Genomic DNA, 57,671 nt, shown 5'->3' on the forward strand with positions numbered 1-57,671 from the left:
AGGCTCCACCAAAGCCTGGGGTACCGAACCCCGGTCGAGGTGGAAACCGATTTTTGGAAGCAGAACCCGCCGCAAGTGATAATAGAAATCAAGGCAAATGCCTAGGAACAAAACTCGGGGCACTTCAACAGTGAGTGCGTTATCGCCTGAGCTCACATTCACCGTGGTTGGATTATTCTCGCTGTGCTTGTTAACGAGGTCGCGGATGCGACCAAAGGCACTGGCGGTGGGGTTGGACTGACTGCTGATTCCGTGCACGTCTTTAAGTGCAAGTTCACCGATTTTTTCAAGGACGGCGTCGGGAATGTCAGTGGTTCCGCCCGGGGCGACGAGTGTAGCCATGACATGCTCCTGAAAATACTGGGGGAGTTATTGAGTACGTATATTTATAAAGGAACGGCGCTGGGAGAAGCGGTAAGTGGAAGGTGCCTGCCCCAGCGCCGTCTCTTAGTTAGACGCGACGGACTATAAAAATGTCACGAAAAAGTTAATAATTTAACTAAGTGAGTGTAGTTACGCGTTCTTTACTGTTGAGTAGCTCACGGCTTCCACCAGGTGAGGCGCAAGGAGTTGAGCACGACAAAGACCGAGCTGAATGCCATCGCCGCACCCGCAATCATGGGGTTAAGCAGGCCGAGCGCAGCAACCGGGATCGCCACTACATTGTAGATAAACGCCCAAAACAGGTTGGACTTAATCAGGCGCAGGGTGGCGCGTGAAAGCTTCAGCGCTGTGGGCACGGATGCGAGTTCGCTGCGCATCAGCGTCATGTCGGCAGCTTCCATGGCAACATCGGTGCCTGAACCCATCGCAATGCCGAGATCAGCCTGTGCCAGTGCCGCTGCGTCGTTCACGCCGTCGCCTACCATGGCAACGGTCTGACCGGCATTCTGCAGCTCACGAACCTTCGTGACCTTGTCCTCAGGGCTTACCTGCGCAAAAACATCGTTCTCATCAATGCCTACCTGCTGTGCTACCGCCTGAGCTACAGGTAGAGCGTCGCCTGTCAAAAGCACTGGGCGCAGACCTAGTGCCTTGAGCTCCGCAATGGACTGCGCAGAATCAGGCTTGGGGGCATCCTGCAAACAAATAATGCCCACAGGTTTACCGTTGACTGCCACAGCCACGGTTGTAAAACCTTCGTGCTCCTTGGCAGAAATCAGTTCTCGCTGATAATCGTTGAGAAAAGCCCGATGCTCATCCAAGAAGTCTGCCTTGCCCACAACAACGGTGCGCCCATCGGCGAGAACCGCGCGCACACCGCCACCTGCATAGGACTTGAAATCCTGCGACTCAGGGAGGGTGCCTCGCGCCGAACCAGCCGCCGCAATAGCGCGCGCAATCGGATGCTCACTGCGCTGCTCAACCGCAGCCGCGGGGGCAAGAACCTCAAGATAAGGATCAGCATCAGAACTAAACGCCTCAACCTGTATGACCTCAACATCACCCGTGGTCACAGTGCCGGTTTTATCAAGAACGACGGTGTCAACACCGCGGGTATCTTCAAGCACCTGCGCGCTTTTAATGAGGATGCCCAGCTGAGAACCGCGTCCTGTACCCGCCAACAAAGCGGTAGGAGTCGCCAGCCCCAAAGCGCACGGGCAGGCGATAATCAGCACCGAAACACCGGCAATAAACGCATCAGAAATATCGGGTGAAACCAGCAACCACACGACGAAAGTCAGCGCAGCAATCGCCAAAACGATAGGAACAAAAACAGAAGAAATACGGTCAGCCAAACGAGCGATAGGAGCCTTGGAGGACTGCGCCTCAGACACCAACTTACCCATCTGCGCCAGCGTCGTCTCACTACCTACGCGAGTGGCACGCACCGTGAGTGCGCCAGAAACGTTGACCGTCGCGCCCGTAACAGAACTACCCGGGCTCACCTCAACCGGAACGGACTCACCGGTCAGAAGCGACTCATCAATCGCAGAACTACCCGAAAGCACCACGCCGTCCGTCGCAATTTTCTCGCCGGGACGAACCACAAACTCATCATCGGGCAGAAGATCCTTCACCGGAATACGGATCTCTTTGCCGTTTTGAATCACGGCGACATCCTTAGCGCCCAAGTCAAGAAGCTTACGCAGAGCCTCAGATGAGCGTCGCTGCGTGCGCGCCTCAATAAAGCGTCCCACCAGCAAGAACAGTGCGACCATCGTTGAAGAATCAAAGTACAAATTATGGTCGTGAGCGCTCATGCCATCGTGACCGGCATGAGCCGTCACATACGGGTAAGCAATGAGGCTGACCAGCGAAAACCCGTACGACGCAATGATTCCCAAAGACACCAGGGTGTCCATCGTGCCCGATAAATGACGCGCATTAATCGCCGCCGAACGGTGAAAAGGCCACGACGCCCACGTCACCACCGGTAGCGCCAGTAGCGCCACCACCCAGCCCCAGTGCGGAAACTGAAACACTGAAAACATGGTGATGCAAAAAACCGGAACCGCAAAAATTACAGCCACCCAAATACGCTTCTTCAGCATCTCAGGAGAATGCAAAGACGTCGTATCAAGCTCAGGCGACGAATCTTCATCATGCTTAACTGACGCTGAGTACCCCGCCTTCTCAACGGCCTGCACAATCTGGTCATCGCTGATGCTCGCCGGCGCAATCACGCGCGCCGACTCCAGCGGAAGGTTCACCGACGCGTCCACGCCCTCAAGCTTGCGCAGCTTGCGCTCCACACGCCCCACGCAGGACGCGCACGTCATGCCACCCACGTTCAGGTTAAGGACGCGGGTCTCAGGTTGTTGCAGGATGTCTTGGGGTGTCGTGCTCGACATGATTCCTTCTCACGATGCGTAGGTAGGGGAAATATCTAGGGGACGGTCTCATTAATCAGCACGCAGTCGCCAGCAGCCCCTCTCGTGGACTCGCGCTGGGCGCTCGCCACGATTCACGCCAGACCCGATGCCAGCTGGCGACGTTGTGTGCTTATTGATGCGAGAAGGTCCGGCCTTCGTCACTTATGCGGGGCGCACTTTGGTTGGCGCTCAACTGGCTCCGGTTGCCGAGGTCGCGCACTCCTTGGGCGCAGTCGTCCTAGCGTGCAAAAGCGGTTAGCCACTGCGGTTACACGCACTAGCTAACCGGTTGCCAGCGTTGTTCTGTTAGTTCTGAACGACGTCGTAGCCGGCTTCTGCGATTGCCGCGTTGATGGCGGTGTCGCTGACGGGCTCAGTGTGCTCGATGGTTACGGTTGACTCGCCGTCTTTGACGACGTCAACCACTACTGACTCAATACCTTCTACCTCTGAAACCTCTTCGGTGACGCTCAGTGCGCAGTGGTTGCAGGTGAGACCGGTTGCTTTGACGACCTTGGTAGCCATGATTTTCTCCTTCGGAGTGGGGTGCTGGCGGGTGCCAGCGTGAGTACATCTTGTGAGCTAGCTGCGCATCATGCGGGAGATTGCTGCGGTTGCTTCGGCGATTTTTTCGTCGACTGCGGCGGAGTCTCCGGTGCGTTCTGATTCGTGCGCGGCTTCAACCACACAGTGGCGTAGGTGTTCTTCAAGAAGACCGGTTGAGACTGAGTGCAGTGCCTTATTGATGGCGGCTACCTGCGTCAGAATGTCAATACAGTATTTGTCTTCTTGTACCATGCGCTCGATACCGCGCACCTGCCCTTCGATGCGACGCAGACGCTTGAGGTAGGCGTCCTTGTTGTCGCTGTAACCGTGGGGGCCGTGTTCGCAGCCGTTGTGTGTTTCGCTCATGCTTCCACGTTATACCCCCTGGGGGTATGCTTGCAAGGGCTTTACGAACTTTTCCGCTACGTGCATTCCCCACTTTATAAACACACACCGCACAATTTCGTGAGTACACCCGTTTGATAGGCTTAAGAACATGGCTTCTTATATCGAGGACTACGCTCTACTGTCTGACATGAATACCGGTGCGCTCGTCTCGCGCGCCGGCTCAATTGACTGGTTCTGCGCCCCGCGTTTTGACTCCGGTGCTGTTTTCGCTGCCCTTTTGGGTGAGCGCGATAATGGACGCTGGCTACTGGCTCCGCTGGAATCTATGAACCCCACGCCGGTTGAGGAAATCCGCATCGAGCGTAGCTATCGCGAGAACACCTTCGTACTGCAGACGGTGTGGTCTGTGGGCGATGCGAGCGTGCGCGTTACCGACTTCATGCCGCTAGCTGCCGGTACCTCGATCGTGCGAAACGTGGAGGGGCTCACCGGTGAGGTCACCATGTACAACGAAATCGCGATGCGTTTTGATAACGGTAAAACTCAGCCGTGGGTGACGCGCTACGATGGCGCGCCGGACGCCAACGGCAACACCAACCCTGAAGAATCAATGCTGGTGGGCATGGCTGGCCCGCACGCGCTGGTGTTCCGCGGCGATGCAATGCCCGACGGTGAACCCGATCAGCACGCTGGAACTTTCACCGTTACCGCAGGTCAGAACTATGTTTTCACCCTGTCATACTTTGCCTCCAACCAGAATCCGCCCGCACCGATTGATTACCCCACAGCACTGAACTACGCGCAGGAACAGTGGCGTGAATGGTCAGGTTTGTACGTGGATGAGGTTCCCGAAACTCCCGAAGCACCAGCTGAGGTGCCCGCTGTTGAAGAGAACACTCATTACGGTGACGGCGAGGACGTCGACACCAACCGCATCGCGCAGGTTGAGGCACCCGCTACCGATGTGTCGGTAGATAGCAATTCGATTGCTGTCACCCGCGAGGTTGGGGCTGAAGTTCTTGAGCCCTCCACCAATACCACCTCCTTCGAAATTGATGCCGCAACCTACGAGGAATTCGCGCAGACCAGCGTCAACCCCATTGTTGAGCAAGAAGAGGACGACGCCGCCTTCGAGGCTGAGCTACGCGAGGCACGCTTGCGTTCACTCCTGGTGCTACGCGCTATGATTTCACGTGAAACCGGCGGCCTGGTGGCCTCCGTAACGACCTCACTGCCCGAGGTTTTAGGCGGTAAACGCAATTGGGACCACCGCTTTGTCTGGCTACGCGATGTCGCCATGGCAATGGACGTTACCCTCGCCCACGGTCACGAACGCGAAACTGCGCAGCTACGTAACTGGATGCTACGCGCGCTCGCCAACAACCCCTACAACCTGCACGCTGTCTACGGCGTTGCCGGTGAGAAGGACGACCTTGACCGCCGCCTTGCTCTTGCCGGTTACGAAGGCGCTCAACCGGTGCGTTCGGGTAACGGCTCGCACAGCTACTTCCAGGGCGACGCGCTGGGCCAGGTGCTGGCAACTTTCGCGAATCTGCGCCGTCACGGCGTGGGCGAAGACCACCTCTCATGGCCCTTGCAGCAAGCACTTCTCAACTCAGCTGTTGAAAAAATCGGTAGCGAAGACCGCTCTATCTGGGAGATGGCGGGCGAGCCACATATCTTCACCCACTCACAGGCTATGCTGTGGGCTGCGTTCGACGCCGGTGTTACTGCCGTTACCGAGCACGGCATGACGGGCGATGCGCAGGCGTGGGCTGAGGCTCGCGACCGCGTGGCAGAAGAGATTTTGGAGCGCGGCTACAACGAAGAGCTGAACTCCTTTGTGCAAACCTACGACGGGGTGCACGTGGACGCGTCCCTGTTACAGCTTGCTCAGATTGGTTTTGTGGCGTGGGACGACCCTCGCATGGTGGGCACGGTAGAGCGCATTGAAGACGAACTCATGCACGAATCCGGCCTTATTTACCGCTATATCAACCGCGACAGCATCGATGGATTTGAAGGGCAGGACAACCCGCACTTCGGTGCTTCGCTGTGGTTGGCGGAGCAGTACCTGCGATCAGGACGCGCCGAAGACGGCAAACGCGTCCTGCGCACCGTGCTGGCGTTGTCTAACGACTTGGGGCTGCTCAGCGCGTCCTACGATTTTGAGGCCCAGCGCATGACGGGCAACTTCCCGCACATCATCCCGCACATCGCGCTCATTCGCGCAGTGGAAGCTGTCTAAGCTTCGTAAGCTCTCACTTTCCGTGGATTTGCGCTGTAAAAACGCGAAAATTACAGCGCAAATCCACGGAAAGTGAAAAGGCAGACCTTTTACGTGCCTCTCAGCTAAAAACTGCGCTGATTTTAGCCGTTATCATTATCTGAATCGTTGCCACCATCGGTGTCTGAGCCGTTAGCATCGTCCTTCTCAGAATCAATGGGGTCGTTATTATCGCCATCGCCATCGGTGGTGTCGTGGTCGTTAGCGTCATCGCTGTCGTTAGCATCGGGTGACTCGGTTGCATCATCGCTATCGTCAGCTTCCGGTGACCCCGATGCGTCGTCGTTGTCATCGTTGGTTGCGTTGGTGGATGCGGGTGCCTGCGTGGTTTCTTTATCGTCGGGTTCGTTGGTATCTGAGTCGGACGAGCCGCACGCTACTAAGCCGAGGCCCAGCACAGTGGTTGAAAGGGCGATCATGAGTTTGCGGGTCACTGGGTTTTGCACGGTTTCTCCTTTGAACGCGTCTGTGACTCTCTTTACACTACCGGGTGAATCGACGCGCTAACAAGGGTGCTGAGTAAATTGTCTGGGTGCTACCTGCACGCGCATCCTATTTTCTCTGACTGCCAGCACGTAGTTGTCTGTGCATGTGAGCGAGCCGCACCTTCCCCTGCCGGCAGGTGCTTACTCTAAGAAACATCAACCCGTAAGTAGGCAGGAAATCTCGTGCAAACATCATTTTTAGCAACCCTCAAGTCCGCAGTATCGAACAGCCTCCCACAACTTAGGGAGTCCATCAAAGAATCGCTGGATGCTTCGGGGCTCCTTGATTCTTCGGGTGGAGGGGCGGACGTGAACTCGGATGATTCATCAGGTTCAAATGACGATTCAGATGATGACTAAACTACAGCAGCTTCATTGTCATCTCGCCAAGAATTGAGATACCAAAGCAGGTGAACACGGCACCAGCCACACCGTCGAGCACCAGAGTTGCGCGCGGGTGCGCTAGCCACTTTTTCGCCAGGGCAGCCAGCACAATAATAAGCGTAAACCACAGAACATTAATGCCGCCGTGAATGAGTGCCAGGTAAGAACCCATCAAAAACGAGGGCACTGAATCAATCATGAACGGTGGCACAGAGGCTATATAAAAAATCGCGATTTTTGGGTTGAGAATGTTAGCCACAAAGCCGGTGCGAAAACTCTTGGCAATGTCGGCGGTTCCTCCGGCAACCGTACTACCAGCATCCTGCCCGGTGGTTTTAAGGGATGATGCGTGCCCCCACTCCCGCAGGTTCTTGAGCAGGCTCAGCCCAAGGTAGATTAGGTAGAGACCGCCGGCGATGGTGATGACTTCAAAGACGCCGGGTGCTTTTTCCATGAGCACGGCAAGGCCGGTGGCGGCGGCGACACCCCACACCAACAGTCCGCAGGTGATGCCAAAAACCGCGGCGTAGGCGGCACGGCGTCCATAGGCGGTCAAGGAGCGCAGTACCAGCGCGGTGTCGGTGCCTGGAATGATCGTAATCAAAAAGGCAATGGTCGCGAACCCGGTTAGTGCTGAGATCAAAGTCATGGCATTCAGACTAAAGTAGATTGAAACATCACACCATGCCATGAATTTCAACAGTATTCGTGGTTAATCTCCATGAAAGGTGGTCGTGTGTATGACCTCAAGCGCCTTGAAATTCTGTACGAAATTTCTAACTACGGTTCGCTGGTTGCCGCCGCAGATGTGCTGGGGTACGACCCCTCAACGGTTTCAGCTCACCTGAGTAAGTTGCAAGCAGAAGTCGGCCACACTCTGTATGAAAAGTCAGGACGCGGTGTGGTGCTTACCGCGCGCGGGCAGGAGCTGGCGCAGTATGCCGGGCAGATGCTGGCTATCGCTGAGCGGGCTCGCATTGCCATGGAAAATCCAGCGACTACTACGCCCCGGATGTTGCGCGTGGCGTCCTTCAATAGTGCCGCACGGTACGCGGTGCCTCAGATTTTTGAGCAGCTTGAAAAGCGTGCCCCGCACCTGACGTTGGAACTTACCCAGTTAGAAGCAGAGCGCTCTATTTCGGAGCTCACCAAACACCATTTTGATGTCGCGGTGGCAGAGGAATATGAGGGGCGACCGGTTTCTTTGCCACCCTCGCTCACTCGCGTCGAACTGTGGCAAGACCCTATTGTGATCGTTGCACCGCAATCAGTGGTGCCCGCGCAACCCCTGAAACAAATGGGCTGGCTGGCAGAGCTTCCCTGGTGCATGGAACCCGTCGGAACGCAGCTTCGTGCCTGGTCAGACGCCTTTTTAACGGCGCGTAATATTCGCGCGGTACCGCGGTTTGTGTCAACCGACCTGAGCTGGCAGTTGCAGTCAGCGTACGGTGGGCATGCCGTTGCTATCTTGCCGCATCTTGTGCTGGACGCCATTTACCGGGTGGAAGGACAGGCATCCTCACCCCATGCTGTGCCGCAGGGACTGTGGGTCAGCGAGCCACTAGGCAAAAGAACCTTTTTGCCGTTATCCGCAAAAGTTCAGCAACCCACCCTGCAGTCTCAACTATTTTGGATATTCTGCGCGAGATGAACCCCGCACAGATTTAGTCCTCTAGCTGCCGCGCGTATTTAGACGCCCGCGCCGCGCAGATCATCAGCTGAACCTGGTGAAAGAGCATCAGTGGCAAAATAAGCAGACCCACGGACGCACCTCCAAAGATAATCACTGCCATCGGCAGACCTGTTGCCAGCGACTTTTTAGTGCCGCAGAATTGCATAGCGATGCGGTCGGGGCGGTTAAAGCCCAGTTTCTGGCCCACAAAATTAGTCAGCCACAGCATGATTTCAACAAGAAGCACGTTGATAATAATCAGCGCAATGAGCTGAGGGATAGAAACGCGCGCCCAAATGCCGTCTACCACACCTTCTGAAAAGGCTGAATACACCACCATCGCGATAGACAGGCGGTCAATATTTTTAGTGAGCTTGTTCTTAGCAAAAGGCGCTGCCCACTTGCGCAACAGCTGACCGAGTACAAAAGGTAACAGCAACTGCACGGCGACGTTGATAAAGACATCGCCGGAAATGCTGACGTGGTCGGAACGCATCAAGAGCATAACCAATACCGGGGTAATAAGAACACCCAAGAGGTTGGATGCGCTCGCCGCCACCACTGCGCCGGCGACGTTACCGCGCGCTACAGAGGTGAAGGTGACCGATGACTGCACCGTGGACGGTACAAGGCTCATAAACAGCAGACCCAGGTACAGTTCTTGACCAATCACATGCTGGAGTGGCCACATGAGTAACCCGATGATAGGAAACAGCACGTAGGTGAAAGCAAGAATGGAGCTGTGAAGCTTCCAGTTCTTCAGACCTGCCACGGCTTCTTGGGGCGAAAGACGCGCGCCATAGAGAAAGAACAAAAACGCGATAGCGATTTTGGTGGCGACCGAGAAACCATCGGCAAACTCGCCTCGCGCCGGGACGATGATTGCAAGAATCACCGCACCGAGAATCATCATGATAAGCGGGTCTGGTGCAGAGAGTTTAAAACGGGAAGCCATGCATACAAGTGTAGTGATAGATCGGTAAGGGTTTTAACCGCGGGCGGGCAGGCCTATCAATGGCCCCTAGCGTTTGGCTTGTTCGCTGAGACTTTAGTCCTTGTTGTAAGTGAAACGCTAGGGGTTAGCGATATCTATAGTTCGAGGTTGGCGCCGGTTTCAGGGTCGAAGAAGTGCATCTTTCCAGCCGGTGCCAGCCACACGTTGTCGTAGCGGGCAGCGCTACGTCCGGGTACGCGCAGAATTGCCTGCGCAGGGCGATCGGGCGAGGTCTGCTTGAGCGTGACGTCCTGGTGACGGGAGAGCACAGCGTAAACGTAAGCATCTGCGCCTAGCTCCTCGACCAGGTCAACGTGTGCGCGAATGCCTTCACCCTCACGCGTCATCACCAGGTCTTCAGGACGCACGCCGATGCTGATGCGGTTGCTGGTGAGTTTTGAACGCATCCCGGATGAAATCGGGATGATGCTCTTGCCAAAGTGCGCGCCCTGCTCCTCTACGGGGCAGGAGAAGATGTTCATGGATGGTGAGCCGATAAAGCCTGCAACGAACTCGTTGGCGGGGTGGTCGTAGAGGTTACCCGGTGTGTCTACCTGCTGCAGGACGCCCGCGTTCAGCACTGCCACGCGGTCGCCCATGGTCATTGCTTCGGTTTGGTCATGGGTGACGTACACGGTGGTGGTGCGCAGCTGGCGGGTGAGCTCTGAAATCTGGGTGCGGGTTTGCACGCGCAGCTTGGCATCCAGGTTAGAGAGGGGTTCATCCATGAGGAAGGCGCGAGGCTCGCGCACGATTGCGCGTCCCATTGCCACGCGCTGACGCTGACCACCGGAGAGCGCCTTGGGCTTGCGGTCAAGGTACTCGGTGAGGTCCAGGAGGTTGGCGGCCTCTTCAACGCGTCGGTTGATTTTGTCTTTGGGGAACTTGGCGACCTTGAGGGAGAAGGCAATGTTCTCACGCACGGTCATATGCGGGTACAGCGCGTAGTTCTGGAACACCATGGCGATGTCACGGTTCTTGGGCGGCGCGTAGGTGACGTCCTCATCGCCAATGGTGATGCGTCCGGACGTGACGTCCTCAAGACCGGCGAGCATACGCAAGGTCGTGGACTTACCGCAGCCCGAAGGGCCAACGAGCACGAGGAACTCGCCGTCCGCGATATCCAGGTTCAGATTGCTCACCGAGGGACGTTCCGCACCGGGGTACTGGCACACAACATTTTCAAATTTGATTTTGGCCATGGCTCCCTTTCGCGTGAACAGTCTCTTTAGGGTATCAAGAAGCCGGTTGTAGCTACCCCCTAGCCTTACGCTCACCCGCTGAGGTTGCCCCTTTGACATAACAGCTCACCCCCTTCTGTTGGCTTTCTTCATGGCGAGTCCAGTTTGCTGTGATCCGTTGAAAGTCCGTCAAGAGGGCGTTTAAAGCTTAGTGGTTTTAAATCTTTTATGGTGAGCTCGTTTTAAATGGAAAAGGGTGGACGCCTAGAGAAGGCATCCACCCTTTCTGCTCTGTTACTAGTCGTCTAGCATGGTGTATTCAATGACGGGATTCTCTCGAAGTTCCTTATTCGCTTTTTCAACCTTGAGGCGAGTGAGCAAGAAGAGGATGAGGAGGTTAATACCGGCAGGAATCCAGAGGTACATGATGTACAGCATGCTAATAGCTGATTCAGACTGTTCAGGGGCGTTAGCGACGTAGCCGCTGATTGAAAGTAACCAGCCTGCAAGAGCTGTACCTACACCGCCACCAATTTTCACACCGAGTGAGGTTGCTGAGAACATGGTGCCATCAATGCGCTTCTTCTTGGAGAGGAAGGTGTACTCGGAGGCCTCTGCGATGAGAGCGTTGATAGTTCCCTGCAAGGGGCTCATACCGATGGACGCAATACCTGAGAAGACCAGCATCAGCGGGATGTTACCCATGTAGGCTGCGACAATCACCAATGCTCGTGCGATAAACGCAATGATGTAACCGATGATGTTGATCTTGTACATGCCGTTGAATTTCTGAACCACCATAGGGGTGAACAGAAGACCGATAATCAACGGCACGTTGATTGCCCACGCAAAGGGTCCGAGCAGTGTTGCATCGCCCAGGATGTAAGTCATGAAGTAGATGCCCATGCTGAGCGTGGTATTGAAAATCTGGTTTAGCAAGAACACCGAAAGAATCAGCAGATAGAACTTGTTGCTGACAAGTAGGCCAAGTGACTCTTTGAGGCTGTACTTCTCGGGTACAGGATTGTTCTTCTCACGAATAATCGGGATAGCCTGAGTCTCTTCTTCCAAAACAGACTTGGGCAATTCCTTGACGGAGAAAACGGAGAGAGTGTTTACGGCAAGGCCGATGAGCGCGTAGATAATAGCGATAGTTCGCCAGCCTTCAGCTCCGCCGCCGAATATCTGGACACCCTGGACAGTGATGCTCTGGATGAGCAAGCTAGTGCCGAACGCGAACATGAAGCGGATGGATCCCATCTGCACACGTTCGTTACCGTTCTTGGTAATCAGCGAAGTAAGAGCTGAATACGCAATATTGTTTGCGGTGTAGAAAACGCCGTTCAGAAGGGTATAAGCGATGAAGAACCATGCGTACTGAGCAAACTGTCCCATAGAAGTGGGAATCGCGAAGATAGCGATAATCATTGCTGCACAGCCGAAGTAGCCCCACAGCATCCATGGACGAGCCTTACCCATACGGGTGTTGGTCTTGTCAATCATTGCGCCGAAGAAGAGGTCTGAGATGCCGTCAAAAATCTTCGAAACAAGAATTAAGGTACCGATAATACCCGGGTTCAAACCGACAGTGTCGGTTAGATAAATCATCACAAAGGAGGCAAGGAACGCGTACACCACGTTGCCGGCAACATCGCCGGAACCGTAGCCTACTACGTTGTACCACCTAAGGTATTTCTTTTCGTTCATTGTTTTGCCTTTTGTTGATCCCTGCTTTAGGCAGAGGGAATGAGTGTGAATTCGAAGGAGAAATTTTCAGGGTTGAGTCTGTATACCTCTAAGACATCAGGACCACAACTGTTGGAACCAATGCCGTTGTGCGCGTAATCGATGCAAAGAACGGTGGCGTTTTCTTCGCGTAGCTCAAAGTTGTGTGCCTTTGTGCTGAGCTCCTCTTGCGAGAAGTGAGACGCATTGAAAGAGAACGGATTCTTTGAAGCAACGGAGAACTTTGATGCGTTGTGCGACAGCTCAACGTAGTCGCAGTCGAAGTGGCTGCCGTTCTCTTGTGGCTTGATGTAATCCTCATGAAGGTCTGCTACTGAGGTAGTGAAAACATCGTGATAGCTTGCCTGATGCTTATCAACGTAGCTCTCATGTGGTCCCATACCGAAGTACTCAACCTGCTCCAATGCTTTGTCGAGGAACAAGCGCACTCCGAAACGGGGGAGCGCCGGGAATTGCGGCGAGCGGTTGGCATCAAACTTGACTGTAATCTTGCCGTCGTGAGCTACATGCCAGAGGGTAGTTCCCTTAATGATGGGCTGGACGGTGGGGGCAATAATCCCGAAAGTGCAGCTGATAATGATGCCATTATCGACAGGCTGGCAAGAACTGAAATATGAACGGGAGTACGCCTGATCGTAGTGTGCAGCCTTCCACTTAATCTTCAGATACATATCGTTGTCAGTGGGCGCTCGCCAGATATTGATGTTCATTGGTTCAGTGAACAAGTCTTTACCGTTCACCGAGAGTTGACTGAATATGCCCGCATTTCTGTCGAAGGTGTAGCTGAAACCCTTACCGGAGATAACGTATTCATTAGCGGTGTCCTCCACCTTGAGGTGTGAGGTGCTAGTGTCTGCCTCCAGAAGCTCTAGAGCTTTGTGATGAGTCGGTACGAGAGTAGAAACTTCTACCTCTTCGCGACCCAGGAAGTGCCCTGCGGGCAGAAGCGGGAGCTCCTTCTTGAGGAGGTAGTCAATATGCAGGTAGCATCTACCTGACGTCAGCTCCGGCATCTCAAGCTGAATCGTCTGCTGCTCGTGGGGCAACAGAGCGGAATCAAAAGAGTAGGTGCCTTCTGATACCACGGAACCATCGCAGACAAATGAGTACTTGAGTTCGATTGCTTCTTTCGCGTCGGTGAAATCAAGGTAGTTTTTGAGTGTTACATGACCCGAAGCTGCGTTGAAGTCGGTGACGCGAAGAGGTCGGTACACGTTGCGGTATTCCAACAGTCCCGTATGAGGGGTGCGGTCTGGGTAGACGAGGCCGTCCATGCAGAAGTTTCCGTCGTGGATTTCCTCGCCGTGATCGCCACCGTAGAGGTACATATCCTTGCCGGTGTGCTCATCCTTGCCTGCGTATACAGCATGGTCGCACCACTCCCAGACGAATCCACCGCACATCGCGGAGTTCTCATCGATAACCTTAAAATAGTCTTCAAAGTCTCCGGGGCCGTTACCCATTGAGTGAGCGTACTCTACAAGCAAGAAGGGCTTATCGGGTGAGCTTTCGAGATATTTTTCAATGTCCTCGAATGGAGGGTACATGCGGCTGTACAGGTCGATATTTGAGTAATCGTATTTACGACGCTTATCGTCGTAGTACGCACTTTCGTACTGGGTGATACGAGTGTTATCGTACTCCTTGACCCAGGCCAGGGACTTTTCGAGCGTCACACCGTAGCCGCATTCATTACCTGCTGACCAGGAGATAATGCTGGGACGGTTCTTCTCACGAATAACGCACAGTTGTACGCGGTCCATAGTGGACTCAGTCCATTCTGGATTATCTGAAATAAGCTGGTTCCAATGCTTCACCTGATTTTCGAAGGAATCGTCCTCGAGGTACTGAAGCATCGTGCCGTGGCTTTCGTTGTCGGCCTCGCTCATTACCAAGAAACCATACTCATCGCACATCTGGTAGAAGTAAGGCGAATTAGGGTAGTGGCTACTGCGGATCGCATTGAAATTATGCTGCTTGATGAGCTCAAGGTCTCGCTTGATGTGCGCGTAGTCTACGGCAGGTCCAACTACGGGATCGGAGTCGTGGCGGTTCACTCCGCGGAAAGTAATCGGCTGACCATTGAGAAGGATAACGTTGCGTTCGATGCGAACGGTGCGAATACCTACACGTTCAGTGATGATTTCATGTGGACCTTCGATGCTTAGCGTGTAGAGATAAGGATTCTCAGGGTTCCACAGGTGGGCATCTTGAATATCAAAAGTTGCAGTATGCGAGAAACCATTATTTTCTGAGGTTTCTGCTAGCTCACTATGGGCGATTTCTTGGTCTTCAGCATCCTTAAGCACGAGCTTCACCGGGGCGTCTTCGTTTAAGAATGCGGCGGAGAAGTTAATGGTTGATGCGCCAGTCTTCTCATCAAGGTCTGTGGTGATGAAGTAATCGAAGACAGCATCTAGAGGTCGGTTCAAGATGTAGACATCGCGGAAAATTCCACTCATGCGGAACTTATCTTGATCCTCTAAGTAAGAGCCGTCGCACCACTTGAGAACAAGCACAGCAAGGCGGTTGGTGCCGTCCTGTACAAGCCCTGAAATATCAAACTCGCTGGTGGCGTGCGAAACCTGACTGTAGCCCACATATTCGCCGTTGAGCCAAACATAGAAGCATGAATCAACACCTTCGAAGTTCAGATGAGCTAAGGGAGCGTCTTCGTTCTTGGAATACTCAAATTCAGTGACGTAAGCACCGCAGGGGTTCTCGGCAGGAACAAAAGGTGGGTTCAGCGGAAACGGGTAGCGGATGTTGGTGTACTGGTGGGAGTCGTAACCTTGAGTTTGCCAAGCTCCAGGAACTTGAATGTTCTGGAAACTTGAGAGGTCCTGAGTGGTTTCGTAGAAATTGAAATCGAGGTCGCGTACTGAATCGAAGTAACGGAACTTCCATGTTCCGTTGAGATCGATGAAGCGGTCTGATTCTTCTCGGTGTTCTACTAGGTCATTACGGCGAGTGGACGCGGGGATGTAGTAGGACCTTGCGTCCAGAGTGTTTTCATGAAGTACATGAAGATTCTCGAAGTGGTTGGGAACAATCATGGGAGCCCTTTCTCCTATGGTTCGGTGGTTCTACTCAACGGTGCGCATAAGACACCGATTTGTTTATTTATGTTCACTATAGTTTAATCCTGTGTCCTTTAGTTTAAAAATGTTTAATTATGACTCGGAAGAATTTTTCCAAAGTTGGAACATGGTCTTTTTGAACAAAAGTGGCGGATCTTGTGTTTGTTTATGTTCTTTTTTGTTAGACTGCGAGTGTATAGATGCTTTCCGAAAGAAGGTTCACATGCTTGCTCAGCAACGTCACAACGCCATCATGGCGCAGGTTCACGCCAGGGGAACCGTTCAGGTTCAAGACCTTGCCGAGTCGCTTGATGTTTCAACCATGACCATTCGCCGCGACCTCGCTGAGCTCGACGAGCTAGGCGTCCTCACCCGCGTCCACGGCGGCGCTACCCTTGTAACTTCTGCCCACGAGCCGCAGTTCGCCGAGAAAATGGCAATCAACGCGGACGCTAAATCCGCCATCGCCCGCGCCGCCCTGAACCTTGTGCACAGCTCGCAGTCCATCGGCATTGCAGGCGGTTCTACCTGCGCCAAAATCGCCCAAGAAATCACGGCGCAACCCGAGCTTACCGACATCACCGTGGTCACCAACTCTCTGCAGGTGCTCAACATCTTCCACGCAGATCTCAAACCCGGCATCAAAACCCTACTCACCGGCGGCGAACGCACCCCGTCCGACGCCTTCGTTGGCCCAATCGCGGACGCCGCGCTGAGCACACTCTCCACCGATATCCTCTTTATGGGCGCCCACGGCATTGGTGAGAAAGGCCTCTTCACTCCCAACCTGCATGAAGGCCACACCAACCAGGTCTTCATGAAATCTGCCCGAGAAGTCGTCGCAGTCTTCGACGCCACCAAGTGGAGCGTCACCGGTCTGATGCGTTTTGGCGAATGGCGCGACGTCGACACCGTAATCACCAGCAACACCATCACCGACGAGCAGCACCGCGTGCTCACCGATAACGTCAACAAGGTAGTAGTAGCATGAGCAACCACCCCGTACGCATCACCCGCGGAACCCTCGCTGACGGCCGCGAAATCCTGTTCTACGATGACTCAGAACCCTATGTTTCCGGAGAAAAAGTCCGCAAAATTAAAGACCCTCGTCCGCTAGATGCGCGTGAGCTACCACCAGTGGAAGCTGCGTCCATTCGCCGTGACCCGCTGACCGGTGAATCCGTTGCCATTGCCGCTCACCGCAACAACCGCACCTTCATGCCGCCTGCCGACGAAGACCCGCTGGCACCTGCTGGCCGCGGGAGCGTCCCCGGTGAAATCCCTGAAGAAACCTACGATGTTGCCGTCTTTGAGAACCGCTTTCCTTCGCTGCAGGGCCCGCTAGCGGTTCACCGTGATGATGACCTTTTCTTTGAAACCACCCCGGCAGGACGCTGCGAAGTCGTCTGCTTTACCCCCGAGACTGAGGGCTCATTCGCATCATTAGGTTTCAAGCGCGCCCGCACCGTCGTTGAAGCGTGGACGCACCGCACCCGCGAACTTTCTGCCAACCCGGACATCGCGCAGGTGTTCCCCTTTGAGAACCGCGGCAAAGAGATCGGCGTGACCCTGCCGCATCCTCATGGGCAGATTTACGGCTACTCCTACCTGCCGTCCTACACCGCTGCCGTGGTGCGTCAGGCAGAAAAATACGCGGCAGACAACGGGGGAGCGGACCTGCTCGGCGACCTGCTGAACAAGGAACTGGCTGAAGGTACTCGCATCGTCAAAGAAACCGAACACTGGGTAGCTTTCGTGCCTTTCGCCGCTAAATGGCCCGTAGAGATTATGGTATTCCCGCGTCGTGCAGCCCGCGACTTTACAGAGCTCACCGACGCTGAAAAAGATGAGCTCACCGAGCTCTACCTCGACATTGTGGGTCGCCTGGACCGCTTCTTTGAAGGCGTCACCACCTTGCCCTACATTGCCGCCTGGCATCAGGCGCCCACTCGCGACGGTGAGCACATCTCGCGCATGTATCTGCGCATCTTCTCGCTCATGCGCTCACCCAACAAGATGAAATTCTTGGCGGGCAGTGAATCCGCGGTAGCCGCCTGGATTTCTGACACCACACCCGAGCGCATTGCCGCACGTTTTAAGGAACTCGCATCATGACTGAACTTGTTTGGAAAACCGCCCAAGAAACCGGTGCACACGTAGCGCGCGTGCGTCAGGCTTTCATTGATGAATTTGGCTATGAGCCGGCACGCGTGTTTTCCGCGCCCGGCCGCGTCAACCTGATTGGTGAGCACATTGACTACAACGGCGGCATCGTGATGCCTCTTGCCTTGCCGCATCGCACCTTCGTGGCAATTTCACCGCGCACCGACGGTGTTCTGCGCGTGACCTCCACTCAGGACGGTAGCGAGACCACAGGGATCGCGGCGGACGCGATTGCCCCCGGTGCCGTGGATAGCTGGATTGCTTATGTGGTTGGCGTGCCCTGGGCGATGCGTGAACTTGGTCTTTTGGATGAGGTTACCGGCGCTGACATTGCCGTAGATTCGGATGTTCCGCTGGGTGCTGGACTGTCATCGTCGGCGGCACTAGAATGCTCCGTTGCGTTGGCTTTTGATGCGCTGGCTAGCGGCAATGATTCTTCACGCCAGTTGCTCGCGGCTACCGACGAAGGACGAAAGAAGCTAGCGACTGCCTGCATCAAGGCAGAGAATGAGATTGCCGGTGCGAACACCGGCGGCATGGATCAGTCTATTTCTTTGCGCGCTTCACAGGGCTCAGTGTTGACCATCGACTGCCGTGATTTTGCGACCACCAAGGTTCCGCTTGATCTTGCCGCCGCGGGGCTTTCGCTACTGGTGATTGATACCCGCGCGCCGCACCAGCTCAACGACGGTCAGTACGCTAAGCGTCGCGCTGGTTGCGATGCCATGGCGGACGCTTTCGGTGAGAAATTTTTGAGCTCTTTGGTTACCGACGGCACCGAGGTTAAGGGCGATGTTGATGACGCTGTAGCTCGCTGGCGTGAGATTGCATCCGCAGGTGAGGTAGAGGTTCCCGGTGAATATACCGTTGAGGCGTTGCTGCGCCATGTACTGTCTGAGCAGTTGCGTGTAGTTGAGACTATCAAGCTTTTTGAAGCGGGCGAGCCCACCGCTGGCACCTGGTCGAAACTAGGTGAACTGCTGACCGCCTCACACGCATCCTTACGTGATGACTATCAGGTGACCTGCCCCGAGCTGGATGTTGCCGTGGACGTTGCGTTGGAGGCCGGTGCGCTGGGCGCGCGTATGACCGGTGGTGGTTTTGGTGGTTCGGCGGTTGCGCTGGTTCGCGCAGGTGAGCAGGATGCGGTAGCCCACGCTGTGCGCGAGGCGTTTGCTTCTCGTGGCTTCAACGAGCCGCACTTTTTGAGCGCGACCCCGGAGGAATCCGCCCGCGAAGAGTTTTAACCTCCTGCTAGGTAACTGCGAGAGGGAGCGATGTGCCACTTTTTACCTCAAAAGTGGCGCATCGCTCCCCTCTCGCGATTAAAATCCCTCGCACCGTTGAGGGTAAAATTTACGCCGCCGCTTTTTCGCTAACCTCCAGTTGCAGATCAAGGGCGTTGAAGATCTTGAGGACGGTTTTCCAGGAGGGATTCCCTTCTGTACTGAGTGACTTGTAGAGGGATTCTCTGCCCACGCCAACTTTTTCGGCAATTGTAGCCATGCCTTGTGAGCGTGCGATATCGCCTAGGGCTGCCTGAAGCACTGCAGATTCCCCGGTTTCGAGTGCTGCGTTTAGGTAGGCGATAATTTGTTCGCGACTTTCGAGGTGTTCGGCGGCGTCCCGCGGTGAAAGTTTGGTATTCATTGGCTCTCCTGTAGTTCTCGGGCTAGATTGTAGGCCTTTTCTATATCTTTGGATTGGCTTGTTTTGCTTCCTCCAATGAGGAGAAGCATCATTTGTTGATTTTTGAGGGTGTAATAGATTCTGTAACCGGGGTCGGTGTGAATGCGCAGCTCGCTTACCCCGTTTCCTAGTGGCTTGATGTCACCAACTACCCTTCCTGCAAGTAGACATCGCGTGAGGGTGATATCTATTCGGGCTCGCCCCTGTGTGTCTTTTAGTTTTGATACCAGCGTTTATAGGTATCGGTCTGCAGGATTTCCATAAGCTTTAATGTATCCTGGGAGATACAAATTAAGCAATACGGGGTGTTGCTTGCACACCCCTTCTTAGCCCTATGTGGTCTATGTTGCTTTTGAGGTGTTTTATTCCCTACGAGAGGCAATCCCTTGGATTCACAAACGCTTTCTGCATAAGTAGCTAAAGCGTGCCCGCGCCTTAGCTGAAATCTCTAGCTGATAGGCGTTTTGTGATGTCCACTTTTAATGATTGCTCTGTGTCTTTTTCTCACCTGTCATTCACATGGCAGGACGGCACCTCTTGTTTCTCCGACCTAGCCGGTGCTTTCAGTGCACCCCTGACGGGCCTGGTTGGAGATAACGGCAGCGGTAAATCAACGTTTCTCAAGGTGCTCGCTGGGCTCATTCAGCCGACGTCGGGTGATGTGCAGCGTCCTGCGCGAGTTGCTTATCTACCGCAAGATCTCGGGCTTGATGCGAACAGCACGGTTGCCGATATTTTTGGAATTACAAAAATTCTTGACGCCCTGACCGCCCTAGAAAGCGGCGACTTTTCCAATTTTGTGTACGAGGCAATCGGCGATAAGTGGGACGCTGGTGAGCAGATCATTGTCGCGCTGGCCAGGGCAGACTTCGCCCCGGTTACAGGGCTCTCGGATGCGGAGGTCTCAGAGTTTCTCCGGCGCCCCCTCTCAACCTTCTCAGGCGGCGAGGCTGTGGCTCTCGCGCTCACCGCAACACTCGCATCCTCACCGGACTTTCTGCTGCTCGACGAACCCACCAACAACCTCGATTCGCACGCTAAATCCAGCCTCATCGAGCAGTTGCACCACCTGCCCTGCCCGGCAGTCATCGTCAGCCACGACAGAGACCTCCTTGCGCACGTCGATGAAATTGCTGAGCTTTATCAAGGAACCCTGCGCACCTTCACCGGTAACTACGAGAGCTACGCCCAGGCTATCGACGCCGAACAACATGCGGCTCAACGCACCGTCCGCGACGCGAAAGCGCAACAGCGCAAAGAAACCAAAGAACGCGCCGACATGCTCACCCGACTGGCACGCGACGAGCGACGCGGTAAAAAATTCGCTGCCTCAAAACGCAAACCCGGCATGGCAATGGGGCTCGACAAAAACTCCGCGCAGCGCACCGCGGTTAAACGCTCTCAACAACACGAGAACTCCGTGGCGGACGCGCGCCGGTCGGTTGACGACGCACAAAAGCAAGTGCGCGAGGACGACTCTATCTACATCCACCTGCCCGAAACGGCCTTACCTGCCGGGAAGAAAGTCCTAGAACTATCCCTCACCCGCGCAGATGCGGAGAGCATGCCGGAGAGCATCATTCTTGAAGGACCAGAACACTTGCGAATCACCGGCGCGAACGGCAGCGGTAAAACAACCCTGTTCAACCACATCGCTCACGAATCCGGACTCACCGCTCCAACGGACCGGCCCGCGTCCTACACTGTCGCCTACGCGCTGACATCGTGCGGGTACTTGCGTCAGCGCATCAACCTCGCGCCGGATAAGACGGTGTTAGAAACTGTCGCGCAAACCAACATCACCGCCACCGAGCAGTACCTGCGAGACCAACTGGCACAACTGCAATTCAAACGCGACCGCGTTAACGCCTGCATCAGCGAGCTCTCGGGCGGTGAGCGTTTCCGTGTGGAACTCGCACGCATCCTGCTGAGATGCCCCGCCCCGCAGCTACTGTTGCTCGACGAACCCACCAACAATCTCGATATTTCCTCGGTCAACTGGCTGGTGGACGCGCTGTCCAGCTATGAGGGGGCGCTGGTGCTGGTGAGCCACGACGAGGACTTTTGTAGCCGCGTCCGTATTGATAGGACGTTGCACTTGCCTTAACGCGACAGGGGAGCGATGTGCCACTTTTGAGGTAAAAAGTGGTACATCGCTCCCCTCTCACGATTAAAATCTCATCCGTGCGAATAACCGGTGGGCGAGGTTCCTGAGACAGGCTTTCTGGGCAAAGATTTTTATTTCCTCGCTCACTCGGAAAATCTCCACCCAGCCCCTATTACAGCGAGTGGGCTAGCGGTTATCTACTTGCTGGTCAGGACCTCCCTGTCCCTGTTGCCCTTGGTATTCCCGGGCGCGCTGCTCGCGCAGATACGGCGGCACCCATTCGGTGTCGAGCATATCGGCGACGCGTCGGTCGCGCTGGCTCGCCGGAACCTTCGACTCCACGCGGGCGATGCCGAAGTGCTGGTTTTCTGGGTTCTCCGGGTAGATGCTCATGTAGTCGGTTGCCTGCATAGGATCAGCCCAGGTCTCTGCGGGCTCAGCCGCGGGAACCATCGACAGCGGGTAGGGCGGGTTGCTCTTGGGACGCCAGATGATGCGGCCGGGTTCTGATCGGTCGCGCAGTGCATGTGCGCGCCATGTGTTCGAAGGATGCGAGGCGCCCAGGTTCGCGAACCAGGTGAAGAAGCCGCCCTCGTAAACCGCGCGGTTGGCGTACTCGTCGAAGTTGACCTCGTTCATCAGGTACTTGCCGGCAGCCAAAACACCGATAACTTCGCGTGAGCCCTGCGGGCAGTAGCGGTAGCCAAAGTTGTCGGCGGTGTACTCCTGAGTACGCGATAGAATCGCGCCGGCGTAGGGCAACTGAGAGAACAAAGAAGTGAAGATCAGGCGGAAATAGCTGGTGTGACCTGCGGCGATGTGTCCGACTTCGTGCCCGATAATAAAGCGCAGCGCGTTGGGATTGCGTGGAGCCCCACCGATTTCAAAGAGGTCTGAGTAGATTACGATAAAACGGCGGTGCCCGTGGCCGGACGCGAACGCGTTGATTTGCCCGTTGCCCAGCTGAATGTAGGCGTCCGGGACGCGACGTAGACCGGCTGCACGAGCTGCTTCAACTACCATCTGGTAGGCCTCGGGAAACTGCGTGGGCGTAATGCGCACACCTGTTAGGCGAATCTGCGCGTACATAACTGCGCGCGCAAAGAACAGCAGAAGCGGCAAGTAAACCGCCAGCAGAGCCAGCTGAAGCATCAGTCCAATGTTGGATGCTGAACCGGTTTCGGAGTCCACATCGATAGCCTGCAGATCAGGAATAAATGAGGTCACAAAGTACACCGCCACACCAATGTAGGCAACGAGCGTGATGCTGTACGCCGCGATCAGCCAGGGTAGCTCACCGGGGTGGCGTAGCGCGTTGATGAACTTGAAAGGCAGAAGCGTCTGAAAGCCAAACAGCTTAGGCGCCGGTAGCGGTGACATCGGGTTTTGGCGTGTGTCTTCGGGCAGCCAGCCGCGCGAAAGGTCGTTCGGCAAAGGCGTGGTGAGTTCATCGGTGTTTGCCGGGGGACGGTGGCCGCCCTGCTGGGGGCCTGGCTGGTTGCTCATGAATATCCTTAGAACAGTTTTGTGGCTGTGAAACTGGGACTAAGTCCAATCTATAGAGTGCGCGCGTAATATCCAAAGAGGTTGCCCTGATTTACTTCTTGCGGACGATATCCGAAGAACCCGGCGTCCTTATGGATCTTCAGAGCAATAGTTCTTGAGGACGAGGGGTGCTCTACGAATTGCAGTTACTTAAAAACTTTTAAAAAGTTTTTCGTTTTTGCGTCATGAAACCGGCCAAACCCGCTCTTTAAGGGTGACGGCGTCAAAACCGTCAAAAAATCGTCAATAGGGAACGTGCCCGATCTGCGGTGAGAAAAGCCTTCCTGGTCTTGGATCAACCCGGTGAAAAGCATGATGCGCTACCAAGTGCTGATGGTGGTGCATAGAGACGAACAAATGAGGATTTGCGTTAGGGGAAAATGCTGAACCTCATGTGCGCACTATATCGAGCTGGGGAACTCGATGCGCGCAAGCATAAAGCCCGCTTCTTGGGGAAGAAAGCGAGCCACATAAGCAGGCGCTATTTTGCTGGTAGTGCCTAGCACCGGTGACGAACAGCGTCGTTCGCTGCCGGTGCATCAAGTATCGGATATTTGGGAATCTACCCGATATATGGAACGCCGCAGTCTGGGGAGTCTGCGGCGTTCCGCTTATTTAAGGCAAAAAATTACCCGGATCCGTGCTTTATACCCGATTTTTTCGGGTAATTTGCACGGATCCGGGTAATTTTTTCGTCCCGGGAGCCCTAGGTAGGGCACCGGGCGCGACGCTAGTAACTAGCGACTAGCTGTTTACAACCTCAACGGTAGCCTCAGCGATAGCTTTCTCCTCGTTGGTAGGAATAACCAAAACGGGGATCGCTGAGTCCTCAGTTGAAATAATCTGAGGAGCGTCGCTACGAACCGAGTTCAACTCGGGATCAAGCTTGATGCCCAAAGCACCCAGGCGCTCACCAACAAGTGCGCGGAACGGTGATGAATTCTCACCAATACCCGCGGTGAATACCAGAGCCTGTGCGCCACCAACAGCAACATGGTAGCCACCAATGTACTTAGCCAGGCGGTAAGAAGTCATATCCAGTGCGAGCTTTGCTCTCTCGTCGCCAGACTCCATTGCCTCCACAACAGCGCGCATATCGTTGTTGCCAGCAATCGCGAGCAGACCTGATTCCTTGTTAAGGATGTGGTCTAGCTTCTCAGCAGTCATCTCGGGGTCGCGCATCATCAAAGCGGTCAGAACTGAGGGATCAATATCGCCGGAACGGGTACCCATCACAAGACCAGCCAACGGGGTGTAACCCATGGAGGTATCCAATGACTTACCGCCCTGAACAGCAGTGATGGACGCGCCGTTACCCAAGTGAGCAATGATGCCGTTGAAGTCATCACGGTTAATGCCCAAGAACTCAGCCGCAATACCAGTTACGTAATCGTGCGAAGTACCGTGCGCACCGTAGCGACGTACACCGTACTCGGTGTAGAACTTCTCAGGAACAGCGTAACGGTATACATGCTCAGGCATGGTCGAGTGGAAAGCGTTATCGAAAACAGCTACCTGGGGTACGCCAGGGTAAGTCTTAGTTGCAGCCTTGATACCCAAAACGTGAGCAGGGTTGTGCAAAGGAGCCAGAGGTGAAAGATCATCGATCTTCTGCAGAACATCTTCGTCAATAAGAACGGGCTCAGTGAAGATGTCGCCACCCTGAACAACGCGGTGACCAATTGCGTCAATGGTCTTACCGTGCAGGGGCTCTTCAAGGTTCTTCGCCATGATTTCCAGAGCCTCAGTGTGGTTAGGAATCTTGGTACCGATGTTCTCAATCAGACCCTTAGCAATGACCTGGGTGTCTTCGATTGAACCTTCGGTATCACGAACCTGGTACTTCACAGATGAAGAACCGCAGTTAATAACGAGTACGAGCATGTATTTACTCCTTGATAGTTGATACCAGCCGGTAGCTGGCGGTAAAAGATTTTGGGTGAGGAAGCGGTTGAAGTTCGACAGCAGCGACAAGCGCTCAAGCTCAAACATTAAACGCGGACGCGGGGGTCGAGTTTAATTTTCGGAGCGAGACAGTGCGGTGATAGTTCAGCGTCCGCGTTTAAAACTCGCAGTCGCACTGTCGCTGCCTGTCTCACTGACCGTTGGTACCCCAATATCTTTTCCCTTGTGAGAAGAAGAGATATTGGTCTTTCTGCGCACCTAGCTGTCTCCTGTGACGGAGGCGAAGTGCGTTGCGGGGGCTCCGTCCGAGCCTGCTGACTAGGTCGCCCAGCGACCTTCATCAGCAGGCGAGGGGCACACCCCCCCGCAATGTACTTCGCGCAGTCAATAACCCGCGTCCTTACAGGCAAACTCTGCCCTTTGAACCACAGTTGATTAAAGGGTCTGAGCCTGAATAGCAGTAATCGCCACGGTGTTCACGATGTCCTCAACGGTGCAACCGCGTGAAAGGTCGTTCACGGGCTTGCGCAGACCCTGCAAAACGGGGCCGACTGCAACTGCGCCTGAGGTCTGCTGAACGGCCTTGTAGGTGTTGTTGCCGGTGTTGAGGTCGGGGAAGATGAACACGGTTGCCTGACCTGCAACATCTGAGTCGGGCAGCTTGGACGCTGCGATGGATGCGTTGGATGCTGCGTCGAACTGGATTGGGCCTTCGAACGCGAAGTTGGGGTTTGACTCGCGCAGCTTCTCAGTTGCCTCAACGACCTGCTCAACGTCTGCGCCGGCGCCTGAGGTGCCGGTGGAGTAGGAGAGCATTGCGACCTTGGGGTCAACACCGAACTGGCGTGCAGTTTCTGCTGATGCCTTTGCGATGTCTGCGAGCTGGTCTGAGTTGGGGTTGGGGTTCACAGCGCAGTCGCCGAAGACGAGTACGCGGTCTTCCATGAGCATGAGGAAGACGGATGAAACAACCTTGACGCCTTCGCGGGTCTTGATGAATTCCAGTGAGGGGCGGATGGTGTTCGCGGTGGTGTTGACTGCACCGGAGACCATGCCGTCGACGAGGCCCTTGTAGACCATCATGGTGCCGAAGTATGAGGGGTCAGACATGCGGTTGCGTGCACCTTCGAGGGTCATGCCCTTGTGTGCGCGCAGTTCTGCGTAGGTTGCTGCGAAGTCTTCAGCGTATTCGTTGTTGGTGAGGTCGATGATGCGGATGCCCTTGTCGCCTTCGTTTTCAGCGATGGGCAGGTCGATACCTTCCTTCTGGGCAACTTCGAGAATCTGCTTCTTGTCGCCGAGCAGTACGATGTCGCAGAAGTCGCGGCGCACGATGATTTCTGAGGCGCGCAGGATGCGGGGGTCCTGACCTTCGGGTAGTACGATGGCGCGGCGGTTGGAGCGTGCCTTTTCGATGAGGTTGTGCAAGAAGCGCAAGGGGGTCATGGACGCGGGGCGCTCAAGTTCGAGGCGCTCGAGCAGCTCGTGCTCGTCGACGCGTCGTGACCATTCACCGAGAGCTGCCGCTACCTTGCGGGGCTGGCCGAGTGAGAGGTTGCCGTGTACGCCTGCTACTGCGCGTCCTGACTTGAAGGTGTCGAGGTCGGTGCGGAACACGGGGAAGGGTGAGCGCTCAACGAGTGAGCCGATCACTGAGTCGGGTGATACGGTGTCTTCGAATCCGCCGGTGAGCAGCATACCTGCCGGTGCGGGGAAGCTCGGTGACAGTGCTGATGCCAGGGTTGCAACCATGACGTCGGTGCGGTCGCCGGGAACGATGACGAAGTCGCCGTCTTCGAACTGTGCGAGGAAGTTTGAGACGGTCATCGCAGCGATCTTGATGTCGTGGATGTCGCGGTCCAGCATCTCGTCTTCGATGGTTTTGGTGTTGAGGTCGAGTGCGCTCACAACTTCGCGGACTGAGGGCTGCGCGATTTCGGGCATCTCGGGCAGGACGTAGACGGGACGCTTGGAGGGGCCGCGCTTGACGCTCTGCTCTACTTCTTCAACGAGTTCGGGTGCGCAACGGTTGACCATGATAGCCAGTACGTCGACCTTAGCGTCGTGCAACTCGGTGCGTGCAACGTCTACCGCGTTGTTGATGTCTGCAACTGATGAGTCCTGCGCGCCAACAACAGCGATGACGGGTACGCCGAGGTCGCGTGAGAACTCGGCGTTGAGGTCGAATTCTACGGTTGCTGCGTTGTGCGCCATGAGGTCAGTGCCGTCGATGATGATGACGTCGCAGTGCTCAGCCATTTCACCGTAGACGGACACAGCGATGGATGACATCTCCTCGTGGTTGCCTTCAGCGAGAAGTTCGCGGCAACGTTCCAGCGAGACACCGCCGCGTGCCTGCTTTTCGCTGAGGTTGAAGTTCTTGCGCATGAGTTTGACCATGGGGTCTTCTGATTCCACGGTGCCGTTGAAGACGGGGCGGAAGAAGCCGACGCGGTCTGCGCGCTTGATCAGTGAATCAGCAAGACCGAGCGCAACCAGGGACTTGCCTGACTGTGAGGTCATTGCGGATAGGTAAATGCCAGTAGCCATGTAAAAACATCCTCATAGCGTTGTGTGCTGCGCGTGTTTGCGTAGCCTGTGTTGCCATCGCGCCGTGAGACGTTTTTATGTAAAGACGTGAGTCAAGGCGCGAGAGCCTTCTTGTCATTGTTAATGCTACTTATACATAAGCGTCAGGTGGTAGGTTTCGGGCTGTTTGGGCGTAAAAGGTATATGGTGTTGGGCACGGTATCTACCACTGTTTTGGCAGGAGCCGGAGCGTGCAAGCACAAAAAGACTGATGCCCCATATTCTTAGGAAGAGCATGAGGCACCAGTCTTTATGCAAGTAATCAGTGGTTATGCAGTCATTTAGCTACGCGGACGCACCGTGGCAATCGGCATGGTGGTGGTGTCCAGCTTGGGGTTCTCAAACTGGGTGCGCACCAGCTCGGATGCCTCTTCTTCGGACGCTACGGGCGGGAAGGATCCGAGCAGGTTGCGTCCTGCGCTTTCCTTGTAGAACGTTAGGCCGATGATGCCGATGACGCAGGCAAACATCATGTAGTAGGCACCCGCGTAGTTGGTGTGCCATCAGCTTTCCAGCACGGTCACAACAGAACCAGCGGTTGCACCCAGCAGGGTCGCTGACAGGTTGAATATGAGAGCCATTGCGGCGTAGCGGTGATGCGTGGGAAAGAGTGAGGGTAGGGCGGAAGGCTGCACTGAAATCTGGAACATCAATACCAGGCTCATGAGGAACAAGCCGATGAGGGTCGTCGACACGTGTCCCAGCATCATGAGCCAGAACGCTGGAATGGCCAGAATCAGACCTAAGATGGCGCCGGTGAGCATTAGGGTCTTGCGTCCTACCTTGTCAGATAGCAAACCGAAGAACGGCAAGCATGCTGCCACCAATAAGAAGATAGGAATGAGCAAAATGTTGCCGTGCAGGGTGTCATAGCCCAGATTATCGGTGAGGTAAGAAGGCATATAGGTTGCAAAAATAAAGCCGGTGACCTGCGCACACATGACTAGCGCAGAACCAATAAGCAGCTGCGGCCAGTACTCTTTGCAGATAGTTTTCAGGCTACCGCGCTTTTCTTGCTGAAGTTCAGCGTTATGCTCTTTGGCGGCCTCGAAGGTTGATGATTCCTTGACTCGGGTACGCAAAACCAGGCCGATGATGCCCAGCGGCAGAGCGGCCCAGAAACAGATGCGCCAGCCGAAGTCCAGCATCTGCTCGGGGGTAAGCATGAGCTCAACGATGGTCGCTAGGGCAGCCGCAGTCGCAAAACCGATGTAAGAACTCATGTCCAAGAAGGACGTCCAGAACCCGCGTCGGCGATCAGGCGCGTACTCAACCACAAAAGTCGTTGCGCCCGCGTACTCACCACCGGTTGAAAAACGTGCACAAACTTGAGCAAAATCAGGGCAATAGGTGCCGCCATGCCCCAAGTTTCATAGCTGGGAATGCAACCAATCAAGAAGGTACCCAGCGCCATCATGATAATGGTGAACGCTAGAACCTTGCGTCGACCAATTTTGTCGCCGCGCGGGCCAAGAATAAAGCCACCCAAAGGACGCACGACGAAGATCGCCAACAGGGCGCCGTAGAAAGCGAGCTTTGCCCAGGGATCACCGAAAGGGAAGAAGAGGGCAGTCAAGGATGCGCCGAGATAGGAGTAGACGCCTACGGCGAACCACTCCATGAAGTTGCCGAGCAGAGTTGCTCGTACGGCCTTCTTCATGTCCTCGGGGTTGACGACGTTAATGTCTTCTTGCTGTAAAACAGGGGGGTGCCACCGTGGGCTGCTGTGCTCATCGAGTAGCTTTCTTTTTTACGAATAAGGACATACGGATAATACCGTGAGCGTGACGTACAACAACTATAAGCCGTGTTTATGAATCATGAATTGTCTTTTATGACCGTGAACTAGGTATTCATGAGGTGTTTACGCTACAGCCACTAGGGCATAGTCTTAGAACATGTTGTTTGCATTTTCAGTAGCGCCCATGACTACGGGCGAAGACGGTTCAGTTCACGACGCAGTTGCCGCAGCTGTGAAGGTCGTACGCGAGTCCGGTTTGCCCCACGAAACCACCTCCATGTTCACCACTATCGAAGGCGATTGGGACGAGTGCATGGACGTTATCAAGCGCGCCACCGACGCTGTGCGAGCTTTTGGTTCTCGAGTCTCACTGGTTGTGAAAGCTGATATTCGTCCCGGCCATGATTCCGGTGAAATTCAGGGCAAGGTAGACCGCCTCGAAAAGGCGATCGCTGAGTCGGAGTAGCTTATCTTTTAGCCAGCCTGGCCGACATAACGTTGAGGTAAGGACGCGGTGACACGGGTAGTCGGTTCACCGCGTCCTTCCGCCTTTCTGGGTGAATCCCATTTTGGTATTCTTGGGTTATGACTACTCAAATTGCCGTTCGCTTGCCCGATGACCTGGTTGAGTTTCTCGACTCTGCAGTCGCACATGGTGAGGCCCCGAGCCGTGCCGCTATTGTGGCTGAGGCACTCGAGCAAGAACGTCGTAAATACGCCGCACGAGCCGATACTCAAATTCTTCAAGAACAGGGCACTGAAGATGATCTCGACGATTTAGTTGCGTGGACTGCCTCATCGGCAGTTATTGATTAGGTTTGAGCATGCGCGAAATATGTCTGGTGCACCTCGATAAGACCCGCCCTGCTCTAGTTCTGACCCGCGAGCCAACTCGATTTGTGATGTCCAAAGTAACAATCGCCCCTATCACTTCAACGGTGAAGGGGCTTTCAAGCGAGGTTTTGCTAGGTTCTCAGAATGGTCTTGACCATGAGTGTGTTGCGTCAATCGATAACATTTTGACTGTTCCCGCTTCAGCTTTAGGGCGCACCATCGGCTACTTAACAGAGACTCAAGAGAAAGACTTGGCGCGTGCTGTCGTTTTGGCTTTTGACCTGCGGGTTCCTTTATCTGAAGGATAGGTAGGACGCGGTGGCACGAGTAGTCGGTTTACCGCGTCCTTGCGCAACACCTACACTGTGATACCGCGGAACATCCGCCCGGTGTGCGCGATTTTCTCTGGCGGGAGCGTGGCCGAAATTTCAGGTTCGGGTGACCACGCGCCACCGCACTCAAAGAACGTTCCCTCTAGTGAGAACCCGTTTTTCTCATAAAACCGGACGCCGCGCTCATTGCCGCGTATCACCCACAGGTAGGCGTCCTCGTCCGGGTAAATCAGCGCATCAAACATCGCCTGCCCCAACCCCGTGCCGTGGGTAGACGCCAGTGTGTAAAGCTGCGTGAGCTCGCGCGTGCCTTCGGGTACAGGCGTCACCGGCATGTAGGATTCCCAGCTCAACGGGCCGGGGCGAGACAGCCCCAAGCCCACCGGGTTCTCCCACTCCAATCTTGCACCCACAGCGCAGGATAGCCCGCCTGACGGCGTCCACCCCGGAACCTCGTAGGCAAGCCAGGCGCGGGCACCGGGTGCGGCGATATTTTCGGCGAACTCCTCGAGTAAGTTCGCCTTGTCTGCGCGGTGACGAGCCGCGAACTCCGCGTCGGTAATATCACTGTAGGTCTCACCCAGGCAACGAATCTGCAGGTCAACGTACTTATTGGCACCCGCCTCGGTCACGGCATCGAGTACATACCTGCCGTTGCATACAAAACCCACGAGCTCTCCTTTTCCCTGGTCTTTACCTATAGCGTAGGCTTATTTCGTGGCTAAACGTAGAAGAAAACCCAAAAAGCAGCAGACTCCTGAGCACGGCCCGGTCGAAGGTACCTATCAAATCGATACCGGCGTCGCCGAACTCATCGAAGACGACTACACCCCCGACGGCTGGGTGTTAGAGATCAACGGCATGGAATCCTCACACATTGTGTTGGGACGCCCGCGCGAACTCGACTTTGAATACATGCGCTGGCTGGTAGCCGTTATTGAACCCTACGTTGATGCCCACCTCGACGCCGAAAAACTACGCATCACTCACTTGGGCGGTGGCGCGTGTTCTATGGCGCGTTACCTGGCGGATGTCTACCCCAAATCGCGCAACACCGTGGTCGAGTTGGACGGCAAACTTGCCGACTACGTGCGCGAATGGTTTGAGCTACCCAAGGCACCCCTAGTGAAAATCCGTGTGGGTGAGGCACGCGCGGTGACCGAGTCTTTCGCCCCGCAATCCCGCGACATTATTATTCGCGACGTCTTCGCCGGCTACATCACCCCTGAGCCGCTGACCACTTTAGAGTTCACCCAAATTGCCGCGTCCTCACTGGCAGAGAACGGTTTGTACATTATCAACTGCGGCGACAACCGCGATCTGCAGGGCGCGCGCGCCGAGGCCGCCGCGATTGCGCAGGTTTTCCCGCACACGTGCGCGGTGGCTGACCCTGCCATGCTCAAGGGCAGGCGCCGCGGAAACATTATTCTGGCGGGCTCCTTCTCGCCTCTGCCGCTGGATGGGGAAGTGGCGACCGCCGCCATCGCCAAGCGCCTGCTGGGTGGCGGCGTGCCCGCACAATATAAGGACGACGCATGGGTGCGTGATTTCGCGCGCTCCGGCAAGATGCGACGCGATCCGGCGGCAGACTTAAGCGCCGAGAGGGCACTTTAACCCGGTTTTTGAGCGAAAATCCGGGTTAAAGTGCATTCTCGGCGTGGGGCTAGTCTATATCTCCATCCACGTAGAACCACGAGCCGTTTTCCTTCACAAACCGCGAGTTCTCACGTTGCACACCCTTCACCTTTTCCTCCGCCGGAACACCCGGAAGAGAGCGGTAAAAAGCGGCAAAGCGCACCGTTCCGGCGGAATCGAAAACTCCACCGGTCGCGTCCTCAATATCCAGACGGTACCAGCGCAAAGAATTATCAAGCTCAAGGTCTGCAGGACGCGTACTGGCATGCCAAGTGGCGCTCAGATAGTCAGTGTCGCCCACCGCAAACGCGGTGAAGCGGGAGCGCATCAAAGCCTCAGGAGTGGGAGCAGTGAGAGTGCCGGATTCAGCGAAAGCGGTGTGAAAACGCGCGCAACAGTTGCCGTAGGTTTCGCCCGTTCCGCAGGGGCAGCGAGTGTCTGTGTTCATACCTCTAATCTAACGCAACCGTACTAAGCGGCTTTAAACTAACTTTCCGTGGATTCGCGCTGTAACTTTTACGGTTTTACAGCGCGAATCCACGAAAAGTTTCGCGCGAGACGAGAAAACCCTGCATTGCTCACCATTCTGTAGTTCAGTGGAGATATGGAAACTTTTATCAAACACGGCTCCGAACGCGCGGTAGCCTGGGAAGCTGCCGGGCTCACCTGGCTGGCAGAAGCCACTGCTGATGGCGGCGCTCGCGTGGCGCAGGTGGTCTCGGCACAGGGAGATACTTTAGAAATCGAACGCATCCAAGAAGCAACACCGTCCAAGCGGGTTGCCGGAGACTTCGGCGCGCAACTTGCCCGCACACACGCATCCGGCGCTGATGCTTTCGGGGTGGGACCCACCGGCTGGGCGGGCGCCGGACTACAAGGCCCGGCAGGTAACCAGCTCAAACTACCGCTGGGCACTTACGAAAACTGGGGTTCCATGTGGGCGGATGCGCGCATCGCCCCGCTGGTGCAGAAAGTCAAAGACTTCGGAAAAACCGAGCGGGCAGTCTTCGATCGCCTGAGCCAGCGCCTGCGCGACGGCGACTTCGACGGATCCTACGGCAGCAACTCCCAGCCCGCCCGCATCCACGGCGATTTGTGGGCAGGCAACCTGCTGTGGACGTCCTCTGATGCCGTGCTCATTGACCCCACGCCTTACGGCGGTCACCCCGAAGATGACCTGGCAGCGCTCGCACTTTTTGGTACTCCGTACTTGCGCGAGATTATCGCGGGCTATGAGCAGGTAACCCCTTTGGACGCCGGTTGGCAGGAGCGCGTGGAGCTTCACCAGCTGCACCTGCTGCTTTTGCATGCCGTACTTTTTGGTGGCGGGTACACGGCCCAAGCCCTGAGCGCGGTTAAAAAGTACTCTTAAAACAACTTTCCGTGGATTTGCGCTGTAAAAACTCGATTTTTACAGCGCAAATCCACGGAAAGTAAGAAAACCGCAAGGGGGAATCGGCTTTAGCCGTGCATCCAGCCCTCAATCACGCCCATTCCAAAGAAGATGAGGAATGCGAGTGACACGATGTACATGATGGGGTGTACTTCTTTACCGCGACCCTGAATGAGGCGGATGAAGGAGTACGCCACGAAGCCCGCACCAATGCCGTCAGCAATGGAGTAGGTGAAGGGCATCATCACGATGGTCAAGAACGCGGGAATACCCAAGCCCCAGTCAGCCCAGTCAATATGGATTGCCTGGCGAACCATCAAGAAACCGACAACAACGAGTGCCGGTGCAACAGCTTCAAAGGGCACAATCTTGACCAACGGTGAGACGAAGACCGCGAGCAAGAACAGCACACCGGTGACGATGTTGGCAAGGCCGGTGCGCGCGCCTTCACCAATACCGGTTGCTGATTCAACGAAGATCTGGTGTGCGGAGCTGGATGCGCCACCACCGAGAACTGAACCTGCAGCGTCGATAAGAAGGACGCGGTCGATGTTCTCGATTTTGCCGTCTTCGGTCATGGTGCCGGCTTCTGCGGCAAGACCAACGGAGGTGCCCATTACGTCGAAGAATACAGCGAGCAGGATCGCGAACATGAGCATGGTTGCGCCGAGGCCGCCGAGTGCGCTGCCTGCGAATGCGCCGGTCATATCAACTGCGCCGATCAGTGAAAGGTCGGGAACGCCCAGCCACTGGGTGGGAATCGCGGGAACCATGAGTGACCAGCCGGTTGCTGAATCCATGGATGAACCTGAGGGTGCTACCTTCTCGATGATGATAGCGAGAACGGTGGATGCGACCACGCCGATTAGAATCGCACCGCGCACGTTGCGGATGAACAGTGCGATGGTCAAGAAGAGACCAAACAGGAAGATGAAAATCGGCCAGCCAATGAGGTGACCGCCAGCGCCGAATGAGACGGGGACGGTGGTGCCAGCAGCATCCGGCATGCGGCGAACAACGCCAGCGTTGACCAGGCCGATGAGCGCGATGAACAGGCCAATACCCACAACAATTGCGGTCTTAAGCGACTCGGGGACAGCATCGAATACTGCGCGGCGGAAGCCGGTGAGAACCAGAATCGCCATAATAATACCTGCCCACACGACCAGACCCATGATCTGCGGCCAGGTGAGGTTGGGGTTGGTTGCAATGGTGGATGCCAGCAGCGCGTTAACGCCGAGGCCCGCAGCCATCGCGAAGGGCTGCTTAGCCCACAGACCCATGATGATGGTCAAGATGCCCGCAATCAAAGCGGTAACAGCAGCAACGCGCTCGACACCAAGGGCGTTGCCGGCCGCGTCCGGTCCCAAGCCAAGAACCAAGGGGTTGAGCACAACAATGTATGCCATTGCGAAGAAGGTTGCGAGACCGCCGCGGATTTCGGTGCCAACGGTTGAACCTCGTTCAGAGATTTTAAAGAAGCGATCCAGCCCGTTTTTGGGTGCTGGTGCTGAAGCGGAAACATGAGCCGCGGTGTTCTCAGAAGCCATTCGTGAAAATCCGTAGATACTCGGTGGGTGTGTGTGCCCAAAAATGAAGAGAGCGTCTATCCGTGAGGCCCTAGAATCAGGTGCGGCACGGTTGACGCTGTTAATTACCTGTTAATCTTACGGCTGAATATACGGGAGGTAATGTCGAAAAGTAACTTATACGGTGTGTTTGTGCTTACGCACGTGCGATGAATGAGACTGGTAGGGGACGGCTCGCATCTCAAATATTCAGTTTTGAACTATGATCTTTGTATCAGCTACTGAACTACCCTTTATCGGGGTCGGTACCTGCTGTAAGCTCGCTCAGGTGAATGAAGATTTACATAAGGAGCAAGTCTTGAGCGATCATTCCGAGAACACCGGCGAGATTATTGCCCCCGCCGATTACCCCGCAATTGAAGAACTCGATTTTACGGGTGAAACAATCGTAGATACCGCGCGTCCTGAACGCTACGCAAAGCAGCTAGCATCTCACTTCAGCGCGAAGCTTCCTAGCGAAGACATCGAATACGGAACCCGTCTGACTTTTAATCGTGACGGTCTCTTTACCGGTTACGCAGATGTACTGGTAGAGCCCATCGACGGTGTTGACCACCTCAAACTCGCGGTATACGCAGCTGATGCTGAAAAGCGCGAAAAGCTAGCAGCTATCGTGGGTGGTCACCTAGAGCGATTTGGTGAACGCGATCAGCTAGAAGTGCACTGGGAATTCTAGCAACTCAAGCCAAGAGGTAGTGGAAGCGGATGTTCAGCTCCTCTCTTGGGATAATAAGAAAAGCCTCGGGGCGGTAGCTTATGAAAGCTACCGCCCTTTTTGCTTCCATACTCAAGGAAACGTATGTACGACAAGAATTATTTAGAATTATGAATCAATAAATATTGAGTCAAATCCGACACATGCCCTTATGTAATATTGTCCCCTTCTAGCAGAATTTTTGTAGGTTCTTCTGTGAAAATTATTCTCTTATTGTGGGCTGTTTTGTTTTTCTTTAATCTACTTTCACCAACCGTTAGAGGGTTACAAAATACTTGATGAAACCTCGAAAATTTTGTTTTTTAAAAAACAGTATTCTCTTTTTTAAAGAACTTATTTTGGCGACCACCTAGTGACGCCAAACCAAGAGGGAGACCAGTATAGTGTCCACTGCTATTATCTCCGGCACTCAAAAGCCGAAATTCAGCTTTAAAAAAGCCAAGTTTTTATACCAATTCTTGTTGTATCTGTCGCCGGTAATTCTTCTTACCGCTATATTCCCCCTAGTGACGCCGAGAATAGCTCACATACAGATTGGTGGAATTGCCCTTTCGCAGATTATTCTTGCAGTTTCTATCACCGTTCCTTGGATGTCTCAGAGCGTATGCTTGCCTGTCTACCGCGCGATGGATGACCTCTTGGGCGAAAGAAACATGGATGCCTGCATGCGAAGGTTTGCAGAATATTGGGTCACCACTAACCTTGCAGTTATCCCGATTCTAGTTTTGTTCTCGTTGCCTTTCTTCTTCGCCCTGAACTGGAGCCTTTCAGCGTTAGCCGCATACTTGATCTTGGGCTATCTGAATATGGCGTTTAGTCAGTTGCTCGTTATCGCTAATCTCCCTACAGATAGTCGAGAAACATGGGCTTATGCTTGGGTCGCCTATGCCTTTGCGCTGTTGGTATTCCCCACAGTGTGGTTTCTTCCTCCCGTGATGGGCATCCTGGTTATGCTCTTTGTCTTGCGAGGTCAGTTTCGTTACTTAGGAGCCTTTAAGCGTCTAGATTTACGCGTTGTCTCTCGAGAAATGTTGCGTGGATTTTTGATGGGAACAGTGCTGTGGGCAGATAAATACATTCTGTTCATCGCTTTAGGCGGCACTATGGATGTCATTGCTGTCTACATGGGACTGGTCCCTGCCGTTATCGCTTATAACTACTTCTTTGCTGCTGAGGCTTCCAAGATTGACCGTTCGGTAAACCAGCTACGTTCTGTTATTGAAAATAAGGGTTACCAAGAGGTAGAAGTTCAGTCTGCTGTAGTTGAGAACCGTGTTGTTAACTCCACTCGTCGAACTTTGATTTTGGCAGCAGTGAGCTCCATTATCGTAGCGATTCTCATGTATTTTTTGACCCCTGCCTCGTTCACTCTAGCCGTTTCAGTCATTATCGCGTCATGGTTGTTCTTAGCGGTAACAATTTTCTGTTATCAAATTGACTACTTAGGGTCATACGTACCCCCTCAGGTAGTTGGGCTTGCACATCTTTTGTTATGCACTGCGGCTTTTCAGCTTATTCCGCACTCCGGAGCTTACTTCATCATCATGGCAGGGGAAGCCATGCTGGTAGCTGTGAGCTACGTGATCTTCCGTCGGACGTGGAGGACTCCGGCTTACGACCTTTTCTGGCGTCATGCGATGACTTGGTAAATCGTTACTACATAACTTCATTTTTAAATTATTGCTAAGAGGACAATAGTGACCGCGAATGTATACAAAGAGCTCAGATTGCCATCATCGGATGGTAAATACACTGACCCGAATTACCCAGACGTCGATGTTGCCATTGTTATGGAGTCAACCTATCCCTTCCTCAAAGGAGGGGTCTCTGCTGTAGTCCATGACATCATTGAGACGAACCCAGATCTAACATATGGAATTATCCATATTTGTTGGGATTCGAGCTCACCCAACAAGGATCTTTACGGCATGCCGGACAATGTTTTGTGGGTTAAGACTGTCTTCTTGAGCCTTGAGGAGCACAAAGAGGAATTCGGCTTGCCCGTGAGAGATCTTAAAATGAACTCACGCCAGCGCACGGCTGTCTCTTACGAGATTATTGACGCTTTACTAGCACTTTCTGAGAATGCGGATGTTAATCCCCTCTGGGATATCTACGACCGGATGTTTGCCGATAAGAGCCGAGAATTTCCAGGCTGGGTATTACTCGGAACTAAAGAATTTATGAAGGTTTTCTTCGAGCGTATGCCAATACCTTCGATGAGTTTCTCTGAGGTATTCTGGCTGCTGCGCACCTTCTTCTCGCTTCTGTATGCGCTTTTGCATGATCGTATGCCCTACGCCCGTGTTTACCATGCGCACACCACAGGCTATGCTTCGCTGATTGGTGCAGCAGCAGCGCGTGATAACGGTACTAGCTTCTTGCTGACCGAACATAATCTATATATTCGCGATACAGTGAATACTCTGTTGGACCGTAATATGTCTCTCCCTGTTGCCGTGGGCGATGAAGATATTTTTGATCTAACCCCAGAACAACGTGCATGGGTTATCTGGTGGATTCAATTGGGTCGTTTCTGCTACCCGAGTGCAGACCTTATTACCTATCTCTATCCCAAGGCTATTGGCGAGGCTCAAGGGCTCCACGGCATGGAAGAAAAATCCATTATTTTACCCAATGGCATGTTGCTTTCAGACGTTAATGAGGCTTACGCTCTTCGTCGTTCTGCCCGCGAGAAGATTGAATTGCAGGGCAAGAATCATCACTGGAAATTTGTTTTTATTGCCAGGGTTGTTCCTATCAAGGGGCTTATTGACCTCATCGATACAGTAGAGATGCTACGAGACGAAGGCTATAACCTACACATTGACTGTCTCGGACCAACGGAGCATGTGCCTTGGTATTACGATGAGTGCCGTGAAGCAATCGCAGCTAAGGGGCTGGAAGACTACTTCACCTTCCACGGTACTGTAAATGTGCGTGAGAAACTGGGTGAATTTGATGCATTGGTCATGCCTAGCTATAACGAAGGACAACCAATTGTGGCGTTAGAAGCAATGAGCGCGTCTATCCCAGTTATTGGTTCTGACGTAGGCGGCATGTCTCAGCTCATTGACGATATCTTGGTCGGTGATGATAACGAAATGGTAGAGCGTTGCGGTATTCTTACTCAAGCGGGAGACTCCGAAGGTTTCGCTCATGCGCTCAAGCGTGTGATGGATAACCCCGCCTTCTACGAGCAACTGTGTATTAACGCACGCGAGCGAGTATCACGCTTTTTCCAGCTTCACACCGTGATGGAACGTTATAACATGATTTACCGTGACTTAGGCAAATTACCCCCTAAACCTGAACACGAAGGAATGTCCATGGACGCTGTCCGCAGTATCCCTGCCGATGAGCGTGAGCAGCAGATTTCCCTTTTGGAAAAGTCGTCTGACTTGCATACTAGCTCTGAACGCGTCTCTGTAAGCTCATGAAACCATATCTTCCGAGCGTCGCAACAAAAGGATTATGGGTGCGCTATGGTGGTCAGCCCATTACCTCCAAGCAAATTGAGTTCGCCGCCCGTCATTACACCGTGGCTTTGCTTCAGCCTGAGTATACGGATGTAGTTGCACGCCTGAAAGAAATTAACCCAGCGATGACGGTGCTTTGCTATAAGTGCCTCTCTTCTACACGTAATTACGAAACGGAGAGTCCTTTTACATCGGGGGTTTCTTTTGCTGAGGCAGAAAAGGCTGAAGCAGAAGGACAGCAGTGGTTTGCTCGCCGTTTGTCAGGGGAACGTATTGAGTGGCAAGGATATCCAGGTCACTTTCAAATGAATGTGTGGAATCCTGAATATCGACGACGCTGGGTGAAGAATATCTGCGCTGAGCTTGAAAATTCATCTTTTGACGGGGTGTTGGCTGATAACGATATTTATGGAGACTACTACGGGATTAACGTACCTATTCGTGATGCTCGTAGTATGGACCGTTTTCATAAAGGATTAGACCTTCTTATTAGAGACGCTGGCAAAGCCCTTAACGCTCGAGGCAAGATTATCGTGCCCAATATTGCAGAGTCACGTATGGCTCCTGGTAAATGGAAACGTCATAGTGCCTACGGTGGTGGATTTGAAGAGGTCTTCTTAGGATGGTCTGCTACTGAGTTTCTGAATCAGACATCAGCTCTTGCTCAAATGAAAGAGATGATGGAAGATTTCAGCGCTGTTGAAGTTGCAACATCTTCTGGTGGGGTCGAAAAACGTCCACGTTTGACTTTATTGCGTGCATCCACTGACGGCGAGGACACCCACCCTAACTTTATGGCTGCGCTTGCAGCTCTCTGGGTTTTCAGCGGCGGACAGTGGAGTGCGTTGAGCGCAGGGTCTCATGATGGTCACAATGGAACACCCTGGTTAGAAGAGTTAACTTGGGATCTTGGTGCTCCCATAGGGCACCCTCAGCCGGTTAAAGGCGCTTGGATTCGAGAACTTGAGCATGGTTGGGCGGCAATAAATTTGACCAATCACGAATCTGGTCAGATTTCAGTTCCCAAGGAGTTATTTGCCGTCGAAGGAACAGCGCCAGCGACTGTAGTTCTTCCTCCGCATGGTGGGGTTGTTTATCGGACTGAGGACGCGGGTATTGCTCTGGCCTAGGTATTTTCAGGTGATAAGTGAATCAGATGAGTCGTGTTAGCACGATTGGCGTCTTGCTTTCATAAATTACAGAGAAGCAGTGGGGGCGGCAGTTATAACTGCCGCCCCCACTGCTTTAAGATTATGAAGATTTTAGTGCACGATGTCTTTAGCGAACGGACGCGCGTTCGAGGGGAACTTCAGCATCAGGTTCGTGGGTGATGCGATTGCGCAGGTCGCGGCGCACAATTTCAATGGACCACATCCACACAATGTGACCGAAGGATTCAGAGAAGTGCTCGCCGAAAGGCTGGTTCCATGGCGCGGGCACGATGCCCATTGCCGGCATGATGACTACGTGGAAGGCGATGTAAAGAACGATGCCGACTGCGGCGCCCTGCCATAGTTTGATAGCAGGCCAGTACTCAGCAATGACGCAGTATGCGATAGCGAAGAAAATCGCGAAGCCGAAGTGAATGACGAAGCTCCAGTAGGGGAGCTCATTGCCCAAGTATGAGTAGGTGGCGTGAGAGGTTTCGTGCGACATGCCGAGCATTTCCCACAGTGCCTGAGGAGGGTTGGTGGCGTTTCGCTCCGGGGTGCGCGGAGGGAACGGGATCTCCCAGCCGAACTTTACGATGGCGGAGAAGATGCCCGCGATAAGACCAACAAGTACTGCCGTTCCCAGTCGACGACGCACGGGGTCGGTAATGGTTTTGAGAGTGCATGATGACGCCATGAGTACTCCTCGCAAGCTGCGCAATAGTGCGTGATTGGTATCAAGAATAAAACAGGTGATAACCTCGAATAAAGATCAGTAGATGCCCAATATTTTATATGCATTATTTAGAATATAAACAGGTCAAAAGCTCATTAACTGCCATATTTTAGCTGGCTAGGGTGAATGGCTGAAGGGCATTATGACCTTAACTATTTTTGAGGCTAAAGGCCATTTCAGCCCTAAAACCAGTATCACATCGACATTTTTCATATAACGGACGCTGGCGTCTCTTGATGTGGCCCTATATGGCAGCGCAAAAGTTTCGGGGCGGCGGCTTAAACAAGCCACCGCCCCGAAACTTCTCAATCATCGGTTCTACTGAACCGAGCGTCCTACCAATTCATAACCTCAGACTCCACGCCCATGATGATGCGGTCGCCGTCGCGTCCTTCACGCAAAAACTGAGTCATGCGATGGGGTGCGATGGCGATGCAACCCCACGACTGGTAGGTATCGGCGGTGCTACCAGAGCCGCTGTACTTCACGGTGTGCAACATAATTGCAAAACCTGCGTTGCCCGACGGAACAGACCCATCAGGGTTGCGGTTGTAATCAATCAAAATGCCCTGACGGTACTCGCCGCGAAGGGAGAAGTTCCACATGTTCTCATTGGGGTAGCCGAGATTAATGTCTTCAATGTACTTGTTGTAGTACCAGGTAAAGCGGTCGCCGCCCCAACGGGATGTGGGGTTGAGGGTGTGGTAGCCGCTGAATCCGCTTCCGGGGTTAGAGACACCGTAGGGGTTTGAGAAACCGAAGGATCCAGTAGGAGAGTAGGCCCCTGCGGTATTGCCAGTAACACCTGCAGGCAGAAGCTCGCCGGTCTCTTAGTCATCGATGCGTTTCCCCGGTGCGAGGAAGCCGCTTTCACCATATGCCGCGGTGGTCTTCCACTTGAGCGTGTACATGCCGTAGGTGTTTTCACAGGAGTAGAAAGTGCCGTGTGAGCCTACCGGGTCATTGCGATAAGCGGAGTATCGAGGTGCTAGCGCGAGAGCAACCTGACGCGCACCTTGCGGAGAGTACTTTGAGCGTCCGTTATTGAGGGCTACACATTTTTGAGCTTCGTGACCAATCGTGCCACCGCCGAAGTTATCCCAGGTGACTACGCCGTACTGAGATTTTTGGTAGCAACGGCCGTTGGTGCAGGTCTCTTCGGATGTGGGGTAACCGTAGCGTTGCGGGGTGTCTACACCGCCAGTACGGAAGTTGCCGTTATTCGCCCAGTAGCTACCGATAGCACCACCAAAGTTGACGTAGTGAGTGCCGGTGCCCCAATTGGTCCAGTACATGGCGTCGAACTTGCCAGCGGGTGTCTGGAAGAGCTGTTCGACCGCTTGACCACCTGAGAGCGATGCTTCACCACGAACAGGTATGCCGTATGCGGAATTCATTCCACCTGCTTTTCCCTAGGTGCTACGAACGGCGCCCCGCATCCGGCAAGTATCGTGATGGCTAGGGCGCCTGTAGCGGCTGCAAAAAGAAGGGGAGGGCGGGGCATATGGTCACCTGAGATCTAGTGAGGGGATTGACTCACATTGTCCACTAATATGGTTATAAGTGACGCACAACTCACCGATAATTCGTGTAAGAAACCCCAAGAATTTTTGAGCCGCTGACCTTATCTGAAATCGTGACTCAAGTTAACGAACGTCAAGTATTTTTACGTCAAAGTTAAGCAAACCTAAGTTTTATGTCACTGTGCCTGCAACAGGCTGACCCTCACGTGTACGTCCTAGTAAACTGGGGAGCAATTGTCTAAAGAATTCATAGCCCCATGCGGGCTTGAAAGGAATTATTGTGTCTGAAGCTCCACGCCCGTTGCGCGTTGCTGTTATTGGTTCAGGTCCTGCCGGTATTTACGCAGCCGACATCTTGACCAAGTCTGAAGAAGTAAAGAACGGCGATGTTCCCGTAGCCATCGACATTTTTGACCGCTACCCTGCACCGTTCGGCCTGATCCGCTACGGCGTGGCTCCCGATCACCCGCGTATTAAGGGCATCATCACCGCCCTGCACAAGGTGCTCGACCGCGGCGATATTCGCTTCTTCGGCAACGTGGAATACGGCAAGGATCTTTCACTTGCTGACTTCCAGGAGCACTACGACGCAATTATCTTCGCGACCGGTGCTATCAAGGACGCTTCACTGGACATTCCCGGTGTGGAACTCGACGGCTCATACGGCGCATCGGACTTCGTCTCATGGTACGACGCTCACCCCGACTACCCCCGCACCTGGCCGCTGAACGCCAAAGAAGTGGCGGTTATTGGTAACGGTAACGTAGCGTTGGACGTCGCTCGTGTGCTGTCAAAGCACGCTGATGATCTGCTGGTCACCGAAATTCCCGACCACGTCTACGAGGGCCTTAAATCATCACCCGTTACTGACGTTCACGTCTTCGGACGCCGTGGCCCCGCACAAATTAAGTTCACCCCGCTGGAGTTGCGTGAGCTGGCGCACTCACGCGACGTTGACATTGTGCTCTACGAAGAAGACTTCCAGTTCGACGACGCCTCAAAGGAGGCAATGGAAACCAACGGCCAGGTGAAGGTCATGATGAAGACCCTCAACGGCTGGTTGGAGAAGCAGAAGGAAGAGGAGCAGACCGCATCACGCCGTCTGCACCTGCACTTCTTGCAGTCACCCGTTGAAATCAAGGGTGAAGACGGCAAGGTAACCGGACTGAAGATGGAACGCAACGAGCTCAACGGCAACGGTGGCGTTACCGGTACCGGTGAGTACGTTGAGTACCCCATGCAGGCTATCTACCGCGCCATCGGCTACTTCGGCTCAGAGCTGCCCGACGTTGGCTTCGACGTTGAGCGCGGCGTCATCACCAACGTTGAAGGACGCGTCATCGACGACTCCGACGTGCCCGTACCGGGCCTATACGCAACCGGTTGGATTAAGCGCGGCCCCGTTGGTCTGATTGGTTCCACCAAGTCAGACGCGCTGGAGACCGTCACCCACCTGCTTGAAGACCGCGATGACCTGTACACCGCGTCTGAACCCGATGCTGAGAAGTTCACCGAATTCTTGGACTCCAAGGGCATCAAGTACACCACCTGGGAAGGCTGGCACAAGCTGGACGAACACGAGAAGGCACTCGGTGAGCAGTCCAAGGATGCCAACGGTGAGCCCCGCAAGCGCGTGAAGGTGACCGACCGCGACGAGATGATCCGCATTTCACGCGGTGAGTAACCTCTAGGCTCGAAAACTTACTCCCAAAGTGTGTTTGTACTGACGCTAGTGTCAGTACGTTCGCACTTTGGGAGTAATTTTTTGCGCCGGACATGTTTATCCGCGCGGAAGTGCTCTGTCATACTACGCTTATGATCTATAACAATTCCCACCTCGCTGCGATTTACGACGCTGATAATCCTGACGGCGAAGATCATGATTTCTTTCGAGCAAAAGCTGAAGAGCTCACAGCCCTCCGCATCGTAGATTTAGGATGTGGAACCGGTCTTCTTACCACCACATTGGTTTCACCGGACCGCTCTGTAGTGGGGATTGACCCTGCGGACGCGATGCTTGATGTTGCACGCGCGTGTCCTGACGGTCAGCAGGTGGAATGGCTGCAGGGTACAGCAGAGCTTATCCAACCAGCATCAGTGGACTTAGCCATCATGAGTGGAAATGTCGCTATGCATATTTTGAGCGATGAATGGCATAAGACGCTGGGACATATATCGAAGGGTCTGCTGAAGGGCGGCAACCTCATTTTTGAGTCTCGTAACCCTGACGCAGAGGCCTGGAAAAATTGGAGCCACCAGGTCACCCGGGAGACACCAATAGGCTTGCTTCAAGAATCGGAAGAAACGACCGAACCGGATGAGCACGGGATAGTCACTATGAAGTGTCACTATAGGTTTCTTGAAGATAACTATGAACTTGATACGCAACAAAAGCTACAGTTTCGTTCCCATCAACAAATTGTTGAGGACCTTGAAGCTGTTGGGCTCGTCGTAACTGCATCCTATAAAAATTGGCATCGTGAGGATTTCACTGGCGGATTGGAGCAACCGCTTATGGTTTTCGCGGCAGAGAAAGAATAAAAGATGCCCTCAATATGAATTCATATTGAGGGCATTGTTCTCACCAAAACATTCAAAGAGGTGGGGCGCAGACTGGGAGCCTGCGCCCCTTTCTATCTCTAATCGTCTTTCTTGAACCAGCTACGAATGGTGTCCGCAGAACCTACAAGGTTCTTGACAATCACCGATACTGAGACAAGAATCAGAGCTAGAGATGTAATGTCGGTCCAAGACATTACGCCTCCTTTATATATTTTTAGTGAGTGCGACCTCGGTTCGAGCTGGGGCCGCATTTTTATTGTATGACTCATTGCTGAACGCTGAGAAACTTACTCCCAAAGTGTGTTTGCACTGACGCTAGTGTCAGTACGTTCGCACTTTGGGAGGAATTTTTTTGCCCCGGACACGTTCACCCGGACGCGGCTCTCAGCTGACACTCAGACACGAAAATTTCTGCATCCGCAAAATCCGTGTTTTACGTGAAAACCGCGCGGGCAGCCCTAAGATATCTTCTGTGCCGATTTCACCACGAGTAAATCCTCAGCGCAGCGTCTTTCTCGGATTCCTCACCGTTATCCTTGCCGGTACGCTTCTGCTTCTTCTGCCGATTTCGCATTTGCAGCCGTCAGCGCACAGGATCATCGATAATCTTTTTACCGCAGTTTCTGCTACCTGCGTGACGGGTCTATCTACCGTCGACACCCCTAAGTATTGGTCAACTACCGGCCTGGTCATCATTATGTTGCTGATTCAGGTGGGTGGTCTGGGCGTCATGACGCTGGCAACCGCTATTGGCGCGTCCATTCAGCGTAACCATATGTCGTTGAATGCCAAACTGAAGACGTCCGCCGAGGTGCGCGGTAATGGCTTGTTCAATATGCGTAAAGCTGTGTTGCGCATCATTAAAATTTCGCTCATGTTTGAGGCTGCTGGTGCTCTTATCATGTCTTTGCGCTTTTATTTCGGTTACGGAATGAGTCTCGGGAACGCCCTCTGGCACGGTGTTTTTCATGCGGTTTCGGCCTTCAATAATGCGGGTTTTGCCTTATATTCCGATAATCTGATGAGTTTCACTGACGACCCTGTGATTCTATTGACCATTAGTCTTTTGATTATTTGTGGCGGGCTGGGTTTTCCGGTTCTGATGCAGCTTCGTAAGTACGGCGTTCACCGTCACTTTTGGAATATGGGCACCAAGCTGGTTCTCTACGGCACAGCTATTTTGCTGGTAGTTGGCACTGTTGGCGTGGCTGTTATTGAGTGGAATAACCCTGCCACTCTTGGCCCCATGAACGTCTGGGAGAAGCTCCTGAACGCTTTCGCCCAGTCCGTTTCGACGCGTACGGCCGGGTTTAATAACCTCAATATGGGTGCCCTTCACCCCTCTACTCTCATGTTCATTGATTTGTTGATGTTCATCGGTGGTGGTCCGGCAGGTACTGCCGGCGGTATCAAGATCACGACTTTTGGCGTCCTCTTTTTCATTCTTCTGACTGAGATGCGCGGCGATGGCGCGGTAAACATTTTCGGCAAGCGTTTGTCGCGCTCTGTTCATCGCGAGGCGATTACTGTTGTGCTGTTGAGCGCCGCGCTAATTTTTGCCAGCGTCTTTGTGCTTCAATTGCTCACTAATTTCACGAGCGATCAGATTGTTTTTGAGGTTGTCTCAGCCTTCGCAACCGTCGGGCTGAGCACCGGTATCACGCCCGTCATGCCGGATGCGGGCAAGATTATTCTCATTATTCTTATGGTGGTTGGACGCGTTGGCCCCGTGACCGCTGCCGCTGCTTTTGCGTTCCGCCGCAAGGCTGTCTACTACGAGTTCCCCAAGGAAAGGCCGATCATTGGTTAGTAAGAAGAGACTCGCGTTTTTTAACGCCGATATGGCTGATGAAAAGAAGACTGTTGCCATTATTGGGTTGGGACGTTTTGGTCAGTCTATGGCGTTGGAGCTGATGGCTGACGGTACTGAGGTGTTGGGCATTGATAATGATGCCAATGTGGTGCAGCAGATGAATAACCGTTTAAGCCATGTGGTGCGTGCTGATGCGACTAATCCTGAGGTGCTGGAGCAGCTCGATATTCTTGATTTTGATCGCATTGTAGTGGCGATCGGTAATCATCTAGAGTCCAGTATTTTGGTGACTTCTTACCTGTTGCGTCAGGGCGTAACGAACATCTGGGCGAAGGCTGTTTCTGAGCAGCACGGCATTATTTTGCAGCAGCTGGGCGTTGAAAAGGTTGTATTCCCTGAGCGTGATATGGGTAAGCGTGTTGCACATCTTTTGCAGGGCGGTTTGCAGGAATACATTCAGATTGATCGCAATTGCGTGACGGTGATGTCTTCTGCGCCGCGGGTATTCGTGGGCAAGGACGTCCGCCCCCGCCAGCTTTTGCAACAGTATGGTTTGGCTTTTACCGCTTTTAAGGATGCGCGTGGTCAGTGGCATCATTTGCCGGAAAGTATGCGCGTTGAGGCAACGGATACCGTGGTGTTTTCTGGTCCGCCGCAGAAGGTGGAGCAGTTCGCGCGTCAGTACCTGTAGGCCTGATCTAAAAAGTTACTCCCAAAGTGTGTTTGTACTGACTCTGGTGTCAGTACGTTCGCACTTTGGGAGTAATTTTTTCCCCGGTCCTATTGACCGAGTAACACCTTCTCCAAATAGTCGTTCAAGAAGATGCCTTGCGGGTCTAAATGATCGCGTAGCGCCACGAAAGCGTTAAATTCGGGATAGAGCTCAGCGAGGGACGCGGCGTCTTGGGTATGTAGCTGGCCCCAGTGCGGGCGTCCGCCGTAGTCTTTGAAGATTTCTTCGATGAAGGTGAATTCTTCAAGATAGGGTGCCCGCCAATATTCTCGAACTGAAATATAGCCGGTAGTGCGCCCGTTTGCGGGGGAGAGCGGTAAATCGTCACCCGCTGAGGTCCGTACTACCAGCGGGTAGGCGAGTTCGCCGCGCATATCGCCCAGCTTTTCGCGCAGTTCGTCGAGCACAGCCGGTAGATGTGCGATATCGAAGGCGTATTCCATGTTGTTTTGGCGGACGCGGCGACGCATGGTGAAGACCTGCGGAGCCAGATCAGTGTAACGACGGTTGCCTTTGCCCCAGTTTGCAACGGCGTTGAGAGCTTTCTGCGTGACGGGGGCTTTAGCGCCGAGCATGAGCATGCCCTCGTAAATGCCGTCGTTGAGGAAGAAGTCGCCGCCGTGCCTGCGCGCGCGAGAAAGTTGCGCGTAGTGCGGTTCGTAGCCGTCCGGCATGAGGGGCAAACGGGTGAGGCGTCGCGTCCTAACATCGGATGCGCCGGGGAACCAGCTGAATTCGTAGTGGTCGGCGCCGCGCGAGCGTTCTTCGAAGGCGGGCACAATTTTGTTGTAGTCGTGGCCGCGTTCTGCCGCGTGCAGGCGAAAGAGCGGAACAACGTTGAAAGTTAGTTCGACGATAATGCCCAGCGATCCTAAACCGACCAGCGCGGCTCTAAAAATCTCGGGGTTTTCGTCTGCTGAGCAGTGAAGTAGTTCGCCGTTGGCCGTGACCATGCGTAGCGCAGCTACCTGCGTCGCCATAATGCCGTAGCTGATTCCGGTGCCGTGCGTGCCAGTTGCAACTGCACCCGCGAGACTCTGTTCGTCCAGGCGTCCGAGGTTTTCAAATGCCAGACCGTAGTGCATGAGTGATTTGTTGGCGTCGCGGACGCTGGTGCCCGCTAAGAAGGTGGCTGTGCCGGCTTCGCGGTTCACGCGGGTGATGCCGGTGAGAAAGTCTAGACGGACAAGGGTTCCTGAGGGCTGGGCGATTGCCGATGAACTGCGGGAGTAGCCAATAACTTTGATGCGGCTCTTGCGTTCGCGGGCATCTGCAACGATGCGCTGGAGTTCAGCTACAGAGCGCGGTGTAAGAATCTGGCTGACTTCGGCGGCGTGCTGTTTTCCCCAGGTAGTCCAGGTGTGTTCCGTGCTCATAGTGCCTCTCCAAAACGGCGCTGTTTGTGTACTTGTTCTCTATTGTGACACTGAAAAATCGGTACGTGTTGATGAATTTTAGGATTTCTCTATGAGTCACAATTTCGGCACGAAATGATAACGATTTGGTAACGAAACCCTGAAAATACGCTCCCTATAGAATCACAATTCAATTAATACGGTTTCACTCCTTTCAAATGTGTGATGCACTGGAGATAAGTGGAAAAGAACTTATTTGTCGATACCAAAGAAGAGAGGCAAAGATGAGCATCTTGGCACACTCCGTAAAGAACATGAAGAAAATGGCTGGCGTAGGCGCTACCGTTGTTGCTCTTTCAGTAGGTGGCTTCACCGGCGCTCAGGCTACTGAAATCGGTACCGCACCCCAACAGCAAGAGAACGTTACCGGCGTCGCTAACGCTACTTTCCAGCCCATTGATGGCGGAGCTGTTGTTTCTAATGGTTTCAGCTCTCACGCTGTTACCGGCGATATTTACAACGCGTGGATCACTGCTGGTTACCCCACCGCTTTGTCGGGTACTCCCGTGCACTTCCTGCTTCCCTACACTGATCAGGTAGCTGTGGGCGATGGCGTCAAGCAGTCGTTCTCCAGCGAGGGTGGACGCGGCGTTTTCTACGCTAACCCCACTGCAGGTGCGCACTTTGTTGATGTAGATACTGCTGCTGGTCAGTTCTACGAAATCAACGGTGGTGCTGCCGCATATGGCTTCCCGACGGGTGAGGTTGTTCAGACTGAAGGTCAGACTATTTTGCCCACCGAATACGGTGCAATCAGCGCGACATTCCAGAACGGTCAGATGGTGGGAACCTTTATTCCTAACCCTGCCGGTAACTAGTTGTTACTTCGAGTAACCCCTGTGGTGGCGGATGCAAACCCCAAGCGTCCGCCACCATTTTTATATCTTCGTTTCAATGCGTGTACTAAATATTCGTGCAAATCATCGTCACTATTTGTCATAGACGTGCTTGCGCGCCCCACCTCAGGGTGGACGGGACTACACTGGAATGAGATAAAAGATTCTTGCGACCGGCTAATTCGTAGAGATCGCAAGGGACAATAATCCACGGGAGGATGTCACACCATGAGTGAACTTTCATTTGGTCGCCAAGCAGTTGCAAACCGTTCTTCTGAGGCTGAGCTTTCGAAGATTACTGGTGAGATTATTGTTGGTCTTGACGGTTCTGAGCAGAGCTATGGTGCATTGATTTGGGCGGCTCATGAGGCTAAATTGCGCAACGCCCCCTTGCGTGTTGTGACCGCTTACTCCCTTCCTGTATTTACCGGCAGCGGTTTTGATGCCGGCTATTCAGTTATTGATGAGGAAGCACTGGTTGAAGGTGTTGCTCAGATTCTTGATGAGGCAAAAGAACGTCTGGGAGCTCTTGGCGATGAGATTGACCTGCGCGTGAGCGTACAGACGGGCGACGCATCCGCTATTTTGTTGGAGCTTTCCAAGAACGCGGAGCTGATGGTCGTTGGTTCACGCTCACACGGCGCTTTCTTGGGCCGCCTGTTGGGTACCGTTTCGACGTCTTTGCCGGCTCACTCCCACTGCCCCACGGTGGCTGTTCCCCAGGCTTACGCGGATAAGATCGCTAAGAACCCAGAAATTCTTGATGAGCGTCGTCCCGTCGTTGTGGGTTCTGATGGCTCTGACCAGGCGCGTCTTGCTATTTTGAAAGCCGCTGAAGAAGCATCACGACGCGGAGTCAAGCTGGTTCTGGTCAACGCGCTTGCACCCTATACCGGTGCTTTGAACTGGGTGCCGGCGGCTGTCGACTTTGAGGCAATTTACCGTGAGGTCGCCGCGCTTCAGCGTAAGGCAGCGGAATGGATTCGCGGTTACTTCCCCGAGCTTGAAATTGAGTTCAAGCTCATCGACGGTTCCGCTTCGCAGGTTCTTGTTGAAGAAGGCAAGACCGCTGAGCTCATGGTGGTCGGTACCCGTGGACGCGGTGGCTTGACTGGCATGGTTCTCGGCTCAACCTCGCAGGGCGTCCTGCATCACGCACCGGTGCCGCTGATGGTTGTTCCCGAGATGGAGGACGAACGCGTCGACACCGCGCCGGAGGCAGATGTTACTTGGGGCTAATGCCTCTTTAGGCGTAAGCTGAACATAACAAGCAGGGAAGTCCCGCCGGAAAATCAAGGTTCTTGAGGCTCCGACGGCGCTTTCCTGCTGTTGTTTTAAAAAACTTTGAAAATTTTTTTGAGAAAAAATTTATCTCGAAAAATATTGCTCTGACTAGGGGAAATAATTTTCTTACAGCTCTGAAAAGTACGTTTTTTGTGGGCTGGCACACTGAAAATTCACTCTTTTGGGTGGTGCTCGTTCATTTTCGATTTGCGCGATGTTTTTTTCTCCCGTAGAGTATTACTTGTTCGAGCGACGGACTGAAGAAATTCAGGGCGTCGTGAGTGATCTAGGCCCCCATCGTCTAGCGGCCTAGGACGCCGCCCTTTCACGGCGGTAACACGGGTTCAAATCCCGTTGGGGGTACTGTGAATCTTTTAGATTCACGGCCTTATTCAAAGCTTCGGTTTTGAATGTTAGGCCCCGTAGCGCAGTTGGTTAGCGCGCCGGCCTGTCACGCCGGAGGTCGCGGGTTCAAGTCCCGTCGGGGTCGCTCCGACCGCGTATTCTTCACTGAATCGCGGTTGTGGCATATCTAAGTGATGTGCCTGGCTCTGTAGCTCAGTTGGTAGAGCGTACGACTGAAAATCGTAAGGTCACCGGATCGACGCCGGTCGGAGCCACGAACCTATTCCCTAGGCTTCTACAGTGGGAATAGGTTCTTCCCATTTAACGTGGTTTTTCTTTTAGCTCTAGTGGCCGCCTGGTTGAGGTGGTCCGCCGGGGCTTTTTATTTAAGTTTCGCTCTTTTTTGCGCCGAGATCCTGATTTATCGTCGAAATCCTGTTTTAAATCAGGATTTCGACGATAAATCAGGATCTCGGTGATTTTTGGTGGGTGTCGACGGTGTGGTTGCGTGTGTGTGAGTAACTAGCCCAGCTCCACCACCACGGGCGTGTGGTCGGACGCGCCCGCCCCTTCGCGCTCGTCGCGGTCAATGAAAGCGCCAGTCACGCGCGAAGCCAGCGCGGGGGAGAGTAGCTGAAAGTCGATGCGCATTCCCTCATTCTTGGGAAAACGCCCCGCCTGGTAGTCCCAGTAGGTGTATTCACCGGGCGTGCGTTCGCGCACGGGATCAACCAGCCCAACCTCGTCCAAGAACGCATTGAAAGCAGCTCGTTCTGGTGCAGAAATGTGGGTGAGCTCGTTATCCAAAAAGTACTGAACGTCCCACACATCTTCGTCACGCGGGGCAACATTCCAGTCGCCCACTAGGGCAAACTCTGCCGACGCGTCCTGTTTCAGCCAATCTGCAGCGTTAGCGCGCAGGGCGTCCAACCATCGCAACTTGTAGTCCATATGCGGGTCAGTGAGGCCACGCCCGTTAGGGATGTAGAGGCTCCACACGCGCACCCCGCCGCAGGTTGCGCCAATCGCGCGAGCCTCTAGCACCTCGTCCTCGCCAGGCTTGCCGAAGGCGGGCTGATTCTCAAAGCCGCGCTGAACTTCCTCAAGCCCCACGCGCGAGGCAATCGCCACGCCGTTCCACTGGCTCAGCCCAAAATGAGCCACCTCGTAGCCCATGAATTCAAAAATTTCTGAGGGAAAGTTGGCGTCCGTGCACTTGGTTTCTTGGATGGCGAGCACATCCACATCGCTGCGTTCTAGCCATTCTTCAACACGGTCGGCGCGTGCGCGCAGGGAATTGACGTTCCAGGTAGCAATTTTCATAGGGTTAACCCTACTAGGTGCGATCTTCGGCGCCAGCTACCAGTGGTTTACCGTCGGCGTTGAGTAGGGGAGTGATAGCAACTCCAGTATTCTCGCGTACCACTAGGTATTGCACTCCGGTGTGGGAATCGGTGAGAACGCGAAGTCCACCGGTGATTCCTTCCTGCTTATCATTCAGAATGAATCGTTTATCTGCGGAATCTGTTTTATTGAACATAGTTTCTTCTCAACGGTAAGTATTGACCACGCTACCAATCAACACGTGAGTAGCACCACCTACTTGCGCCACTTTGTCCGGTTGAAAAGCTAGTCTTGAAACAAAGAACAAATACTAAGGAGAGATAGTGTCTGATCAATCCACCGATTTGGTGCTCACTGAAATCCAAGGTTCACTAGGTATTATTACCCTCAACCGTCCGCGCGCGGTGAATGCGTTGAACTATGAGATGCTCAAGGGTGTGGACGCTGCTCTCACTGAGTTTGAGAAGGACGACAACGTCCGGGCAGTGCTCATTCACGGCGCAGGTGAGCGCGGTTTGTGTGCCGGTGGCGACGTGGTTTCGCTCTACCGCGCCATTGAGAAAGAAGACTACGAGCAGGGCCAAGAATACTTCCGTGTGGAGTACACGCTGAATCACCGCATCGCCAATTTCTCTAAGCCTTACATTGCTTTCATGGACGGTCTGGTGTTGGGCGGTGGCGTGGGGGTCTCGGCGCACGGTTCGCACCGCATCGTCACTGAAAACACCAAGGCGGGTATGCCCGAGACCGTGATTGGTTTCAGCCCCGACATTGGCGGTTTGAACATTCTGGCGCGCGCTCCGCACAATTTCGGGACGGCGATGGCGCTCACCGGCATCCACGTAGGCGCGGCGGATGCGATTACGGTAGGCCTCGCGGATTATTTCGTTCCAGCGGATAAGCTCGAAGACCTGCGCAAAGCGCTGACTGATGTTTCCAGTGCTAAGCAGGTCACCGAGGTTATCGAGAAGTTCACGCAGGATGCTGGCGACTCGCCGTTTGAAGAAAACAAGGAATGGATTGAGATTGCCTTTGGTGAGGAGACCCCGCAGGAGATCGTGGACGCGCTCGAGAAGGCAGCGCAGGGTGAGTCCACCGGTCTCGCCGAAGAGCTGTTTGCTGCGATTTTGCGCAACAGCCCCACCGGAGTAAAGACCGCGCTCAAAGTCATTCGCCTGGCCGAAAAGCAGAGCCTAGCAGAGACGCTCGAACAAGATTACCTGACCTCATGCAATGCCATGCGCGGCCACGATATGCGTGAAGGTATCCGCGCGCAGGTGGTCGATAAGGACCGCAACCCCGTGTGGCAGCCTGCGTCTTTCGACGAGGTTAGTGACGAGATAGTAGACAGCTTCTTCAATGCCATCGACAGTGAGAAAGATCTGAAACTGGGGTAGTAAGCGCGGTCAGTAAGACGCCGTCTGTTAGCTTCCCTTAAACGCCAACCCCGAGCCAGCTAACCGCCGGCGTCTTACATGCCCCGGTACTCACCGAACGAAAACAGCCCTTCACCGTACCCCGCCACGAAAGGACGCCATGCACGCCGAAGACCTCCACGAGATAGCTAGTCGGCGGGCGAGTGAACTGCCCGCCACCGATATCACGCACCCTTTCGGCGAAGACTGGGACGTTTGGAAGGTGCGCGGCAAGGTTTTTATGCTGCAGACGGAGGTAACTGGCACATCGCAGGTGATCCTCAAAGTTGACCCCTTTGACGGGCAAGCCCTGCGCTCTCAGTATCAAGATATTGCGCCGGGTTACCACATGAATAAGAAACACTGGATTTCTGTTTATCCAGGTGAGAGCGTAGATAAAGAGCTGTTGAGGGATTTGGTGACGGAGTCCTACGCGCTGGTGGTTGAGAAGCTGCCTCGTCGTGAGCGTCCTGTTGATTCCGCGTCGTTCAGAATCGAGTAGCGGCACCAGCTTGCACTGAAGGAGAGATGATGTACGAGAATATTCTGACTGAAGCCCGCGGACGTGTGGGTGTTATTACCCTGAATCGCCCGAAAGCTTTGAACGCGCTCAATGAGGCGACTATGCGTGAGGTAGTGGCCGCGGCTACCGAGTTCGACGCGTCGCCTGAGGTTGGCGCAATCGTCCTGGCCGGTAGTGAGAAGGCTTTTGCGGCGGGCGCCGATATTAAGGAGATGGCTCAGCAATCATACACCAGCATGTACGCCTCTGATTGGTTTGCGCACTGGGATCGTCTGACGGCACTGCGCACTCCAATCGTGGCAGCAGTTCGCGGCTATGCCCTGGGCGGTGGATGCGAGCTTGCTATGATGGCGGATGTGCTGGTGGCTAGTGAAAACACTAAGTTTGGGCAGCCCGAGATTAACTTGGGCATCATTCCGGGTATGGGTGGTTCGCAGCGTTTGACGCGCGCCGTCGGCAAGGCGAAGGCAATGGACATGGTGCTGACCGGACGCATGATGGACGGCGTCGAGGCTGAGCGTGCCGGGTTGGTGTCACGCCTGGTGGATGATAAGCAGATTCTGCCTATCGCCCTCGAGATTGCCGAAACCATCGCGGGCAAGTCTAAGCACGCGTCACAGGTTGCGAAAGAGGCAGTGAACGCCGCCTTCGAGACCACGCTGACGCAGGGCGTCCTCTTTGAGCGCCGAACCTTCCACTCGCTCTTTGCCACCGAAGACCAAAAAGAAGGTATGGCTGCCTTCGTTGAGAAGCGCAAGGCGGACTTCAAGCACCGGTAGGAAAGACGAATTTACTTTTGTTTTAGCTTCAGTTGGACATCGACTGACAATATCCCTTAAACGCCAGCCCGCGCCATTGCCAGTCGACGCCCAACTTACGCAGCGCACCGTCATAAGCTAATCCTAAAGATACTTCTCTAATCGTGTGTTTAGCAGGTTTTGCACTGCGGGCCATTCGTCGCGCACGATCGAGTACTGCGCGGTGTCGCGCAGTGAGCCGTCGGGCATGCGTCGGTCATTACGCAAAATTCCGTCTAAGGACGCGCCGATAGCCTCGATGGCGGCGCGCGATTGCATGTTGAATTTGTGGGTTTTGAAGTTTACTGAAATGCACTCAAGCTCTTCAAAGCAGTGCGTGAGCAGCAGTAGCTTGGATTCAATGTTGGTGCCGGTGCGCTGGGCGCTCGCCGCATTCCAGGTATAACCGATTTCAAGGCGGGGTGCTTCGCGCAAAATATCCGCCAAGGACGTCATACCTATGACCTTGTTGTCATGCAGTCGACGCGTAGCAAAGGGAACCATCAGACCCGCGTCCAAAAGCGCCAGGCGACGTTTGATTTCCGCTTCCATCCCCTCGGGCGTGGGCACGGTGGTGTACCAGATCTTCCAGACGTCACCGTCAGCACTTGCTTCTTGTAAGTCTGCGAGGTGATCGAGTGAAAGTGGCTCAAGCTGAACAAGCGAGCCGGTGAGGGTAACGGGTCCAATTTCCATAGTCTGACACTATAAAACTCTGTCGGGCTTGGCACGCAGGTTACGCAACGTGTTTATGACTATCTAGCTTTCACAGTAAAGTAAGGTGCATGAGTAAAGATTCAAATGAGCTGGTTGAAGCACGGCTGTTCCTCACCACTGTTGCGCAGCATCTTGACCTTGATCCTAAGACTGTTCAGGACGCCATGCCCTTCCTGCTGGGTATGACCAAAAACGTGGCTCACAAGGCGATACGCCCTGCCGCGCCTTTGACGGCTTTCCTGGTGGGTTTGGCTACCGCGCAGGCATCCGACAGTAAAACCTCTATTGATGTTGAGGTGGTGCGCGCGCAGATCGTCAAGGCAGAGGCAGCTATCGAAGAGTGGATTAGCGAGCAGAACTGATGGGCAGAATTAACAAATCAGTTTCAACCACCAAGGTCACACGTAACGCTGATGGCACCTTTAACTTCAATAAGCGCGCGGACGCTGTCACCGCCGAGGAGCCGCTGGAAATCCGTCTGAGCGGTACGACGATTACCACCACCATGCGCACGCCTGGTCACGATATTGAGCTGGCGCACGGCTTTTTGCACTCCGAGGGCATGATTAAGTCTGCTGCAGAGGTTACCAATGCCCGCTACTGTGCTGGCGCAACCGGCCCTGACGGCCAGAATACCTACAACGTACTGGATGTAACGCCTATTAGCACTGTTCGTGCACCTGGCTTGGAAAACCTGCGCTTGACGGTCACTAACTCGGCCTGCGGTATCTGCGGCTCAACCTCAATCTCGCAGATTATGGATAAATCCCATCGTCCCATTGAGCCACTGGCCTTAGACCCAGGGCTCATTCTGGAACTGCCGAATATCCTGCGTGACCAGCAGAAACAGTTCAAGCGCACCGGCGGTATTCACGCGGCGGGCGTCTTCGAATCTGATGGCACGCTGATCGTTGCTCGCGAAGATATTGGACGCCACAACGCAGCAGACAAAGTCATTGGCCACCTGATGCTCGAAAACACCTTAGACAAGCCAGGACGCATCCTGGTGATGAGCTCACGCGCATCCTTTGAGCTGGTGCAAAAGGCCATCATGGCAGGATTCTCTGCCTTGATTACTGTTAGCGCGGCGTCATCACTCGCCGTTGACTTAGCGCGCGAAGCAGGTTTGACGCTGGTAGCTTTTGCCCGTGATAACCGCTTTAACCTCTACTCCGGCGAACTCATTGAACAGTAAACTGTCGCATTTTAGTAAGTCACTCTT

General features: G+C 54.1%; 55 protein-coding genes and 3 tRNA genes. 30 read left to right on the top strand and 28 right to left on the bottom strand.

The genetic code is table 11. The features are described 5' to 3' along the window. The 4 genes from HF984_RS03770 to HF984_RS03785 form a co-directional block, all read right to left on the bottom strand. The coding region (locus HF984_RS03770) for an Asp23/Gls24 family envelope stress response protein (RefSeq protein WP_210729563.1) at positions 1-342 on the bottom strand (342 nt) is incomplete at its 3' end. Between the two features lie 197 nt (positions 343-539). Next, entirely contained in the window at positions 540-2,795 is a 2,256-nt protein-coding gene (locus HF984_RS03775) for a heavy metal translocating P-type ATPase (protein ID WP_168614359.1), read from the bottom strand. Positions 2,796-3,122: 327 nt separating this feature from the next. Beyond that, complete coding sequence (locus HF984_RS03780) at positions 3,123-3,341, bottom strand: heavy-metal-associated domain-containing protein (RefSeq protein WP_168614360.1); 219 nt, start codon at positions 3,339-3,341, stop codon at positions 3,123-3,125. 57 nt (positions 3,342-3,398) lie between these two features. Beyond that, positions 3,399-3,728, bottom strand: a complete 330-nt coding sequence (locus HF984_RS03785; RefSeq protein ID WP_168614361.1) for a metal-sensitive transcriptional regulator — start codon at positions 3,726-3,728, stop codon at positions 3,399-3,401. A gap of 130 nt (positions 3,729-3,858) precedes the next feature. Here HF984_RS03785 and HF984_RS03790 point away from each other — a divergent pair, with 130 nt between their 5' ends. After that, positions 3,859-5,958, top strand: coding sequence for a glycoside hydrolase family 15 protein (locus HF984_RS03790; RefSeq protein ID WP_168614362.1), 2,100 nt, complete (start codon positions 3,859-3,861; stop codon positions 5,956-5,958). A 122-nt stretch (positions 5,959-6,080) separates the two neighbouring features. On the opposite strand, the gene HF984_RS03795 is transcribed toward HF984_RS03790, so the two are convergent. Beyond that, the gene (locus tag HF984_RS03795) at positions 6,081-6,443 is read right to left on the bottom strand and encodes a hypothetical protein (RefSeq protein WP_168614363.1); all 363 of its coding nucleotides are present in this window, start codon (positions 6,441-6,443) and stop codon (positions 6,081-6,083) included. A 222-nt stretch (positions 6,444-6,665) separates the two neighbouring features. Here HF984_RS03795 and HF984_RS03800 point away from each other — a divergent pair, with 222 nt between their 5' ends. Beyond that, positions 6,666-6,842 carry a hypothetical protein gene (locus HF984_RS03800; protein ID WP_168614364.1) on the top strand — a complete coding sequence of 59 codons (177 nt, stop codon included), beginning with the start codon at positions 6,666-6,668 and terminating at the stop codon, positions 6,840-6,842. A 1-nt stretch (position 6,843) separates the two neighbouring features. Here HF984_RS03800 and HF984_RS03805 read toward each other — a convergent pair whose 3' ends face one another. Continuing rightward, positions 6,844-7,557: a LysE family translocator gene (locus tag HF984_RS03805; RefSeq protein WP_168614365.1), complete on the bottom strand. Its 714-nt coding sequence runs from the start codon at positions 7,555-7,557 to the stop codon at positions 6,844-6,846. 45 nt (positions 7,558-7,602) lie between these two features. Between HF984_RS03805 and HF984_RS03810 the strand changes: the two genes are divergently transcribed. Continuing rightward, positions 7,603-8,517: a LysR substrate-binding domain-containing protein gene (locus tag HF984_RS03810; protein ID WP_168614366.1), complete on the top strand. Its 915-nt coding sequence runs from the start codon at positions 7,603-7,605 to the stop codon at positions 8,515-8,517. A gap of 13 nt (positions 8,518-8,530) precedes the next feature. On the opposite strand, the gene HF984_RS03815 is transcribed toward HF984_RS03810, so the two are convergent. The 4 genes from HF984_RS03815 to HF984_RS03830 all read right to left on the bottom strand — a co-directional run bounded on the left by HF984_RS03815 (position 8,531) and on the right by HF984_RS03830 (position 15,515). Then, complete coding sequence (locus HF984_RS03815) at positions 8,531-9,493, bottom strand: bile acid:sodium symporter family protein (protein WP_168614367.1); 963 nt, start codon at positions 9,491-9,493, stop codon at positions 8,531-8,533. Between the two features lie 134 nt (positions 9,494-9,627). Continuing rightward, positions 9,628-10,734 carry an ABC transporter ATP-binding protein gene (locus tag HF984_RS03820; protein ID WP_168614368.1) on the bottom strand — a complete coding sequence of 369 codons (1,107 nt, stop codon included), beginning with the start codon at positions 10,732-10,734 and terminating at the stop codon, positions 9,628-9,630. Between the two features lie 276 nt (positions 10,735-11,010). Beyond that, on the bottom strand, positions 11,011-12,420 hold the full coding sequence (locus HF984_RS03825; protein WP_168614369.1) for an MFS transporter: 1,410 nt from the start codon (positions 12,418-12,420) through the stop codon (positions 11,011-11,013). 26 nt (positions 12,421-12,446) lie between these two features. Continuing rightward, positions 12,447-15,515, bottom strand: a complete 3,069-nt coding sequence (locus HF984_RS03830) for a glycoside hydrolase family 2 TIM barrel-domain containing protein (RefSeq protein WP_168614370.1) — start codon at positions 15,513-15,515, stop codon at positions 12,447-12,449. A gap of 247 nt (positions 15,516-15,762) precedes the next feature. On the opposite strand from HF984_RS03830, the gene HF984_RS03835 reads away from it, so the two are divergent. Genes HF984_RS03835 through galK form a run of 3 tightly spaced genes read left to right on the top strand, consistent with a single transcriptional unit; the run spans position 15,763 to position 18,949 of the window. Next, positions 15,763-16,530, top strand: a complete 768-nt coding sequence (locus HF984_RS03835) for a DeoR/GlpR family DNA-binding transcription regulator (RefSeq protein WP_168614371.1) — start codon at positions 15,763-15,765, stop codon at positions 16,528-16,530. Then, entirely contained in the window at positions 16,527-17,654 is a 1,128-nt protein-coding gene (gene galT, locus HF984_RS03840) for a galactose-1-phosphate uridylyltransferase (RefSeq protein WP_168614372.1), read from the top strand. Before HF984_RS03835 ends, galT begins: the two co-directional genes overlap by 4 nt. Continuing rightward, positions 17,651-18,949, top strand: coding sequence for a galactokinase (gene galK, locus HF984_RS03845; protein WP_168614373.1), 1,299 nt, complete (start codon positions 17,651-17,653; stop codon positions 18,947-18,949). The genes galT and galK overlap by 4 nt, the downstream gene beginning before the upstream one ends. A gap of 109 nt (positions 18,950-19,058) precedes the next feature. Here galK and HF984_RS03850 read toward each other — a convergent pair whose 3' ends face one another. Next, complete coding sequence (locus tag HF984_RS03850; RefSeq protein ID WP_168614374.1) at positions 19,059-19,352, bottom strand: addiction module antidote protein; 294 nt, start codon at positions 19,350-19,352, stop codon at positions 19,059-19,061. Further along, complete coding sequence (locus HF984_RS11905; protein ID WP_210729572.1) at positions 19,349-19,621, bottom strand: type II toxin-antitoxin system RelE/ParE family toxin; 273 nt, start codon at positions 19,619-19,621, stop codon at positions 19,349-19,351. Before HF984_RS11905 ends, HF984_RS03850 begins: the two co-directional genes overlap by 4 nt. Positions 19,622-19,884: 263 nt before the next feature. On the opposite strand from HF984_RS11905, the gene HF984_RS03860 reads away from it, so the two are divergent. Then, positions 19,885-21,498: an ABC-F family ATP-binding cassette domain-containing protein gene (locus tag HF984_RS03860; RefSeq protein ID WP_343947470.1), complete on the top strand. Its 1,614-nt coding sequence runs from the start codon at positions 19,885-19,887 to the stop codon at positions 21,496-21,498. A gap of 186 nt (positions 21,499-21,684) precedes the next feature. Here HF984_RS03860 and HF984_RS03865 read toward each other — a convergent pair whose 3' ends face one another. The 6 genes from HF984_RS03865 to HF984_RS11695 form a co-directional block, all read right to left on the bottom strand. Then, positions 21,685-23,004 (bottom strand): M48 family metallopeptidase, encoded by a 1,320-nt coding sequence (locus HF984_RS03865; protein ID WP_168614376.1) that lies wholly within the window; start codon positions 23,002-23,004, stop codon positions 21,685-21,687. A gap of 783 nt (positions 23,005-23,787) precedes the next feature. Continuing rightward, the gene (locus tag HF984_RS03870; protein WP_168614377.1) at positions 23,788-24,927 is read right to left on the bottom strand and encodes an acetate/propionate family kinase; all 1,140 of its coding nucleotides are present in this window, start codon (positions 24,925-24,927) and stop codon (positions 23,788-23,790) included. 456 nt (positions 24,928-25,383) lie between these two features. Beyond that, positions 25,384-27,498 carry a phosphate acetyltransferase gene (gene pta, locus HF984_RS03875; RefSeq protein WP_168614378.1) on the bottom strand — a complete coding sequence of 705 codons (2,115 nt, stop codon included), beginning with the start codon at positions 27,496-27,498 and terminating at the stop codon, positions 25,384-25,386. A gap of 320 nt (positions 27,499-27,818) precedes the next feature. Next, the gene (locus HF984_RS03880; protein WP_168614379.1) at positions 27,819-28,010 is read right to left on the bottom strand and encodes a hypothetical protein; all 192 of its coding nucleotides are present in this window, start codon (positions 28,008-28,010) and stop codon (positions 27,819-27,821) included. Positions 28,011-28,040: 30 nt separating this feature from the next. Continuing rightward, complete coding sequence (locus tag HF984_RS03885) at positions 28,041-28,814, bottom strand: MFS transporter (RefSeq protein ID WP_168614357.1); 774 nt, start codon at positions 28,812-28,814, stop codon at positions 28,041-28,043. Then, the gene (locus HF984_RS11695; RefSeq protein ID WP_168614380.1) at positions 28,757-29,197 is read right to left on the bottom strand and encodes an MFS transporter; all 441 of its coding nucleotides are present in this window, start codon (positions 29,195-29,197) and stop codon (positions 28,757-28,759) included. Before HF984_RS11695 ends, HF984_RS03885 begins: the two co-directional genes overlap by 58 nt. Positions 29,198-29,435: 238 nt before the next feature. On the opposite strand from HF984_RS11695, the gene HF984_RS03895 reads away from it, so the two are divergent. From HF984_RS03895 to HF984_RS03905, 3 genes are all read left to right on the top strand, one after another. Further along, a complete protein-coding gene (locus HF984_RS03895) occupies positions 29,436-29,744 on the top strand; it encodes a thiamine-binding protein (protein ID WP_168614381.1) in 309 nt (102 codons plus the stop codon). A gap of 119 nt (positions 29,745-29,863) precedes the next feature. Then, the gene (locus HF984_RS03900; RefSeq protein WP_168614382.1) at positions 29,864-30,094 is read left to right on the top strand and encodes a YlcI/YnfO family protein; all 231 of its coding nucleotides are present in this window, start codon (positions 29,864-29,866) and stop codon (positions 30,092-30,094) included. Between the two features lie 8 nt (positions 30,095-30,102). After that, a complete protein-coding gene (locus tag HF984_RS03905; RefSeq protein ID WP_168614383.1) occupies positions 30,103-30,420 on the top strand; it encodes a type II toxin-antitoxin system PemK/MazF family toxin in 318 nt (105 codons plus the stop codon). Between the two features lie 50 nt (positions 30,421-30,470). Here the strand turns inward: HF984_RS03905 and HF984_RS03910 are convergent, their stop codons facing one another. Then, on the bottom strand, positions 30,471-31,115 hold the full coding sequence (locus tag HF984_RS03910; RefSeq protein WP_210729564.1) for a GNAT family N-acetyltransferase: 645 nt from the start codon (positions 31,113-31,115) through the stop codon (positions 30,471-30,473). 46 nt (positions 31,116-31,161) lie between these two features. On the opposite strand from HF984_RS03910, the gene HF984_RS03915 reads away from it, so the two are divergent. Next, a complete protein-coding gene (locus tag HF984_RS03915) occupies positions 31,162-32,058 on the top strand; it encodes a fused MFS/spermidine synthase (protein WP_168614384.1) in 897 nt (298 codons plus the stop codon). A 49-nt stretch (positions 32,059-32,107) separates the two neighbouring features. Here the strand turns inward: HF984_RS03915 and HF984_RS03920 are convergent, their stop codons facing one another. Next, a complete protein-coding gene (locus tag HF984_RS03920; RefSeq protein WP_168614385.1) occupies positions 32,108-32,527 on the bottom strand; it encodes a YchJ family protein in 420 nt (139 codons plus the stop codon). A gap of 156 nt (positions 32,528-32,683) precedes the next feature. Between HF984_RS03920 and HF984_RS03925 the strand changes: the two genes are divergently transcribed. After that, positions 32,684-33,451, top strand: a complete 768-nt coding sequence (locus HF984_RS03925; RefSeq protein WP_168614386.1) for a fructosamine kinase family protein — start codon at positions 32,684-32,686, stop codon at positions 33,449-33,451. An 89-nt stretch (positions 33,452-33,540) separates the two neighbouring features. On the opposite strand, the gene HF984_RS03930 is transcribed toward HF984_RS03925, so the two are convergent. Next, positions 33,541-35,022, bottom strand: a complete 1,482-nt coding sequence (locus tag HF984_RS03930) for an NCS2 family permease (protein ID WP_168614387.1) — start codon at positions 35,020-35,022, stop codon at positions 33,541-33,543. A 337-nt stretch (positions 35,023-35,359) separates the two neighbouring features. Between HF984_RS03930 and HF984_RS03935 the strand changes: the two genes are divergently transcribed. The 4 genes from HF984_RS03935 (at position 35,360) to HF984_RS03950 (ending at position 40,385) form a co-directional block, all read left to right on the top strand. After that, complete coding sequence (locus tag HF984_RS03935; protein ID WP_210729565.1) at positions 35,360-35,737, top strand: DUF2218 domain-containing protein; 378 nt, start codon at positions 35,360-35,362, stop codon at positions 35,735-35,737. 422 nt (positions 35,738-36,159) lie between these two features. Continuing rightward, the gene (locus HF984_RS03940; RefSeq protein ID WP_168614389.1) at positions 36,160-37,425 is read left to right on the top strand and encodes a hypothetical protein; all 1,266 of its coding nucleotides are present in this window, start codon (positions 36,160-36,162) and stop codon (positions 37,423-37,425) included. A 78-nt stretch (positions 37,426-37,503) separates the two neighbouring features. Next, positions 37,504-39,216, top strand: coding sequence for a GT4 family glycosyltransferase PelF (gene pelF / locus HF984_RS03945; RefSeq protein ID WP_247596446.1), 1,713 nt, complete (start codon positions 37,504-37,506; stop codon positions 39,214-39,216). Between the two features lie 38 nt (positions 39,217-39,254). After that, entirely contained in the window at positions 39,255-40,385 is a 1,131-nt protein-coding gene (locus tag HF984_RS03950; RefSeq protein ID WP_343947471.1) for a putative glycoside hydrolase, read from the top strand. Between the two features lie 148 nt (positions 40,386-40,533). Here the strand turns inward: HF984_RS03950 and HF984_RS03955 are convergent, their stop codons facing one another. The 3 genes from HF984_RS03955 to HF984_RS03965 form a co-directional block, all read right to left on the bottom strand. Continuing rightward, on the bottom strand, positions 40,534-41,103 hold the full coding sequence (locus HF984_RS03955) for a YagU family protein (RefSeq protein ID WP_168614391.1): 570 nt from the start codon (positions 41,101-41,103) through the stop codon (positions 40,534-40,536). Positions 41,104-41,477: 374 nt separating this feature from the next. Continuing rightward, complete coding sequence (locus HF984_RS03960) at positions 41,478-41,747, bottom strand: hypothetical protein (RefSeq protein WP_168614392.1); 270 nt, start codon at positions 41,745-41,747, stop codon at positions 41,478-41,480. Positions 41,748-41,972: 225 nt separating this feature from the next. Then, positions 41,973-42,539 (bottom strand): LGFP repeat-containing protein, encoded by a 567-nt coding sequence (locus HF984_RS03965; protein WP_168614393.1) that lies wholly within the window; start codon positions 42,537-42,539, stop codon positions 41,973-41,975. Between the two features lie 406 nt (positions 42,540-42,945). On the opposite strand from HF984_RS03965, the gene HF984_RS03970 reads away from it, so the two are divergent. The 4 genes from HF984_RS03970 (at position 42,946) to HF984_RS03985 (ending at position 47,731) form a co-directional block, all read left to right on the top strand. After that, positions 42,946-44,349, top strand: coding sequence for an FAD-dependent oxidoreductase (locus HF984_RS03970; protein WP_168614394.1), 1,404 nt, complete (start codon positions 42,946-42,948; stop codon positions 44,347-44,349). 131 nt (positions 44,350-44,480) lie between these two features. After that, positions 44,481-45,206, top strand: coding sequence for a class I SAM-dependent methyltransferase (locus tag HF984_RS03975; RefSeq protein ID WP_168614395.1), 726 nt, complete (start codon positions 44,481-44,483; stop codon positions 45,204-45,206). A gap of 493 nt (positions 45,207-45,699) precedes the next feature. Beyond that, a complete protein-coding gene (locus HF984_RS03980; RefSeq protein WP_343947472.1) occupies positions 45,700-47,037 on the top strand; it encodes a TrkH family potassium uptake protein in 1,338 nt (445 codons plus the stop codon). Next, positions 47,030-47,731 (top strand): potassium channel family protein, encoded by a 702-nt coding sequence (locus HF984_RS03985; RefSeq protein WP_247596447.1) that lies wholly within the window; start codon positions 47,030-47,032, stop codon positions 47,729-47,731. The genes HF984_RS03980 and HF984_RS03985 overlap by 8 nt, the downstream gene beginning before the upstream one ends. Before the next feature lie 89 nt (positions 47,732-47,820). Here HF984_RS03985 and HF984_RS03990 read toward each other — a convergent pair whose 3' ends face one another. Then, complete coding sequence (locus HF984_RS03990) at positions 47,821-49,149, bottom strand: D-arabinono-1,4-lactone oxidase (RefSeq protein WP_168614396.1); 1,329 nt, start codon at positions 49,147-49,149, stop codon at positions 47,821-47,823. A gap of 263 nt (positions 49,150-49,412) precedes the next feature. On the opposite strand from HF984_RS03990, the gene HF984_RS03995 reads away from it, so the two are divergent. From HF984_RS03995 to HF984_RS04015, 5 genes are all read left to right on the top strand, one after another. Next, positions 49,413-50,006: an LGFP repeat-containing protein gene (locus HF984_RS03995; RefSeq protein WP_168614397.1), complete on the top strand. Its 594-nt coding sequence runs from the start codon at positions 49,413-49,415 to the stop codon at positions 50,004-50,006. Positions 50,007-50,252: 246 nt separating this feature from the next. Continuing rightward, positions 50,253-51,263, top strand: coding sequence for a universal stress protein (locus HF984_RS04000; RefSeq protein WP_168614398.1), 1,011 nt, complete (start codon positions 50,253-50,255; stop codon positions 51,261-51,263). Between the two features lie 335 nt (positions 51,264-51,598). Beyond that, positions 51,599-51,671 (top strand) — tRNA-Glu (locus HF984_RS04005). Between the two features lie 53 nt (positions 51,672-51,724). Then, positions 51,725-51,798: transfer RNA gene (locus tag HF984_RS04010), tRNA-Asp, on the top strand. A 57-nt stretch (positions 51,799-51,855) separates the two neighbouring features. Continuing rightward, positions 51,856-51,928, top strand: a tRNA-Phe gene (locus HF984_RS04015). A 247-nt stretch (positions 51,929-52,175) separates the two neighbouring features. On the opposite strand, the gene HF984_RS04020 is transcribed toward HF984_RS04015, so the two are convergent. Both HF984_RS04020 and HF984_RS04025 read right to left on the bottom strand, forming a co-directional pair. After that, the gene (locus tag HF984_RS04020) at positions 52,176-52,976 is read right to left on the bottom strand and encodes an exodeoxyribonuclease III (protein WP_168614399.1); all 801 of its coding nucleotides are present in this window, start codon (positions 52,974-52,976) and stop codon (positions 52,176-52,178) included. Between the two features lie 13 nt (positions 52,977-52,989). Beyond that, a complete protein-coding gene (locus HF984_RS04025) occupies positions 52,990-53,193 on the bottom strand; it encodes a DUF6440 family protein (protein WP_168614400.1) in 204 nt (67 codons plus the stop codon). Positions 53,194-53,320: 127 nt separating this feature from the next. Here HF984_RS04025 and HF984_RS04030 point away from each other — a divergent pair, with 127 nt between their 5' ends. The 3 genes from HF984_RS04030 to HF984_RS04040 all read left to right on the top strand — a co-directional run bounded on the left by HF984_RS04030 (position 53,321) and on the right by HF984_RS04040 (position 55,714). Next, a complete protein-coding gene (locus HF984_RS04030; protein ID WP_168614401.1) occupies positions 53,321-54,394 on the top strand; it encodes a 3-hydroxyisobutyryl-CoA hydrolase in 1,074 nt (357 codons plus the stop codon). A 139-nt stretch (positions 54,395-54,533) separates the two neighbouring features. Continuing rightward, positions 54,534-54,914, top strand: a complete 381-nt coding sequence (locus tag HF984_RS04035; protein WP_168614402.1) for an MmcQ/YjbR family DNA-binding protein — start codon at positions 54,534-54,536, stop codon at positions 54,912-54,914. A 29-nt stretch (positions 54,915-54,943) separates the two neighbouring features. Next, complete coding sequence (locus HF984_RS04040) at positions 54,944-55,714, top strand: enoyl-CoA hydratase (protein ID WP_168614403.1); 771 nt, start codon at positions 54,944-54,946, stop codon at positions 55,712-55,714. Between the two features lie 123 nt (positions 55,715-55,837). Here the strand turns inward: HF984_RS04040 and HF984_RS04045 are convergent, their stop codons facing one another. Continuing rightward, entirely contained in the window at positions 55,838-56,428 is a 591-nt protein-coding gene (locus HF984_RS04045; RefSeq protein WP_168614404.1) for a GNAT family N-acetyltransferase, read from the bottom strand. Between the two features lie 89 nt (positions 56,429-56,517). Between HF984_RS04045 and HF984_RS11330 the strand changes: the two genes are divergently transcribed. Next, positions 56,518-56,811 carry a DUF6457 domain-containing protein gene (locus HF984_RS11330; RefSeq protein ID WP_190724707.1) on the top strand — a complete coding sequence of 98 codons (294 nt, stop codon included), beginning with the start codon at positions 56,518-56,520 and terminating at the stop codon, positions 56,809-56,811. Next, on the top strand, positions 56,811-57,644 hold the full coding sequence (gene fdhD / locus HF984_RS04055; RefSeq protein WP_190724708.1) for a formate dehydrogenase accessory sulfurtransferase FdhD: 834 nt from the start codon (positions 56,811-56,813) through the stop codon (positions 57,642-57,644). The genes HF984_RS11330 and fdhD overlap by 1 nt, the downstream gene beginning before the upstream one ends. Positions 57,645-57,671 lie beyond the last annotated feature (27 nt).

Origin of the sequence: Rothia terrae (assembly GCF_012396615.1) — a bacterium.
Lineage (GTDB): Bacteria > Actinomycetota > Actinomycetes > Actinomycetales > Micrococcaceae > Rothia > Rothia terrae.

Coding starts and splice junctions, on each gene's coding strand:
- HF984_RS03775 (WP_168614359.1), bottom strand. CDS start 2,795: ATGTCGAGCACGACACCCCAAGACATCCTGCAACAACCTGAGACCCGC.
- HF984_RS03780 (WP_168614360.1), bottom strand. CDS start 3,341: ATGGCTACCAAGGTCGTCAAAGCAACCGGTCTCACCTGCAACCACTGC.
- HF984_RS03785 (WP_168614361.1), bottom strand. CDS start 3,728: ATGAGCGAAACACACAACGGCTGCGAACACGGCCCCCACGGTTACAGC.
- HF984_RS03790 (WP_168614362.1), top strand. CDS start 3,859: ATGGCTTCTTATATCGAGGACTACGCTCTACTGTCTGACATGAATACC.
- HF984_RS03805 (WP_168614365.1), bottom strand. CDS start 7,557: ATGGCATGGTGTGATGTTTCAATCTACTTTAGTCTGAATGCCATGACT.
- HF984_RS03815 (WP_168614367.1), bottom strand. CDS start 9,493: ATGGCTTCCCGTTTTAAACTCTCTGCACCAGACCCGCTTATCATGATG.
- HF984_RS03820 (WP_168614368.1), bottom strand. CDS start 10,734: ATGGCCAAAATCAAATTTGAAAATGTTGTGTGCCAGTACCCCGGTGCG.
- HF984_RS03825 (WP_168614369.1), bottom strand. CDS start 12,420: ATGAACGAAAAGAAATACCTTAGGTGGTACAACGTAGTAGGCTACGGT.
- HF984_RS03830 (WP_168614370.1), bottom strand. CDS start 15,515: ATGATTGTTCCCAACCACTTCGAGAATCTTCATGTACTTCATGAAAAC.
- HF984_RS03835 (WP_168614371.1), top strand. CDS start 15,763: ATGCTTGCTCAGCAACGTCACAACGCCATCATGGCGCAGGTTCACGCC.
- galT (WP_168614372.1), top strand. CDS start 16,527: ATGAGCAACCACCCCGTACGCATCACCCGCGGAACCCTCGCTGACGGC.
- galK (WP_168614373.1), top strand. CDS start 17,651: ATGACTGAACTTGTTTGGAAAACCGCCCAAGAAACCGGTGCACACGTA.
- HF984_RS03850 (WP_168614374.1), bottom strand. CDS start 19,352: ATGAATACCAAACTTTCACCGCGGGACGCCGCCGAACACCTCGAAAGT.
- HF984_RS03865 (WP_168614376.1), bottom strand. CDS start 23,004: ATGAGCAACCAGCCAGGCCCCCAGCAGGGCGGCCACCGTCCCCCGGCA.
- HF984_RS03870 (WP_168614377.1), bottom strand. CDS start 24,927: ATGCTCGTACTCGTTATTAACTGCGGTTCTTCATCTGTGAAGTACCAG.
- pta (WP_168614378.1), bottom strand. CDS start 27,498: ATGGCTACTGGCATTTACCTATCCGCAATGACCTCACAGTCAGGCAAG.
- HF984_RS03880 (WP_168614379.1), bottom strand. CDS start 28,010: ATGATGTTTGCCTGCGTCATCGGCATCATCGGCCTAACGTTCTACAAG.
- HF984_RS11695 (WP_168614380.1), bottom strand. CDS start 29,197: ATGAAGAAGGCCGTACGAGCAACTCTGCTCGGCAACTTCATGGAGTGG.
- HF984_RS03895 (WP_168614381.1), top strand. CDS start 29,436: ATGTTGTTTGCATTTTCAGTAGCGCCCATGACTACGGGCGAAGACGGT.
- HF984_RS03900 (WP_168614382.1), top strand. CDS start 29,864: ATGACTACTCAAATTGCCGTTCGCTTGCCCGATGACCTGGTTGAGTTT.
- HF984_RS03905 (WP_168614383.1), top strand. CDS start 30,103: ATGCGCGAAATATGTCTGGTGCACCTCGATAAGACCCGCCCTGCTCTA.
- HF984_RS03920 (WP_168614385.1), bottom strand. CDS start 32,527: ATGAACACAGACACTCGCTGCCCCTGCGGAACGGGCGAAACCTACGGC.
- HF984_RS03925 (WP_168614386.1), top strand. CDS start 32,684: ATGGAAACTTTTATCAAACACGGCTCCGAACGCGCGGTAGCCTGGGAA.
- HF984_RS03930 (WP_168614387.1), bottom strand. CDS start 35,022: ATGGCTTCTGAGAACACCGCGGCTCATGTTTCCGCTTCAGCACCAGCA.
- HF984_RS03955 (WP_168614391.1), bottom strand. CDS start 41,103: ATGGCGTCATCATGCACTCTCAAAACCATTACCGACCCCGTGCGTCGT.
- HF984_RS03960 (WP_168614392.1), bottom strand. CDS start 41,747: ATGTGGAACTTCTCCCTTCGCGGCGAGTACCGTCAGGGCATTTTGATT.
- HF984_RS03965 (WP_168614393.1), bottom strand. CDS start 42,539: ATGAATTCCGCATACGGCATACCTGTTCGTGGTGAAGCATCGCTCTCA.
- HF984_RS03975 (WP_168614395.1), top strand. CDS start 44,481: ATGATCTATAACAATTCCCACCTCGCTGCGATTTACGACGCTGATAAT.
- HF984_RS03990 (WP_168614396.1), bottom strand. CDS start 49,149: ATGAGCACGGAACACACCTGGACTACCTGGGGAAAACAGCACGCCGCC.
- HF984_RS03995 (WP_168614397.1), top strand. CDS start 49,413: ATGAGCATCTTGGCACACTCCGTAAAGAACATGAAGAAAATGGCTGGC.
- HF984_RS04000 (WP_168614398.1), top strand. CDS start 50,253: ATGAGTGAACTTTCATTTGGTCGCCAAGCAGTTGCAAACCGTTCTTCT.
- HF984_RS04020 (WP_168614399.1), bottom strand. CDS start 52,976: ATGAAAATTGCTACCTGGAACGTCAATTCCCTGCGCGCACGCGCCGAC.
- HF984_RS04025 (WP_168614400.1), bottom strand. CDS start 53,193: ATGTTCAATAAAACAGATTCCGCAGATAAACGATTCATTCTGAATGAT.
- HF984_RS04035 (WP_168614402.1), top strand. CDS start 54,534: ATGCACGCCGAAGACCTCCACGAGATAGCTAGTCGGCGGGCGAGTGAA.
- HF984_RS04040 (WP_168614403.1), top strand. CDS start 54,944: ATGTACGAGAATATTCTGACTGAAGCCCGCGGACGTGTGGGTGTTATT.
- HF984_RS04045 (WP_168614404.1), bottom strand. CDS start 56,428: ATGGAAATTGGACCCGTTACCCTCACCGGCTCGCTTGTTCAGCTTGAG.
- HF984_RS11330 (WP_190724707.1), top strand. CDS start 56,518: ATGAGTAAAGATTCAAATGAGCTGGTTGAAGCACGGCTGTTCCTCACC.
- fdhD (WP_190724708.1), top strand. CDS start 56,811: ATGGGCAGAATTAACAAATCAGTTTCAACCACCAAGGTCACACGTAAC.